The organism is Pseudomonas sp. RA_5y_Pfl1_P24 (genome assembly GCF_963970945.1).
In the GTDB taxonomy this organism is placed as follows: domain Bacteria; phylum Pseudomonadota; class Gammaproteobacteria; order Pseudomonadales; family Pseudomonadaceae; genus Aquipseudomonas; species Aquipseudomonas tritici.
On record NZ_CAXAOJ010000015.1, the window covers coordinates 56,763 to 113,363 of the forward strand.

Consider the following 56,601-nt stretch of genomic DNA (forward strand, 5'->3'; position numbering starts at 1 on the left):
AGAACTGCGCCTGACCTACCACTGCCACGGCGAAGTCCCACAGACCACTCGGGCGTACGCGAAGGTCCAGTTGCCGGGGACCTACAGCGTTACCGTCACCCATCCTGCGGCCTTCCGTAAGTACCTGCTGGAGCAACTGGTGCCGCTGATGCACGACTTCACCGTGACGGTGGAAGTGGGCGTCAGCCAGCAGAACATCCCGTACCCGTATGTGGTGGAGCAGGGCGACGAACTGGCCGGCTCCGGCGTGACCGCCGCGACCCTGGCCCGCGTGTTCCCCAGCACTGACCTGTCGGCTGCCACCGATGGCATCGCCGATGGCCTCTACGACTGGGAGAACACCGACCCACTGCCCCTGGCGCTGTTCGACGCGGCGCGCGTGGACTTTTCCCTGCGTCGGCTGGTGCACTACACCGGCAGCGACTGGCGCCATGTGCAACCGTGGATCCTGCTGACCAACTACCACCGTTATGTCGACCAGTTCATCGTGCATGGCCTGGAGCAACTGCGCAGCGACCCACGGTTTATCCGTATGGTGCTGCCGGGCAACGTGGTGATCGACAAGAGCATGGACCACGGTGAAGCGTCGGCGATTGCCGCAGGCGTTGTGTGGCATCGTTATCAAATGCCGGCCTATCACTTGCAGGCCAGCGACGGCCACGGCGTGACCCTGGTGAACATTGGCGTCGGCCCGTCCAACGCCAAGAACATCACCGACCATTTGGCCGTGCTGCGCCCGCATTGCTGGCTGATGATCGGTCACTGCGGCGGCCTGCGCCAATCCCAGACCATTGGCGACTACGTACTGGCCCACGCCTATATGCGCCGCGACGGGATTCTCGACCGCGTAGTGCCGCCCAATATTCCGATTCCGGCCCTGGCCGAAGTGCAGATGGCCTTGCAGCGGGCGGCGGCCAACGTCACCGGCGAACAAGGCGAAGAGCTGAAAAAACGCCTGCGCACTGGCACCGTGTTGACCTATGACGACCGTAACTGGGAGCTGCGCTGGGCCCAGGAACGCCCATTGATCAACCTGTCTCGCGCGGTGGCCGTGGACATGGAAAGCGGTACCATCGCGGCGCAAGGCTACCGCTTGCGTGTGCCTTACGGCACCTTGCTGTGCGTGTCCGACAAGCCGCTGCACAGCGAGATCAAACTGCCGGGTTCGGCCAACGCGTTCTATGAGCGCGCGGTCAGCCAGCACTTGAAGATCGGCATCGAAGCCGTCGACCTGCTGCGCACCGAACTCAACTCGCTGCACTCGCGCAAACTGCGCAGCTTCGACGAACCGCCGTTCCGCTAAGCGGTTGGGATGGTCATTTAACGGTCAGGCCACTAGGATTGTCGGTCCTGACCGTTAGATGTTCCTTTGCCATGTCCCGTCCCACCCGTCCTGATTCGCGCCGCCCCGGCGTGAAACCTCCGCATTCCGCAGCCCGTCGTGTCGCCAAGGCACCGCCGGCCGAGCCGAAGTTGATCCTCTTCAATAAACCGTTCGACGTGCTGACCCAGTTCAGCGACGAAGGCGGGCGCGCGACCCTCAAGGACTTTATCGACATCCCCGGCATCTACCCGGCCGGTCGCCTGGACCGTGACAGTGAAGGCCTGTTGCTGCTGACCAACGATGGCCAACTCCAGGCGCGGATTGCCGACCCCAAGCACAAACTGGCGAAAACCTACTGGGTACAAGTGGAGGGCGAACCGACCGAAGAGCAACTGCAACGGCTGCGTGACGGCGTCGAGCTCAATGACGGCAAGACCTTGCCCGCCGAAGCGCGGCAGTTGGATGAGCCCGAGTTATGGCCGCGCAACCCGCCGGTGCGCTTTCGTAAAAGCGTGCCGACCCATTGGTTGGAGTTGGTGATTCGAGAAGGGCGCAACCGTCAGGTACGGCGCATGACCGCCGCCGTGGGGTTGCCCACCTTGCGGCTGGTACGTGTGCGAATTGGCGATTGGACAATTGAAGGCCTGGATCAAGGCCAGTGGAAGGAAGTGCCGGCGCGCTTATAAGGCGCCGGACTCGATCAGACCGATGACCACGCTCTTGATGATGAACGCGGCCACGCCCAGGCCCAGCACGAAGAACAGGATGAACGAGCCAAAGCGTCCAGCTTTGGATTTCTTCGCCAGGTCCCAGACGATAAAGCCCATGAAAATGATCAGGATGGTGACCAGGCCGGTCATCATCCATTCTTCAAACAGGACGGGATCGATGTTGTTCATGGAGTTTTTCCGACAAAGGCAGGCGGCGAGTATACGGCAGTGCTACAGGCGCAATATTGACTTGAGTTGGAATGCAATCAATGTGGGAGCTGGCTTGCCTGCGATAGCATCACCTGGGTCTGGCTGACATACCGAGGTGTCTGCATCGCAGGCAAGCCAGCTCCCACATTTGATCTTCATGGGGCTCAGGTACGCAGATGGGTCAGTGGTAACTCAGTGCTGTTGAGCACCTGGTTCAGCACAAAGCTCGACCGCACGCTGGTCACGCCATCAATGCGCGTTAGATGCCCCAGCAGCAACTTCTGGTAGTGATCCATATCCGGCACCACCACTTTCAATTGGTAGTCAGCATCCATTCCCGTCACCAAACTGCATTCCAATACCTGGGGCAAGGTGCGGATGGCCGCTTCGAAATTCTCGAAACGCTCGGGGGTGTGACGGTCCATGCCGATCAGCACATAGGCAGTGAGGCTCAGGCCGAGCATCTTGCGGTCGAGCAGGGCGACCTGGCGTGCGATGTAGCCGTCATCCTCCAGTTGCTTGACCCGGCGCGAGCACGGCGAAGGCGACAAGCCGATACGTTCGGCCAACTCCTGGTTGGAGATCCTCGCATCACGCTGCAATTCCGCCAAAATACTCAGGTCGTATCGGTCAAGCTTGCTCATTGGGTTGGCCTTTGTCGTAACTATTGCGGTTAATTATCTATGAAGGGTTAAAAATTGCGCAAGCACTGTTTATTGACGCAATCTTCGCAATCATCTGTCGGGCGCTCGCCTGTATCTTTATCAACAGAATCACCGCCTGGACAACAGTCCACTTACAGCGCGCCCAATCAGGCCCGCTGCGGCCGCCACCCCAGCAGGGTTGAGCCGGCCTCCAGGCTGCACACTGTCCACAAGACGGCGTGAGGTGAGCCAACGCCAAAAGCGTTGAGCCAGGACGAAGTTCTCAAGGGGTGGCCGACGGGTCACCCCTTTTCTTTTGCCTGCTGATAACCTGTCCAAGAACCGGGCCTCGCTTTTCCAGTCTCATGGACAGGCCCTAATCCGCAATGAGGAATAGCATGAAGCGCATCTGGCGTTGGGCAGGTGTTGGTTTGCTGATGGTCACCGTTGGTGCTCAGGCAGTGGCCGACGAGCGTGATAACGCGCCGCGCGGTGAAGGCGGTGGTCAGCATGAAAGAGGGCCGGAGGGCGGACGGCCTGGGAATAATGAACAGCCGCGCCCACAGAATCAGCATTTCGATCGTGGTGCCCAGAACGGTGGTGGCCAATGGCAGGGGCGTCCCCAGGGCAATGAGCAGGGGCGGCCGGTGCAGCAACCGCAACCGTCGAATAACCTGCCGATCCAGAGTCGCCCCGACACCGTGCGCCAGACCCAGGAACCCCGCCAGGGCTATTACCGCGACATCCCGCGACGCAATGATGGTAACCCACATTGGGAAGCCGGCGGCCCAGGCTCACGGCCCGGCGACAACCGCTGGCCAGGCCGCCCCGACGGGCACGGCAATGGTTGGGGCCCAGGCCCGCAACATCGTCCTGGCTACGTGATCGACCGCTTCCCCGACCGCAACTACCGCGTGCCTTACCGCGGCCGGGATTATTTCTATTCCGTTGGCTACTGGTACCGCCCGCAAGGGCCGCGCTATGTAGTGGTGACGCCGCCCTACGGAATCCGCGTGCAATACCTGCCCGACTATGCACGTGAAGTGTGGATAGGCAGTGCACTGTTCTTTCTTGCGGCGGGCTCTTATTACACCTACGAAAGCAGTTCCCAGCAGTATGTGGTGGTGCAACCACCGACCGCTGTGCCGGCGCCGCAGCCCACGCCGCAAGGCAATGGCTATGACGTGGTGGCGTACCCCGCCAACGGCCAGTCACCGGCCCAGGTGCAGCAGGACGGTTACGACTGTTATCGCTGGGCGGTGCAGCAAAGCGGCTTCGATCCGCAGGCGGTGACGTACGCCCCAGACCCTGCGGTGGTGCAAACCTACCGCCAGGCCCAGGGCAACTGCCTGAGCAGTCGCGGCTATCAGGTGCAACAGTAGCAGCGACAAGCCTCAAGCTTTTGGTGTCAAGCTTGAGGCTTGTGACTTGCAGCTTGAAGCTGATCCGCAGGATCCGCATGCACCAGCACTTCGGCGCGCGGGTAAGCCTTGTGAATGGCATCGGCGGCCTGGTCGCTGATCCCGTGGGCGACTGACAGCGTCAACTCCCCCGGCAACTCCAGGTGCAATTGCACAAACCAGTGGCTGCCGGAAATCCGCGTGCGCAGATCATGTGCGCCCAACACCCCCGGTACGCCACGGGCCAGTTCCAACATGTGCTGGCTGACGTCCGTCGGCAGCTCTTCATCCATCAACACCGCAAAACTCTCCCGAGCGATCTGGACCGCGCTCCACAAGATGTAGGCAGCGATGCCCAGGCCGAACCAGGCGTCCACTTGATGGTAGCCAACACCCGCCAGCACCAGCGCCACCAGGATGCTCCCATTGAGCATCAGGTCCGAGCGGTAGTGCAGTGAATCCGCGCGCACGGCGTTGGAGCCGGTTTCGCGGATCACCCGGTGTTGCAGCATTAATAAGGCGACGGTCAACGCCAGGGAAAACACGATCACGCCAATGCTCAACCACGGCGCGCCCACCGGTTCCGGGTGCTGCAGCCGCTCGTAGGCCTGGAACGCGATCAGCACCGCACTGCCACCGATAAACAGCGCCTGCGCCATGCCCGCCAGCGATTCTGCCTTGCCATGCCCATAACGGTGATCGTCATCGGCCGGGCGCAGGGCGTAATGCACCGCGAGCAAATTCAACAGCGAGGTCACGCCGTCCAGCAGCGAGTCGGTCAACCCGGCGAGCATGCTCACCGAGCCGCTGAACCACCAAGCGATGGCCTTGGTGATAATCAACGCACAGGCCACGCCCACCGAAGCGCGAGTGGCCAGGCGCAAGAGCCGGGCGTGTTCGGGACTGCTGGTCATAGGCGGCTCGACTCCTTAAGCGGCAGGTTGCAGGCCCAGGCTGGCGAGCTGTTGCACGCTGCCTTTGAACTGGATCATGCGCGGGTCGTCCAGCGGCAGGGTGCGGCCGGTTTCTTTCTGAATGATGCTTTGCAGCTTGGCATTGTCGACCTTGCCGTCGGCGCCGATGGCTTCGTGGAGTTTTTCCGGGTCGACCTGGGCGGTCTTGCCCGGTTCGAAGTAGATGGCGCCGGTGGCGAAGTCCACACCAAAAGCGATCAGGCCTGGGATTACGTAGAACAGCAGGCCCACGGCATCGAGCACGGCAATCGTCGGGTCGATCTTGCCGTCGATCTGGCCGCGGCGGTCCGGGTAGAAGATCGATCCGCAGGCCGTCAGTTGGCTCAGCAGGGTGACGGCGAGGACACCACCAATGACACGGGAAGCGATACGCATAAAAATTCTCCTGAACACGATTGATACGGGACTATATGACAATACTGCTGAACAACAGCGCTCTAATGTGCGAGCAGGCAAGCCAGCTCCCGCCGTTGAGCGCGTTGCCAGGCGCAGCCGGTGGTGTTTTTCAGACCAGCGTCGGCAACCGGCAGTTCGCCGTTATACTCGCCGCTCTGCTTTGGAGCCAGTATGAATTCGTTGCCGATTGATGATGTTTTACCCGCCCTGCGTGACGCCTTGGCGAATCGCCATGAAGCCGTGCTGGAAGCGCCGCCCGGCGCCGGTAAAACCACCCGCGTGCCCTTGGCCCTGTTGAATGAGCCATGGCTAGCCGGGCAAACCATCCTAATGCTCGAACCGCGCCGCCTTGCCGCCCGCGCCGCTGCCGAGCGCTTGGCCAGCGAGCTGGGTGAAAAAGTCGGTGAAACCGTCGGTTATCGCATTCGGCTGGACAGCAAAGTCGGCCCCAACACGCGCATCGAAGTGGTCACCGAAGGCATCCTCACCCGCCGCCTGCAGGACGACCCGGCGCTGGACGGCGTGGGCCTGCTGATTTTCGACGAATTCCACGAACGCAGCCTCGACGCCGACCTCGCGCTGGCCCTGAGCCTGAACGGCCGCGACCTGTTTCGTGATGAGCAACCGCTGAAAATCCTGCTGATGTCCGCCACCCTCGAAGGCGAGCGCCTCGCCAGCCTGCTGGAGAACGCGCCGATCCTGCGCAGTGAAGGGCGCATGTTCCCGGTGCAGATGCGTTGGGGGCGGCCGTATCAGACGGGTGAATTTATCGAGCCGCGCCTGGTGCAGACCATCCTTGATGCCCTGCATGACGAAACCGGCAGCGTGCTGGTGTTCTTGCCGGGGCAGGCGGAGATTCGGCGGGTCAATCAACAACTGGCCGACGCCCTGGGTGATCGTACCGATGTGCTGCTGTGCCCACTGCATGGCGAACTCGATTTGAACGCTCAGCGCGCTGCTATCGATCCCGCGCCCGCCGGCAAACGCAAAGTCGTGCTGGCCACCAACATCGCCGAGACCAGCCTGACCATCAATGGCGTGCGCGTGGTGATCGACGCCGGCTTGGCCCGCGTGCCGCGCTTCGACCCGGGCAGCGGCATGACCCGCCTCGACACCCAGCGCATCTCCCGCGCCAGCGCCACGCAACGGGCTGGCCGGGCAGGGCGGTTGGAGCCGGGCGTGTGTTATCGCTTGTGGTCCGAGGACCAGCATGAAGGCCTGGCTGCTTACGCCAGCGCGGAAATCCTCGCCGCCGACCTGGCGGGTTTGGCCTTGCAGTTGGCACGCTGGGGAGTCACGCCTACACAGCTGGTGTGGCTGGATGTACCGCCGACCGCTGCGTATGCCCAGGCGCAGGACTTGCTGATGCGCCTGGGCGCCATGAATGAAGACACACTCACCGCGCACGGCCAGAAGATGGCCGAGTTACCTGCTCATCCGCGTATCGCCCATTTACTCTTGCGCGGGCAGGACTTGGGGCTTGCGGCGACGGCGTGTGATGTCGCCGCCTTGCTGGGTGAGCGCGACATCTTGCGCGGTGGCGGCGCGGATTTGCACAGCCGCCTGGCGCTGTTGTCCGGCGAAGAACGTGCGCGTGGCACGCAAGGCGGCGTGCAGCGCGCCAAGCAACTGGCCCGTCAATATCGCGGCTACCTGAGAGGCAAGGCCACGCAACCGGTGGCTGACCCCGATCACCCACGCTGGCTCGGCGCCTTGCTCGCCCTGGCCTACCCGGACCGCGTCGCCCAGCAACGCCGTCCCGGTGGCGCCGAATACCGTCTGGCCAATGGCCGTGCCGCGTTGTTCGCCGAGGCCGACAGCCTGATGAAACAGCCCTGGCTGGTGATCGCCGACCTGGGCAGCCGCCAGGGCCAGCGTGAAGAACGCATCTACCTGGCAGCGGATTTTGATCCGGCGTTGTTCGACACGGTGTTGTCCGAGCAAGTGCGCAATGTCGACCAACTGGACTGGGACGAACGCGAAGGCGTCCTGCGCGCCGAACGCCAGCGCAAAGTCGGCGAACTGGTGCTCAGCCGCGAACCCCTGACCGGCCTCGACGAATCTGCCCGCAGCCAGGCGCTGGTCAACCTGGTGCGCCGCAAAGGCCTGGAACTGCTGCCCTGGACTCCGGAACTGCGTCAGTGGCAAGCCCGTGTGATGCTGTTGCGCCAACTCGACGCCGGCAACACCAGCGAGTGGCCCGACATCAGCGACAAGGCCCTGCTCGCCAGCCTCGAACACTGGTTGATGCCTTACCTGGGCAAGGTCTCGCGCCTCAGCCACTTCGCCAACCTGGATATTTCCAGCTACCTGCACAACCTGTTGCCCTGGCCATTGCCCCAACGCCTGGAAGAGCTGGCGCCGCAGCATGTGAAAGTGCCGTCGGGGTCATCGGTACGCCTGGACTACAGCGAACAGCCGCCGATTCTGGCAGTGCGCTTGCAGGAATTGTTCGGGCTGGCAGACACCCCGCGTATCGCTGGCGGGCGCCTGGCCGTGAAGTTGCACCTGCTGTCCCCGGCGCGGCGGCCGGTGCAGGTGACGCAAGACCTGGCGAACTTCTGGCGCAGTACCTACGCCGAAGTGAAGAAGGATTTGAAGGGGCGGTATCCGAAACATTACTGGCCGGATGATCCGTTGGTGGCCGAAGCTACGGCCCGGATCAAACCCAGAAAGCCTTGAATGTAAGTAACTCCCCAGTCGTTTTGATGACTGGGGGTTACCTGAAAGCGTTGAATCAGAGCAAGGTGGTTGTCTTGAAGGGCTTAAAGCACTTCAAGCGCACTGTCAAATTGCTTATGCGCGTTTGGCAACGATTTGCTCGTTTGGGTGTGGATGCCACAGGTGTACTCGATGAACGAATGCCCGGCGGTTTCAGACTGGGCAACATTGTAGTTCTGAAAGGGCAGCATGGCCCTGCGTACCGGGGATTGATCCAGGATGTTCTTGAATGTGGTGCTCGCGTCATCAGCGATCCACAGCCTTCTTACTTTTCTCTGCTGGTTGCCATCGATGAATTTATGCCGGGCATGCAGGACACGCAGGTTATCCATCACCAGAATGTCCCCTGGCTCAAGGCTGATGGGGGTAATGTAACGCTCGTTGGTGGAGTAGTGGGTCTGGATGTATTTAAACGCCGCGCTGGCCCATTCGGGAATAAACGCAGTGCTGTCATACCGGTAGCGAATTCTTAACGTTTCGTCATCGATTTTTTCAAAGACTGCGCAATCGATGGACAGCAAATCGTCGCGGCAGTAAGTGACACTGCCGCTGGTCATCAATATTTTTAATGTGTCAGCGTGATGGGCAAGCAGGTCATTGTAGATTTTCTGCCCATCCACCAGGAAGTTGTCGCCGCCAAATTCAGGCTTTGAAACGCACTGGAGAATGACGAATTTGCGTGGCGTGATTTTTTTCGCAGTGCCCTCTACGTAGGCGATGCCATTCAAGAATGACCCATCGGTATGCGGGAAAAAATCGCTCGACAGTTCGCCATGATAATCATCCTTGAAGCGTTGCCAGTCCTTGTTGATCGGCTCGCCACCGCCCACCACACCGTGTTCATCGGACTTGGTATGAAACTGAATCAGCCCGAACTTGCCGGCGGTCTCTCTAAAGGCTTCCAGAGAGTGGTCTTGAGGCTTGATAACGCAATATCCATGCTCTTTCAGAAACGTCGAGATTTCTTTGGTTTCAAAAAAATCAAACTTACGTGTGCTCATTTCACGCTCCTTGTTTTATTGGAAGAACTTTTTACAGGCCGTTGAAAAAATGATCGAAGATCATCTTCAAACCAAAAAACGTCACCCCTGCCTTTAACAGCATTGCGCCGACACGCTGCGATATACGGTCTCTGAGAAAGCCGCCCAAGTACGAACCCAATGTAGAGGCGGTAATCATGATGATGATCAGGTTGGCGTAATCCATGAACGCAAAACCTGCAATAACAAAGGCGGCGACCTTGAGCCCGTGCAGTACGCTCATTTGCATGGCGTGGGTGACAATTACTTCGTTTTTATTAATATTCATCTTCATCAGGATGGGCTGCGATATCAAACCGGTTACGGCCACGAACAGTGAAAGGAAGGTTTGAAAAAAGCCCACCAGGGCAAAGTTTTTAAATATAAAACCCAGGCGTGCGACGATCTTGGTCCAGGTGATGGCCAGGATGAAGAAGCCGAGAATCAGTGATAAATATTGCTCGGGAAATTTGCCGATGAAGAAGTAACCGATGAACGCGCCGACCAGGCAGCCGATAACGTATTTAGGCAGGATTTCCACTTTCGCACTTTTAAAGTCAAACGCGAATCGACTGGCGTTGCTGACCATTTGAATCAAGCCGTGAACCGGTACAACCGCAGAGATGGGGATAAATTGAGGCATAACCGCAAGCAGTCCAATCCCGCCGCCCACGCCAATGGCAGCCGTCATGAATGACGTAATAAAACTGACGCCCACCAATAGATACAAACCATCAGAAAGTTCGAGCATTGTTAATTCCTATCCAATTTTATAAAACGTAAAGCATATATATCGATGCGCAGGCTTCTCACCGGGTGAGTAAACCGGGCGCAATCGCCTGCGAGCGCGCTGAGAGAGTCAGGCGCTTTGAATCTGGCGTAGAAGTGGGTATTGCTACGTGAATAAAGGGCAGCAATGATGGCCGCTACTTATAAACTTCCTGCGATAAGTCATTAGCCTGTCATCACTCTGAAGTGATGCGATACGTGCCAGAAACTACGCCATGACTGAGGGAGGTAGAACATGTATATGTTTTACCCACCGATACGCTCATGGCGAGCCTCTCTTACAGCACTCGATTTACTGCTCAGGCAGGGCCCAGGCGATGATGCTGTCACCTAACTTGGTTGGGATTCGGTCATGACCGCCAACCACCGCCACCACGTACTGTCGACCCTGGCTCATGTAGGTCAAGGGCGAAGCCTGATTGCCTGCCGGGAGGCGTTCTTCCCAGAGCAGCTCACCGCTTTCGCTGTTGTAAGCCCGCATGAACCGGTCAATAGCGGCGCCGATGAACGTCACACCGCCAGCGGTTGTCACGCCCGTTGCATCACTTGGCGTACCGATTTCGAAGCGCATCTTGGAGGCGATCCCCCAAGGTCCACTGTCATAGCCTGTGCCGAACGGGCGGCTCCACACGACATCGCGAGTGCGCAGGTCGATACCGGAGATAAAGCCCCAGGGTGGCGCAATGCATGGCTGGTCAAGGGATGACATCCACGGGTCTTTAATCGCGCCGTAAGGTAGCCCGGCCTGGACGCGGAAGCCCTGGGCGTTGCCCGGCGACTCCTGGAACGACTTGGCATTGATGGCGTCGAGTTGTTCGCGCGGCACCAGCCCCTGCATATAAGGAAGGCGCTGGTTATTGATGATCAGCAGCCCTCGCTTAAGGTCGACCATCACACCGCCCCAGTTCAAGCCGCCATGATGGCCGGGGAAGATCAGGCTTTGCTGGCCCACGACCGGCGGGGTGAAGATCCCTTCGTAGCGTGCCTGGCGAAATTCGAGGCGACATTGCATCTGATCGAAAGGCGTCAGGCCCCAGGCATTGGCTTCGGTCAGTACTTCCGGTGTTTTCGATGGGCGCCCCATGGTGCTCGGCATACCAGGGGACAGTGGCTGGGTGGCTGCGGTGTAGTCTCCCGGGGCGGTGCCCTGTGGGACAGGAGCTTGCACGACATCCACCAGTGGTTCGCCGGTGGCGCGGTCAAGCACGAACAACTGGCCGGATTTGGTCGCCTGGATCACGGCCGGGCGTGGCCCGGCAGCCGTCGGAAAATCAATCAGGCTGGGTTGCGGGCTCAGGTCGTAGTCCCATAGATCATGGTGGACTGTCTGGAAGTGCCAGCGGACCTTACCGGTGGTGGCGTCCAGTGCGACCAGTGACGAACTGAACTTGTCTTCTTGTGCTGTGCGGGTGCCGCCATAGAAGTCGCCCGCTGCGTTGCCGGTGGTGACATACACCAGGCCCAGTTCATCGTCGGCCGACAGCGGTGCCCACGAGTTGGGGGTGCTGAGGGTGTAGGTCTCGTTGTTACCCGCGGGGGCGTTGGTGTCTGGCCGGCCCAAATCCCAGGCCCACTTCTGTTTGCCGGTCACTGCATCGTAGGCGCGCACCACGCCCGAGGGGGCAGGGCGCACATCCGAGTCGAGTACTCGGCCACCGGTGATCACCACCCCGCGAATGACCAGAGGAGCAGACGTGATACCCGTCGAACCTTTTCTGAAAGTGCCCAGCCCGTCTTTCAAATCCGCAAAGCCTGCGTTGCCGAAGTCGGGACACGCCTGGCCGGTCAGGGCGTCTACCGCGCCGAGGCGAATATCATTGGTGCCCCAAATGATGCGCGAGGCGCACAAGCCACTGGCATTGGGGACTTCGAAATAAGAGACACCACGGCAATAGGCGCCGCCATTGGCGAAGTAGTCCGGGTCGACTTTGGAGTCGAATCGCCAGTTCTCCTTTCCAGTGGTGGCATCCAGGGAAATGATGATTTGCTTGGGGGTGCAGGTGTAGAGCGAGTTACCCACCTTGATCGGCGTGGCTTCGTTCAAGTACTTGGTTTTCTCACCGGGTTGCTTCACGTCGCCGTGGTGGTATTCCCAGGCTTTGACCAGGCCCGACACATTTGAAGGCGTGATCTGCGACGCGGCTGAATAGTGGTTGCCCAGGTTGGAGCCTGCATAGGCGGTCCAGTTGGTCTCGGTGTGTGACGCGGCAATATTGCCGTCTGGAGAGGCGACGGTACTGCGGCTGAAGGCGGCGGCGGGGCGTGTGGTGGCGTGCGCCGAGTCGGCAAGGTGAACGCTTTTCGGGTAGAACAGCGGCACCAGGATGGTAGCCCCCATCACCAGCGGCAGCACACCCATAATGGTGAAGTAATGACTTTTTCTGACGTTGGCAAAATCACGCCGTACTACGGGCCAGAACGCCAGGAACGGCACGCTGAGAACCGCCAGCCAGGCCAGGCGTGGAATATAGGCCCAGCCATCGTAACCAGACTCCCACACCGCCCAGGCATAGGTGGCCACAGAGGCTGCGCCATAAAGGTAGAGGCCCAAGGACTTTTTCAGGCCCAAGAGGATGGCCGATAACAACAGCGCGGTGCCCATCATCGCGTAATAGGGTGACCCGCCCGCGGCCATCAGCACGCCGCCTTTATAGGCCAGCATCACGCCAAGCAGGGCAACCACTGTGTTGTACACCCCGAACAGGAGGTTTGAGACTCCCGCTGCACTACCCAACGTCCTTTCGTTCATGGCCACCATCCCTGTGCGATTCGATACGGATCCGAGTCCGAGCGGCGCGCATGATTGCCTATTGTTGTAACGAAATACAATATGTAGTGAAAAAATTAACTGTTTGGTGATTTTTTTGTATTCTGTTTTGATCAGAAACAATTGTGCTAGGCTGCTTGGCCCGTTATTGGGCGCGGTGATGGCGAAGCTCCGGCACTGACGGGGAGCCAGTGACGCGTTCTAGATTTGGCTTTCTTCTGGCACTGCGCGTTGATCAGTCTTGAGTCGGCCGACTTGATCCAGGTGGCGCCAGAGAAACTGTGCGGCTTCTTCACGCCGATCAGACTCGATGAGGTCGAGCAAATGGATGTGTTCCTGGCATTGCGCCTTAAGACGCGTGCGATCAATGTTGGCCTTGTAGCCCATAAAGCGCCTGAGCTGATTCTGGTGGCGTATGGCGTCGATGAAAAAAACATTGCCGGAGCACTGCACGATCATTTCGTGAAACTGGGCCCCCAGCTGGAACAGTTGCGCGCGGGACAAGGTCTGGATCTCGCCGTCGATCAAGGCCTGTTGCTGTTGCCTGGCCTGGGCAAACGCGGCGTGATTGACCTGATAACCGGGCTCAAGGAGCGCCGCCGGTTCGATGGCCATCCGGAAACGGTAGCTATGAATATGCGCCTGCGTGTTATGCACGAAGTCCTTGAGGCCCCACCCTTGGCCTGGCTTACGCTCCACCATGGCTTCGCCGGCCAACCGGTTCAGCACCTTGAGCAACTGCCCCCGGGGCACCTCATAGCGTCGCAACAACTGCGCTTCGAAAAAGTGCGCAGGTATTTCTCCGCTCAGAATGTCGTCGACCACGCGAAGGTAAAAGTCCTCGAACGGATCGCTGGCGCAAGGGACTGCGGCTTCCTGAATCTGCCCGGCACCTTGTTTGAGGAAATAGCCACGATTGGGCTCTTGAATGGCAAGGTCCCACTCGGCGAGCAAGGCAAAAACCCGCCGGATCGGCGAGCGCGACACCCCGAGCGCTTGCGCAAATGTCTGCTCGCGCAAGGGCTCACCGGCTTTCATCGAACGGGCGCGAACCATGTCGATGACGCGTGGGGCCAACTGCAGGGCGAGGTCTTTCTTGATCACAGGTTTTATTCCGAATGGTTAGCTTCAGTCCGTTCCCGTCGGGGCAGATGCCCCCACCGCACTGGAGTGGGAAAATACCATACGAAGAGCATGAGTATTTGCACTGACCACTTTCAATAGCGTGGCGCTGGAGCCGCGAATGAGGCTCCAGGCTGATGATTTGTTTATTCCCAGGATGGATAGTTACCCATGCTCAAATTCAATGCTCACCTCGGTTTCCAGTTCAACGAATTGCCTTTTCTGCAACGCATCGAAGCCGCCGCCGCTGCCGGTTTCAGGGCGGTGGAGTTCCCATCGCCCTATGAATTTGACGCCAGCCTGCTCGCCGATCACCTGGCTCAATACAACCTGCCGTTGATTCAGTTCGCAGCGCCGGCAGGTGTTACCAAAGGCATCGCTGCCTTGCAGGGCAAGGAGCAGGAATTTCGCGATGGGCTGCGCGAGGCGGCCCGCTATGCGAAGGCGCTGAACTGCTCGGATGTGCACATCATGTCTGGCGTGACCACGCCCCAGGATGAGAGCGCGCCTGCCTACGTCAGTAACCTGGAATACGCGGTCAAGTACCTCGAAGATCAGGGTTTGCGCGCGCTTATTGAAGTGATCTGCCCGCAGGCGATGCCCGGCTATTACATGTCTGACTTCAGCAAGGCGCAACAGGTGCTGGAAACCTTTACGAGTGTCGGGCTGATTCTGGATCTTTACCATGCCCAGCTTTTGACCGGCGACGCAGCCGGGGTGCTGGCGCAGTTTTACGACAGGACCGTCCATGTACAAATCGCCGACAACCCGGGTCGTCATGAGCCGGGCACCGGGACCATGGACTTTGCCGCCTTGTTCGCGGCGCTGGAGCAGCGTGGCTACCGAGGATGGATCGGCTGTGAGTACCGCCCATCCGGCACCACGGTTGAAAGCCTTGAGTGGCTTAAGCCGCTGCGGGCCCAGGTGTTGAAACCCTAGGGGTTATTGCGCGGCAGGCAGCAGGAAGCGGGCGATCACCGGCAGGTGGTTGGAAATACGCAAAGTATCGTCTTGGCGCACCTTCGCTTCCACGCGTTTGATCCGCGAGCTGTAGAACAGGTAATCCAGGGTGCGATCCGGGCCATCAAGGCTTGGGTCGTTGGGGAAGTGCGTCAGCCATTTCTCACGGTCGATGCCACTGGATTGGCTGTTGCTGGGGATCATCGGGTATTTGTCCCACAGCATATGCAGCTCGCTGTCCGGCGAATATTGCCCGCGCTTACCGGCGTCCAAACGCAGGAATTGACCCAGGGGCAGCAGGTTGAAATCCCCGCCGATCAGCCAGGGCGTGCCACGGCCTTCGAGTCTGTCCAGCAGTTTGACCGTGGTTTTGACTTGCTCCTGCACCGCGCTGCGTCCGGGGGCAGCGCCGTCCAGGCGCGTGTTGATCACTGCCAGTTGGCCGCCGTCGCTGAGCGGCAGGTAGGTCAGCAGCAAGGCCGGTTTGGGTCGGAACTGACGGCTGAGGATATTGGCCTCGGGCGCCGGCAATTGCAGGCGTTCGGCGTGTTCGATCTGGTAGCGGCTAAGGGTCGCCAATTTGCGGCCGACGCTGCCGAAGATATGCAGGTTTGGCACAAAGTCGGCTTTCCAGTCGAACGTCTGGGCACTGCAAGGGTAGAGGTCGACCAGGCGTTCCTGCAAAAGGGCGAGCTGGTCCTGGTAGTGGGAAGGCTTGGCGTTTTCGTCGAGTTCCTGCAGCAGCAGGATGTCGGGTTTTTCGTCGCGAATCACCCGCGCCACTTCGTCGAGGCTGGCGGCCATGTCTTCAACCGTGGGGCGATCATCGGGGCCGCTGCCATCGGCGGTGTCGTACCAGAACACGTAATTCTTGCCGGCCAGGTATTGTACGTTCCAGGTCATGACCTTGAGCGCCTGCCCTGGCAGCAGCGTTGGTGCACGCGGCGCGACGCAGCTCACCGGCAGGGTTTCCTTGGCCTCGGGGCGCCAGGTCAGGCTGTAGATCAGTGCGGTGAGCAGGCCTGCGATGATCAACAGGCCCAGCAAGGTTATGCGCAATAAACGGGTCATCGGCTCGGCTTATAGCGTTTCAGGAGTGGCAAGGAGCATATCACCGCGCGTCGGCATCGCCACCGATCAACATGAATAAACGGAACAGCACCACGCTGGTAAACAGTTGCAGGAAGCTGTGGGCGCTGTCTATCAATAGGCCCAGCAATGGCGCCGGTTCTGGATAGGCTGCCACGCTGGCGCCCTTGAGCAGCCACAACGGTGTCATCACGCACAGCAGGCACACCAGGATTCGCCAGAAATGCCCACGGGTCAGGCGGAAGCTTTCCTTCATGGCCTCCAGCGCCGGCATGCCGCGCAGCACCAGCAAGTACTCGGCGAACGCCAGCACCACCATCAGCCACAGGCCCGGCAGGAAATACAGCGACAGCCCCAACAGAATCAGCAGCGTGCTCATGGCCGTCAGCAGGGCGAAACGCGGCCACAGGGTCAGGGCCATGGCCCATACATCCTGGGTGCGCGGCGACTCGCCACGGGTGCGGGCATCCAGGAACAGAATCAACGCGCCGGTGTACAGCGGGTACACCAGCAACCCCACCACCACGCTGTAACCGGGGAACGCGTCCGGGCCGACCATGTGGTTGAGCACCTGTTGCAGCAGGGCTTCGAGAATCACCAGCGGCAAGCATAACTGGACGATGGCGCCCAGGTTGTGTCGGGTGAAACGCAAGGAGTCGCGCAATACGTCTAACGGATTCATCAAGTTCATCGCAGGCCTGAAGGCAAGGGCAACACTTTAACCGATCAAGGCTGGCGGTACGCAAACGTAAACCTTGAGTAAAGACCATTGAAACAACTCGTAACACCCCCATAACTAAGACGGCGCCTGATTAAAGGCGAGACCACGATTTCTACCGGCAATCTAACGAGGTCGCCATGAACAGCGAAGAGCAAACCCTGATCGATGGACTGTTTTCACGGTTGCAGCAAGCCGAAACGGACTCAGCCCCCCGCGACGCCCAGGCCGAAGCGCGGATCAAGGAGCACATGACTCGCCAACCGGCGGCCGGGTACTTCATGACCCAGTCGATCCTGGTGCAGGAACACGCGCTCAAGACTCTCGACGCGCAGAACAAACAACAGGCGCAGCAGATCCAGCAATTGCAGGATGAGCTGCAACGGGCCAAATCCGCGCCACCCGCCGCTTCGGGTGGCGGTGGTTTCTTGTCGAGCATCTTTGGCGGAGGCGGTTCACGTGATTCGCAACCGGCACAGAGCGCGCCAGCCTCTTCCAGCGGCGGTTGGCGTGAACCGGCGCGGCCTTCCTTTGGCCAGCCTGCGCCGCAGCAAAACTATGGCGCCCCGCAGCCGAATTATCAACAGCCTCAGCAAGCGCCAGCCGCTCCAATTGGCAGTGGTTTCCTCGGTGGTGCGTTGAAAACTGCTGCCGGTGTGGCCGGTGGTGTGATGTTGGCAGAGGGCATCAGCAGCCTGTTCAACCACAACTCACAACAGCCGCAAGTCGTCGAGGAAATCATCCGCGAAGAGCCCGCGCCTGCCAGTGACAACGGCAACTGGGGCAACGATGACCAGAAGTTTGCCGGCAATGACAGCTGGGGCAACGACAACGCCTCGGACAGCTTTGCCGACAGCGATTACGCCGACGATTCCTCTTCCTTCGGCGACGACGATTCCTTCGTCTGACACACCGTGATCGGGGTGCTTCGTCGCCCCGGTCTGATTTTTCCCGGAAACGTTCTCGCGGCTGGCATACTGGCAGCCTTTCCGGGCGCTGGCGCCTGGCTGTCATGAGGAAGTGCGGTGAAGAAAATTGCAGTGTTCGCCGATGTGCAAAACCTCTACTACACCGTCCGCCAGGCCTATGGTTGCCACTTCAACTATGCCGCCCTGTGGGCTGACATCAGCTCGCGGGGGCAGATTGTCGAGGCCTATGCGTACGCCATCGACCGCGGCGACAGCAAGCAGCAGCAATTCCAGCAGATCCTGCGCAACCTCGGCTTTACGGTAAAACTCAAGCCGTACATCCAGCGCAGTGATGGCTCGGCCAAAGGCGACTGGGACGTGGGCATCACCCTCGACATCATGGACGCCGCCGACCACGTCGACGAAATCGTGCTGGCCTCCGGCGACGGTGATTTCGACATGCTGCTCGACCGCATCATCCACAAGCACGGCGTTGAAGCCGTGGCTTACGGCGTGCCGGGGCTGACGGCCAACTCACTGATACGCGCTGCCAGTCGCTACGTACCCATCGAAGGCGCGTTGTTGCTCAAATAAGCGCTGCGGCTTAATAAATTGTTAGACGGAGTTGGAACAGGTTTGGAACGTATAGCGGTCATCGACTTTGAAACCACTGGCATCACCCCGAGCAGCCACTGCCGCGCTACGGAAATCGCCGTGGTTATCCTCGAACGCGGCCAGATCGTGGACCGCTACCAGAGCCTGATGAACGCAGGCGTGCGCGTCCCCGGTTTCATCGAGCAACTCACCGGCATCAGCAACGCCATGCTGCGCAGCGCACCGCCGGCGGAGCGTGTGATGAACGAGGTCAACGAATTCGTCGGCACCACGCCGTTGATGGCGCACAACGCCGCGTTCGACCAAAAATTCTGGGATTACGAGCTGGGCCTGATCCGCCGCACCCGTCTGCAGAAATTTGCCTGCTCCCTGCTGCTGGCTCGCCGCTTGATGCCCACCGCGCCCAACCACAAACTTGGCACGCTCAACGCCTTTGCCCAACTGCCCCACACCGGCAAGGCTCACCGGGCGATGGCGGATGCCGAGATGGCCGCTAACCTCACCGCGCACCTGGCCCAGCAACTGCGCGGTACCCACGGCCTGCGCGAACTGTCCCACGAACTGCTGTGCACCTTGCAGAAAGTGCCGGCGGCGAAGATCAATGAGCACCTGAAGAAACATCGCGGGTTCTGATCCAGCCACAATCCCAAAAACACTGAAGATCAAAATGTGGGAGCGGGCTGGCTCGCGAATGCGGTGTAACATTCAGTTTATTCGGCGACTGACACGCTGCATTCGCGAGCAAGTCGAATCGTCGCACCGCCGCTCCCACATTAGTTAGGCGGCGCTCATCGAGGCTGTACACACTCCAGGGCCCGATCCACCACCCCCTTCGCCATCCCCACCAAATGCATCACCGCCCGCTGCTGCGCACTCAGCACCTCACCCGAATCCTGCACCGTCTCCACCGCGCAATGCAGCAAATCCGCCGCATGGGCCAGGGCATCTTCGAAGCTCAGGTTGTCATTCAAGATAAAGTTCGGCGCATCCGGGGCGCAGGCTTTGAGGTAGTAGTCGATGGCTCGGCGATTGAGCAGGGCGTCTTCGCTGAGGAAGTTTGCGTTCGATGTGGAAGTTGCTTTGATCATGTTCAGAACTCCAGAGTATTTGACTCGCTCCTTCCGTCAATTTCGGCTTGCACTTCCGGTCATCGAGGGGCCGATGACGTGGGGCAGATTAGTGGTGCAGTCTTTGCGGAGCAAGGGGTTGAAGCTCGCTCGGAAACTTCCCGCAAGTGAAAGGGAGCGGTCTTGCTGGCCATTTAGAACAGCCCTCTGGTACCTGTTCGTATATCGGGGGAGAAAAAAAGAGAGTTAGCCAAATGAGGGCCGAGATCAGCGAAAAGGTCATCCAACTGTTCGTCGATATCATTGGCTTCATCGACCGCAGCCAAGTGACAGAACAAACGGATTTCATCCATGACTTCAAGATCATTGATGAAGATTTGACCTGCTTCGTCATGCAGATCAAATGGCAGTTCAACCTGCACGCCACTCAGGCAGATTGGGATCACATCACCACGATCAGGCAGATTGTCGATTTGATTGTTGAGCGCTCAAAGGTGCATTGATGCAACTTACGTCATCGCAGGCAAGCCAGCTCCCACCGTTGGAATGCATTTCAACGGTGGGAGCCGGGCTTGCCCGCGATGGCGGTGGGTCAGCCACCACTCTTCCCGATCCCCTCCAACTGCCCCAACGGCACCCGCCGCTCTATCGCGCTCGACAAAATGATCGAGGTCTTGCTGAACCCGAACTTCGCTACCCGATTAATCAGGTTTTCCAGCTCGGGCATGCTGCCCACTGCCGCTTGCATGATCACACATGGATCACCCGTCACCCGATGGCACTCGGTCAGCTCAGGGATTTGCGCCAGGGCGTCGTAGGTCTTTTGGCTGCCATGGTTAGTCAGCCGCAACTCCATCACGCATTGAATCGGCAAGCCGACTTTGGACAGGTCCACCTTGGCCTGATAACCGGTGATCACGCCGCTGGCCTCGAGCTTGGCCACTCGCTCAGCGACGGCGGGGGCGGAGAGGTTTACCTTGCGGGCGAGTTGCGCGTAGGAGGCGCGGCCGTCTTCGAGCAGGGCGCTGAGGAGCAGGCGGTCGTATTTGTCCATGATAAGGCTCCGGTAACGCGTGGCTTTCGAAAACATGGCTTATAGCGCTGATAACCATGCTTTGAAAAGTGTATGGGCGGTTTAAACAGGTTTTGTAACTTATGTTTATCGACCTGCTTTTTTAGAATAAGCCTCCCTACACCTGCCATAGAGCTGACCAATGCCTGGCCCACGTCGCTTTCCCTTACCGTTGATCGCCGCCTTTTTTGCGTTGTATGTGATCTGGGGGTCTACCTACCTGGTGATCCGGATTGGCGTGGAGTACTGGCCGCCGTTGATGCTCGGTGGGATTCGCTTTTTGCTGGCGGGCGCGGCGATGTATGGCTATTTACGCTGGCGCGGGGCGCCGGCGCCGACCTGGGAGCAGTGGAAGGCCGCCGCCAAAATCGGCATTTTGCTGCTGACTTTCGGCAACGGCTCGGTGACGTTGGCCGAGCACTCGGGTGTGTCGTCCGGTGTTGCCGCACTGGCCGTGGCGACCGTGCCGTTGTTCACCTTGCTCTGTGGCTATTTCTGGGGCGCGCGTAATACCCGTCTGGAATGGGCCGGGGTGGTCTTGGGGATTATCGGCATCGCCATGCTCAACATGGGCAGCACCTTGCAATCGAGCCCAACGGGCGCTGCCTTGCTGTTATTTGCTGCCGCTTCGTGGGCATTTGGTTCGGTGTGGAGCCGGCGCTTGCCGCTGCCTCAAGGCGCCATGGCAAGTGCCGCAGAAATGTTGGTGGCCGGCGTCACGTTGTTGATCGGCAGCGTGTTGACCGGGGAGCGCCTGCACGCTATGCCACCGCTGGAAGGTTGGCTGGCCCTGGCCTATTTGGCTGTGTTCGGTTCGATCATCGCCTTTAACGCTTATATGTACCTGCTCAAGCATGTACGCCCGGCGGCGGCTACCAGCTATGCCTACGTCAACCCGGCGGTGGCGGTGTTGTTGGGGATCGTATTCGTGGGCGAGACCATCGGCATGGAAGAAGCCCTTGCGATGCTGGTGATTATCAGCGCGGTGCTATTGATCAGCCTGCCCCAGTGGCGCAAGCCCAAGCCGGAAATAAGGTAAACTGCCGCGCATTACGCGCAGTGCGCTGAATTTTTCCTACGGTAAACACATGACTTTCGCCACACTTGGCCTGATCGAACCCTTGCTGCGCGCCCTTGAGACGCTTGGCTACCAGACCCCGACGCCGGTGCAGGCGCAAGCCATTCCGGCGGTGCTGGCCGGTCGCGACCTGATGGCCGCGGCCCAGACCGGCACCGGCAAGACCGCCGGTTTCGCCGTGCCGCTGCTGCAGCTGCTGACCATGGAAGGGCCGAAAGTCGCTGCCAACTCGGCGCGTGCGCTGATCCTGTGCCCAACCCGCGAGCTCGCCGAACAGGTTCACGCCAGCGTTGCCGAGTACGCGCAAAACCTGCCGCTGACCACTTACGCCGTGTACGGCGGCGTGAGCATCAACCCGCAGATGATGAAGCTGCGCAAAGGCGTCGACATCCTGGTCGCCACGCCTGGCCGCTTGATCGACCTGTTCCGCCAGAACGCGCTGAAACTCAACCAGCTGCAAACCCTGGTACTGGACGAAGCCGACCGCATGCTCGACCTGGGCTTCTCCGAAGAGCTTGCCAACATTTATCGCATGCTGCCGAAAAAGCGCCAGACCCTGCTGTTCTCCGCCACCTTTTCCGATGAGATCCGCCAGCTCGCCGGGCAGATGCTCAACGACCCGCTGACCATCGAAGTCAGCCCGCGCAACGTCGCCGCCAACACTGTGAAGCAATGGGTGGTGCCGGTGGACAAGAAGCGTAAGGCAGAGATGTTTGTGCACCTGATGCGCAAAGGCCGTTGGAAGCAGGTGCTGGTGTTCGCCAAGACCCGTAACGGCGTGGATGCGCTGGTGGATAAGTTGCAAGGCCTGGGTATCAATGCCGATGGTATCCATGGCGACAAGCCGCAAGCCACTCGCCAACGTGCGCTGGACCGTTTTAAATCGAGTGATGTGCAGATCCTGGTGGCTACCGATGTGGCGGCCCGTGGCCTGGACATCGAAGACCTGCCGCTGGTGGTCAACTTTGACCTGCCAATCGTGGCTGAGGACTACATCCACCGCATCGGCCGCACCGGTCGCGCGGGCAATACCGGTGAAGCGATTTCCCTGGTGTGCGCCGATGAAGTGAACATGCTGTCGGCCATTGAGATGCTGACGCGTCAGACGCTGAGCCGGCATATGGAGCAGGATTTCGAACCGGAGCACCGCGTGCCGGACACCGATGCCAGCGGGCAAGTGGTGAAGAAGCCGAAAAAACCGAAGAAGCCTAAAACGTCGGGTGGTGGCGGTAAGCGCAACCTGGGCAAGTGGGTGGACAGCGGGGATGCAGCGCCGGTGGAGCCTTCGATCAAGCCGGTGCGCAAGGTGCCTGTGTTTAATACTGGGCCGCGTAAGAAGAAATAGAGCAGCTATGAGCTGCGAGCCAAAAGCTGCAAGTGGGCACGACGCTGCTCTTGCTTGCAGCTCTAGGCTTGCAGCTTGCAACTGCCTTTAAGCCATTCCAACATCCCACGCCCAGCCGCCCATCCGCTGGCAAAGCATCCCGTCAGTAGGTAGCCCCCCGTCGGCGCTTCCCAATCCAGCATCTCCCCCGCACAAAACACCCCCGGCAATTGCTTGAGCATCAAGCGCTCATCCAACGCCTCAAACGGCACGCCGCCCGCAGTGCTGATCGCCTCATCCATCGGTCGCGTCTTCACCAGCGTCAACGGCAACGCCTTGATATCCACCGCCAATTGCGCCGGATCGTTGAAGTGCTCTGCCGGTGCCAACTCACGCAACAGCGCCGCTTTCACCCCATCCAACCCCAACTGACTGTGCAAGTGCTTGCTCATCGAGCGCGAGCCACGTGGCTTGGCCAAGGCAGCCAGGACCTTATCCAGCGGCTTGCTCGGCAACAGGTCGATGTGCACCGTGGCCGAACCGTCGCGGTTGATCGCTTCGCGAATCGGCGCCGACAGTGCGTAGATCAAACTGCCCTCAATACCGGTGGCAGTGACCACACATTCCCCTAACCGAGGCTTGTCATCCCCCAAGCCGATGGCGACGTTTTTCAACGGCGCACCGGCGAATTTACTGACCATAAATTCGCTCCAGGCCGACACCTCGAAGCCACAATTGCTGGGTTGCAATGGGATGTAAGGCACGCCTTTGTCTTCCAGCAGCTTGAGCCAGGCACCGTCAGAACCCAGGCGCGACCAACTGCCGCCGCCGAGGGCCAGCAACACTGCCTCGCTGTGGACAGTTTTTTCGCCATCCGGGCTGTGGATAAGTAAATCACCCTGGGCATTCCAGCCGGTCCAGCGATGGCGAGTGTGGATAACCACGCCTTGATCGCGCAGGCGCTTGAGCCAAGCACGCAGCAGGGGGGCAGCTTTCATGTCGGTAGGAAATACGCGGCCAGAGGTGCCGACAAAGGTTTCGATGCCCAAGCCATGAATCCATTCGCACAACGCTTCGGCACCAAACCCACGCAACAAGGGCGCCATATGCGGCGCGCGCTCGGCGTAACGTGACAGGAACGCCGGGTACGCCTCGGAATGGGTGATGTTCATGCCGCCCACCCCCGCCAGCAGGAACTTGCGCCCCACCGAGGGCATGCCGTCGTACAGGTCCACGCGCACGCCTGCCTGGCTCAAGACTTCAGCAGCCATCAGCCCGGTGGGGCCGCCGCCGATAATGGCAACGTGAAGAGCAGGGGTCTGAGGCATGGGCTGGGCTACGGTCGCTGAATAGGACGAGCATTCTACCCGAGGACGGCGCAACTGCCTGATCAAAAAATGTACAACTTCCTACAGGCCAGACTGCTTCTGGCTTTCAGGTGCTTACGCTCAAGTTATCCACAGGTGGTTCCACAGGCATTGTGGGTAACGCCCACGGTTCAATGACAACCTGATGACGTCCAGACCCGTTGCGCACTGTGGTGCAGGATGCCGTGGCGGCGGGCGAGGGCCGGGCGGTCCTTGCTGTAGCCGCCGCCGATCACGCCCATCACCGGGATGTCGCGCCCCAGGCAGTGGCGCATGACGCTTTCGTCGCGGGCGGCGACGCCTTCGTCTGTCAGCTTGAGGTAACCGAGGGCGTCGTCTTTATGCACATCGACGCCGGCGTCGTACAGCACCAGGTCGGGCTGGTAGAGCGGCAGCAGGTAGTTGAGCGCGTCGTCCACCACCTTGAGGTAATCGGCATCGCCCATGCCCATCGGCAGTGGGATGTCCCAGTCGCTCTGGGCCTTGCGCGCCGGGAAGTTCTTTTCGCAGTGCAGCGACACAGTGATGGCGTCCGGCGTGTCGTGGAGAATGCGCGCGGTGCCATCACCCTGATGCACGTCGCAGTCGAAGATCAGTACGCGTTTGACGCGGCCGCTCGCCAGCAGGTAGTGGCTGATCACCGCCAGGTCATTGAAGATGCAAAAGCCGGCCGGATAATCGTAATGGGCGTGATGGGTGCCGCCGGCCAGGTGGCAGGCCAGGCCATGGTCCAGCGCCTGTTCCGCCGCGAGAATGGAGCCGCCGACTGCACGCACAGTGCGTCGCGCCAGCGCTTCGCTCCAAGGCAGACCGAGGCGCCGTTGGTCTTCGCGGGACAACTCGCCGCTCATATAGCGCTCGATATACCCAGCGTCGTGGGCCAGGGCCAGAATCTGCGGTGGGCACAGTTGTGGGCGCAGCAGTTGGCTGTCCTCGGTCAGTCCCGTTGACACCAAGTGGTCGCGCAACAGGCGGAATTTGTCCATGGGGAAGCGATGCTCCGCCGGGAACTCGGGGCTGTAGTCATCGTGGTAGATCAACGGCAAAGGCATAGGATTTTCTGACGGGAACCTGCGACGGATCTTACCAGCGCTGTACACTCACGCACATGGCAAGGGAGGGGACCCATGGAGCCGATACTCGAATTGGAAAGCGCACGGCTGGTGCTGCGCCAATGGCGCGACAGCGACCTGCTGGCGTTTGCGCGCATGTGCGCCGACCCGCAGGTGATGCGCTATTTCCCGGCCAAGCTGAGCCATCTGGAAAGCGCTGCGTTGATCGGCCGGGTTCGTGGTCATTTCGCCGAATACGGCTTTGGCCTGTGGGCATTGCAGCGCAAGGACACCGGTGACTTCATCGGCCTTACCGGGTTGCTGAATGTCAGCTTCGAAGCGGATTTTACCCCAGCGGTGGAAATCGGCTGGCGCCTGGCTCACGAACACTGGGGCCTGGGTTACGCCAGCGAGGCGGCGTGGACCGCGCTGCGCTGCGGTTTCGACCGCTTGCAACTGGACGAAATCGTCGCCTTCACCACGGAATCCAATCTGCCGTCACAAAAAGTCATGCAGGCCATCGGTATGCATTACGATCCCCAGGCAGATTTTGAACACCCCAAGGTCGCAGCCGATGACCCGCTGCGCCATCATGTTTTGTATCGCATCACCCGCGCCCAATGGTTGGACACGCTGCACGGATAAGCAGCCCGGAATGCCCTCTCGATTGTTGTAGGAGTTGCTCTATGAGCCAAGTATTGGAAGATCTGGTGGACTTGCTGACCCTGGAGCCGATCGAGGAAAACCTCTTTCGCGGCCGCAGCCAGGACCTGGGTTTTCGCCAACTGTTCGGCGGCCAGGTGCTCGGCCAATCGCTGTCGGCCGCCAGCCAGACTGTAGAAGAAGCGCGGCACGTGCATTCCCTGCATGGTTACTTCCTGCGTCCTGGTGATGCGGCGTTGCCGGTGGTGTATTCAGTGGACCGCGTACGCGACGGCGGCAGTTTCAGCACACGTCGTGTGACGGCGATCCAGAAGGGCCACCCGATCTTTACCTGCAGTGCCTCGTTCCAGTACGACGAACAAGGCTTCGACCATCAGACCACCATGCCCGTGGTGGTCGGACCGGAAAACTTGCCGTCCGAGCTTGAGCTGACCAAACAGCGTGCGCACTTGATCCCCGAACATATGCGCGACAAGTTGCTGTGCCCCAAGCCGATCGAAGTGCGCCCGGTCACCGAAAAAGACCCGTTCAACCCGCAGCCATCCGACCCGGTCAAGTACGTGTGGTTTCGTGCCGACGGCGCTTTGGCCGACGCGCCGGCGCTGCATAAGTACCTGCTGGCCTACGCCTCTGACTTCGGCCTGTTGACCACCTCGTTGCTGCCCCATGGCAAGACCGTGTGGCAGAAAGATATGCAGGTCGCCAGCCTCGACCATGCGCTGTGGTTTCACGCTGACCTGCGTGCCGATGACTGGTTGCTGTACGCCATGGACAGCCCGTGGGCCGGCAATTCCCGTGGGTTCTCCCGGGGCAGTGTGTACAACCGCGCCGGGCAACTGGTGGCCTCGGTGACCCAGGAAGGCTTGATTCGCCATCGCAAGGACTGGGCATGAGCCTGACGGACGTTAAGCACTGGGTGTTCGACATGGATGGCACGCTGACGGTGGCCGTGCATGACTTTGCGGCCATTCGCGTGGCCCTGGAAATCCCGCCCGAGGACGATATTCTCACCCATCTGGCGGCGTTGCCCGCGGATGAGGCGGCGGCCAAGCATGCCTGGCTGCTGGAGCATGAGCGCGAGTTGGCGCTGGGTTCGGTCGCCGCAGAAGGCGCGGTTGAGTTGGTGCGCGAGCTGGCCGGGCGTGGTTATCGCCTGGGCATCCTGACCCGCAATGCGCGGGAATTGGCCCACGTTACGCTGGAGGCGATTGGCCTGGCGGACTGTTTTGCCCTCGAGGATGTGCTGGGGCGTGATGATGCGCCACCGAAGCCGGCCCCGGGTGGTTTGCTGAAACTGGCAGCCGCTTGGGATGTCGCGCCGAGCGAGATGGTGATGGTCGGCGATTACCGCTTCGACCTGGATTGTGGCCGAGCGGCAGGTGCGCGGACGGTGTTGGTTAACCTGCCCGAGAACCCGTGGCCGGAGTTGGCGGATTGGCATGCCGAGAATTGCGTGGCGCTGCGTCGGATGATCTAAACCGGACACCGAAAATCAAATGTGGGGGCGAGAAGCCCCCACATGTTGATCCGGTTTTGTCTGTTAATTTGTGAACAGTACCTTCTGCCCCTCCGGCGACGTAAACATCCCATCCCCGTTATGCCCCACTCCAGGCACTTCCACCCACCTGTGGCCCAACTGCGGATGCCGCTGCTGGAGGTAGTCAAAATAGTTTTGCCCGCGAATCAGGCGATACGCGCCCTGGGTTTCGGCCTCACAGCTTTTATCCAGTGCCGGGTGGTTTGGGTCGATGTCCTGCTGGCCCAGTAGGTAGGTAACGTTGCGTGACACATAAACCCGCTCAAGCTGTTCGGCACTCTGGCCCTTGGCGTAGGCCGGCAGGTGTTGCATGCCATATTTCCAGTCGTTGAAGCCTGGGCAGTTGGCCGCGTCGAACTTCAGCGGGCGCTGCGGGCTGAAGTAGGCGTAGGAAGACGGATTGGCCACCACATAGCGCACGCGAATGCCTTCGGTCAGGAGGGTAGGGTGTTCGTGCCCGGTGACGGCGAAACGCTGGACCACTTGACCGCCGCCTGAGTGGCCAGCCACCACAATTTCTTTGAGGGCCGGGAACAGCGTGCGATTGCCCAGGTGCTTGATGATCTGGTCGAGGGCGCCGTAGGAGCTGATCTGACCTGGGCCGCTCGAGGGCTCGCCGGCCATCCAGTCATTGCCCTTCCAGCGCAGTACCTGGTTGTCCAGGTGGTTGCGCTTCACCTCGAACTCATTCAGAAACTGCGGCGCTATCACCAGCGTCTTGGCAGCTTGGCCTGCGTGCTCGGCGGCGTCTTCACCGCTTTGCAGGTAAGTTTGCGCATTACGCAGGCGACCATGCACGATGATCAATGCACGGGTGACTTGGGGCAGGGGCTGGCGCCAGTCCTGGCTTACGCCGAGGCTGAGGTCACCGGCATCCAGGTGAAAACGATCGGGACTCACGACTTTGACGCCATGTTCGGCGGCCAAGGTGGTAGAGCAGGTCAGCATCAAACCCAGCAGCAATCCCAATCGTTTATTCATCTAGAGACTCTTGGCCGTAAACGTATCGCATTGATTGATCTGGCCCTGGGCGAAGCCAGTCTTGAACCAGCGTACCCGCTGTGCCGAGGTGCCGTGGGTAAACGAGTCCGGTACGACACGGCCCTGACCCTGTTGCTGCAAGCGGTCGTCGCCAATCGCGTTGGCCGCATTCAGCGCTTCTTCAATGTCGCCGGGCTCCAGCCAGTTCAAGCGCTTTTGCGCACGGTTGGCCCACACCCCGGCGAAGCAGTCGGCTTGCAGTTCCTGACGGACCAGCAGACCTCCATCGCCCTCCATTTGCCGACCCTGTTGGCGCGCGGCCTGGATTTTCGACGAGATGCCGAGCAACGTCTGCACGTGGTGCCCGACTTCGTGGGCGATCACATACGCCTGGGCAAAGTCGCCGGCGGCCTGGAAGCGTTGCGACATTTCCCGGAAAAACCCCAGGTCCAGGTACACCTGCTGGTCAGCCGGGCAATAAAACGGGCCGCTGGCCGAGGTGGCGCCACCGCAGGCCGAATTCACCCGGCCACGGAACAGGATCAGTTTCGGATTCTTGTAGGCCAACCCGTTTTCCTGGAACACCTGGCCCCAAGTGTCTTCGGTATCGCCCAGTACGGCCCGCACAAAATCGGCTTGCTCATCGTTGGCCGGCGGCGCCTGGCGCGGCTGTGTACTCACCGACGGTGCCTGTTCCATCTGGCCGGTCAACTGGCCGAGGATCTGCATCGGGTCCTGGCCGGTCAGCCAGCCGATGCCGACGATCAGCACAATCGCCGCCAGGCTCAGGCCTTTGCCGCCACCAAAGCGCATGCCGCCGCCACCGCCGCCGTCACTGCGTGCATCCACCACGTTGTCGCTGCGTCGGCCTTTTTTCCATAGCATGTGGGCAATCCTCTGGGTGATGACAGTGTTTGATTATGGTCGTTATTAGCGGCAATAGCCTTCGCCGGTATCGACAATCAGGCAGTCCTTTTTATCCGCCAGCCATTTCAGCCCGGTGGCGGCACCGTCGCCAGCCCGCAATAGCTGTGGACCGTCGGGGCGGGTGAAGGCGATGCCGTCTTCGGTGGCTTCACCCTTGAAGGTGCCTGAGTCGTCGGCGTCGAGGCCGTATTGCATGGTGAGGATGTAATGACCACGGCCAATGCTGTCGTCCTTGGCGATGGTCAGGTTGAGGCCTTCGACGCCGATCCACTTGCCGACCCATTTGTCGGTGGGCGGGGTCTCTGGCACCAGGGTGGCCTGCACCGAAGCCGGGGCAGGTTTGGGGGCTTCCTTGGCTTCTTGATTGCAAGCGGTGAGCAGGGCAAGGGCAGACAGAACAAAGAGGGTTTTTTTCATAGCGGCAGGGCCTTGGTTAAAAAGTGTGCAACACGGCAGTCAACGTGCAGCGTTGGACTCGAATCCCGTGATTTAGTGCGCTGTTCGCACGGTGTTTGGTTATGCTCTTGGGGCAGACTCCGGCCCGGCTGCTAGATTACCGGGTTGAGCGCTATTTCATTCAGTGCACAGTGTTCAGCCCGCCACGCAAGAGAACTCAATGACCGTCAGTACTCCTCTATCCGGCGTCAACCACCCTTTCAAAGGCATCCTGCTGATTGTGCTGGCGACGTTTCTGTTTTCCAGCCATGACGCCTTGTCCAAATACCTGGCGGGGTTCTACCCCGTCGTGATGGTGGTGTGGGCGCGTTACCTGGTGCATACCTTGTTGATGGCCGGCATCTTCCTGCCGCAATCAGGCCTGCGCGTATTGCGCAGCAAACGACCGGGGATGCAGGTGGTGCGGGCGCTGTGCCTGTTGGGCACGAGCCTGTTTTTTACTGCGGCGCTGCATTACATCCCGCTGGCGGAAGCCACGGCGGTTAACTTCCTCGCGCCGATCCTGGTGACGGCGCTCTCGGTGCCGCTGCTCGGCGAGCACGTGACGCGCGGCCAGTGGCTGGCGGTCATCTGCGGGTTTGTCGGCGTGCTGATCATCATCCACCCCGGCGGCGAGCTGTTTACCCCGGCCGTATTGTTGCCGCTGTGTTCGGCGATGTTCTTCTGCTTCTACCAACTGCTGACGCGCATCCTGAGTAAAGTCGACACCCCCACCACCAGCAACTTCTTTGCCGGCCTGTGCAATACCTTGGTGATGAGTGCGATGGTGCCGTTCTTCTGGCAGGTCCCGACGCTGTGGCATGGCGTGTTGATGCTGGCCCTGGGCACATGCGGGATGACCGCGCACTTGATGCTGACCCAGGCGTTCCGCTTCGCGGCGCCGGCCTTGTTGGCGCCGTTCGGCTATTGCCAGATCGTATTCGCGGGGTTGTTGGGCTGGCTGGTGTTCAACCATACCCCCGACTTGACCACGGTGGTCGGCATCGGGGTGATCTGCATGAGCGGGCTGGCCGCTGCCTGGCAGCAGCGGCGCAGATAGCTCAGGGGGAAGCTCAGACGTCTACGGTAGGAATTCTGCGCGGCGCCATGAAGTACATCCAGGTCAGCGCAATGAAGTACATCGCCGGGATCAGCGTGAACAACACGGTGTAGTTATTGTTGGTCACGGTAAGGATGTGGCCGACGATCTGAGTCATGAACATACCGCCGATGGCCGCGCACATGCCGCCGAAACCAAACACCGTGCTCATCATGTGCTTGGGCGTGTAGTCCATCACCAGGCTCCAGATGTTGGCGGTCCAGGCCTGATGCGCACCAATCGCCAGGGAGATGGCAAACACGGCGACCCACAGCTGGCTGGAGCCGGCAGCCATGATCACGCTGACGATGCAGCAGGCAAACAGCAGCATCGACAGCAGCCGCGCCTTGATCGAGTTCATGCCACGGCCGATCAGGAATGACGACAGAATCCCGCCTCCCACGCTGCCGAAGTCGGCGGTCAGGTAAATGATGATCAGCGGGATGCCCATCTGCGTGACGTTGATGCCCAGGTTGTATTGCTGATTCAGGAACGGCGGCAGCCAGTACAGGTAGAACCAGAACACTGGCGCGGTCAGCGCGTAGGCGATGGCGAAGGCCCAGGTGCCGCGCATGCGCAGGATACGGCTGAAGGGTACGCCGGGTTGTTCCGGTTCGATTTCCCGTTGCACGTAGTCCAGTTCGGATTGTTTAACCGTCGGATGGTCTTCCGGGTTGTAGTACTTCAAACCCCAGAACACCAGCCAGATCGCGCCAAGTGACGCCATGCACAGGAACGCCGCCTGCCAGCCCCACACCTGCAGGATCAACGGCAACAGCATCGGCGTCATCATCGCGCCCACGTTGGTGCCGGCGTTGAAGATACCGGTCGCCACCGCACGCTCACCGGCCGGGAACCACAGGCGCGTGGTTTTGACGCACGCCGGGTAGTTGGCGGCTTCGGTGAGCCCGAGGATGAAGCGACACACCATAAAGCCTACCGCCGAAGTGGCCAGGCCGTGGGCGCCCGTCGCCAGGCTCCACAGCAATACCGCGCAGAAGAACACGCGTTTCACGCCCACTCGGTCGATCAGTCGGCCCTGCAGCACAAAGCCGATGGCGTAGCCGACCTGGAACCAGAAGTTAATGTTGGCGTAGTCCATCGCCGTCCAACTCATCTCTTTGGCGAGGATCGGCTGCATGACGCCTAACGCGGCGCGGTCGATGTAGTTCAGGGTGGTGGCGAAAAACACCAGGGCCAGCATGCCCCAGCGCGTTTTACCCACGGCCAGGGCGCCGCGGATCTTGTCGCCGATGCCGGCGTGCGGGGTGCCCGGGCGCGCGGCCAGGGCGGAGTTTTGCAGAGGCATGAGGTCGTACCCGTTTTTTGAAATTTTTATGGTGTGTTCTGGGTCTGTTGCGTCATTGATGGTGCGCAGTGGCTAAAAAATCGTCAATTCGCCAAACCGGCATAGTGTTCGATAATCGCACTAAAAACTAACCGGTTCGTACATTTTAATTGCTGCGTGTAGGCTGGGGGCGAATAATTTACTGCAAACAACAATTTCCGGGAGTCGCCCATGCAACGTTCCATCGCCACTGTTTCCTTGAGCGGCACCCTGCCGGAAAAGCTCGAAGCCATTGCCGCCGCCGGGTTTGATGGGGTCGAAATCTTCGAGAACGACTTGTTGTACTACGACGGCAGCCCCCGTGAAGTCAGGCAGATGTGCGCCGACCTCGGTATTGCCATCACCTTGTTCCAGCCGTTTCGTGACTTTGAAGGCTGCCGCCGCGACAGGCTGGCGCGCAACCTGGAACGCGCCGAGCGTAAGTTCGACTTGATGCAAGAGCTGGGCACCGACCTGGTGCTAGTGTGCAGCAATGCGTCGGCCGACTGTGTAGGTGACGAGCGCATTTTGCTCGATGACCTGAGCCTGTTGGCCGAACACGCCGGTCGCCGTGGCCTGCGCATCGGCTATGAAGCCCTGGCCTGGGGCCGGCATGTGAACACTTGGCAACAGGTGTGGAACCTGGTGCGTCAGGTTGATCACCCAAACTTGGGCGTACTGCTCGACAGCTTTCACACCCTGTCCCTCAAAGGCGACCCGAGTGCCATTGCCGAGATCCCCGGCGACAAGATCTTTTTTGTACAAATGGCCGACGCGCCGATCCTGGCCATGGACGTCCTGGAATGGAGCCGACATTTCCGCTGCTTCCCTGGGCAGGGCGAATTCGACCTGGCGGGGTTCCTCGCGCCGATCATCAAGAGTGGCTACACCGGGCCATTGTCCCTGGAAATCTTCAACGACGGCTTCCGCGCCGCGCCCACCCGCGCGAATGCGGCGGATGGCCTGCGCTCCTTGCTGTACCTGGAGGAGAAAACCCGCGAACGCCTGAAGCAGGAAGCAACGGTGCAACCGGTCGAGATCCTGTTTGATACCCCGGCGGCCAGCGAATATGACGGTATCGAGTTCCTCGAATTCGCTGTCGATGAAAGCCTTGGCGCCAAGCTCACCCATTGGCTCGAGCGCCTGGGCTTTGTCAAGGCCGGGCAGCATCGCTCCAAGAGCGTGAGCCTGCTGCGCCAGGGTGATATCAATCTGATCCTCAACTGCGAACCCTATTCTTTCGCCCACAATTTTTTCGAGGCCCACGGGCCGTCGTTGTGCGCCACCGCGATCCGGGTCAAGGACAGCGCCAAGGCGCTGGAGCGCGCGGTGGCCTACAAGGGCCAGCCGTATCGTGGCCTGGTCGGGCCCAACGAGCTGGAATTGGCGGCCGTGCGCGCACCGGATGGCAGCCTGATTTACTTGGTGGACCCCAGCGAAGGCACGCTGTACGACACCGACTTCAACCTGCAAACCGCTTCGACGGCCAGCGCAGGCCTGTTGCGTATTGATCATATGGCGATGGCCCTGCCGGCCGACAGCCTCGACAGTTGGGTGCTGTTCTACAAGAGCCTGCTGGATTTCGAGGCCGATGATGAAGTGGTGCTGCCCGATCCTTACGGCCTGGTGAAAAGCCGTGCACTGCGCAGCCGTTGCAGCTCGATTCGCCTTCCGCTGAACATCTCCGAGAACCGCAATACCGCCATTTCCCATGCCCTGTCGAGCTATCGCGGCTCGGGCGTGCACCACATTGCCTTCGATTGCGCAGATATTTTCGCCGAAGTGAGCCGCGCCAAGGAGGCGGGGGTGCCGCTGCTGGATATCCCGCTCAACTATTACGATGACCTGGCGGCACGTTTCGATTTTGACGAGGCGTTCCTCAGCGAGCTGGCGTACTACAACGTGCTGTACGACCGCGACGCCCAGGGCGGTGAGTTGTTTCATGTGTACACCGAGCCGTTCGAAGGGCGGTTTTTCTTCGAGATCATCCAGCGCAAGAATGGCTATGCCGGCTACGGTGCGGCCAATGTGGCGGTGCGCTTGGCGGCAATGGCCAAATCGCGCAGCGGTGCGGTTCGCCAGGCGCGTTTATAACGGCGGGTCCGGTGCTTTCTTTCAGGCCGCATCGCGGCCCATAATCACGGCCTGCACAACACTGGCCGTGAGCGCACCATGACCTCCGAGGCACCCCGCAAGAGTCGTAAGAACAACCCGGAAAAGACCCGCGAGAACATACTCCAGGAAGCCATTGTGGAGTTTGTCCAGCAGGGCCTTTCCGGCGCTCGCGTGGATGCGATCGCCGAGCGCATCCACACCTCCAAGCGCATGATCTATTACTACTTCGGCAGCAAGGAGCAGTTGTACGTCGAGGTGCTGGAGAAGCTCTACGGCGACATCCGCACTACCGAAACCCAGATGAACCTCACCGCGCTGGAACCGCGCGAAGCGATCCGTCGGCTGGTGGAATTCACCTTTGATCACCACGACCAGAACGTGGATTTCGTGCGCATTGTCAGCATCGAAAATATCCACAATGCCGAGTACGTGAAGCGCTCGGATGCGATCAAGGCGATGAACAGCAACATTCTCGAAGCGCTGGGCACGACGTTGCGTCGCGGGGCCGAGATGGGGGTGTTTCGCGAGGGGCTGGAGCCGCTGGACGTGCACTTGCTGATCAACTCGTTCAGCTTTTACCGTGTGTCCAACCGCCATACGTTCAGTGAGATCTTTCAAATTGAGTTGTCGGATGAAGCGATTAAACAGCGGCACCGGGACATGATTTGTGACTCGGTGATGCGCTATTTGCAGGTTTGAGTCCATGCGAGGCTCGAGGCTGAAATGCAAGCCCCACATTTGGATTCGGTTCCTACAGTGAAACGTTCATGCTCTGGAAGTGCGCCAACATCCGGTCTGCATCCGGCACTTCCCCACTGAACAACTCAAACGCCTTCACCGCCTGAAACACCGCCATGTTGCCGCCATCCAGCGTGCGGCAGCCCAAGGCGCGGGCGTTGCGCAGCAGCTCGGTCTCGAGTGGGAAATACACGATTTCCGCGACCCATAACTCAGTGCGCAACAGAGTGACCGGCACCGGTGTGCCGGGCAGCTTGGCCATACCCATCGGCGTGGTATTGACCACGCCGTCGGCCTCGGCCATCGCGTTCTCCAAGTGGTTGCCGACCTGGGCCCGGCCAGCACCGAAACGTTGCGTGAGGTTATCCACAAGGTCGCGGGCGCGATTGGCGTCCACGTCGAAAATGCTCAACTGCTCGACACCTTCCGCCAACAGCGCGTGGGCCACCGCTGCGCCCGCACCGCCAGCGCCCATCTGCACCACACGTTGGCGCGCCACGTCATTCAAGTTGCGCCGAAACCCTTCGGCGAACCCCAGGCAATCGGTGTTGTGGCCGATACGTTTGCCGTCCTTGAACACCACTGTATTGACCGCACCGATGCCGCGGGCCTCGTCGGACAGTTCATCGAGCAGCGCCAGGATCGCCTGTTTGCACGGATAGGTAATGTTCAGCCCGGTGAAGTGCATCAGCTCGGCGGCATGCAGCAGGTCGGGCAGGGCGTTGATGTCCAAGTGCAGGGGCTCAAGGTCGATCAAGCGATACAGGTAGCGCAGGCCTTGGGCGTCGCCTTCCCGTTCATGCAGGGCCGGCGTGCGGGAAGCCTGGATGCCGGCACCGATCAGGCCAGCGAGGATGCGCGGTTTCATCGGGCCGATCCATTTAGCAGATGGCTGAAATGTTCCAGGGCCAGGTGGTAGCCATGGCTGCCGAACCCCGCCAGCACTGCCTTGGCGATGGGCGACACAAAGGAGTGATGGCGGAACGCTTCACGGGCATGCACGTTGGACAGGTGCACCTCAATCACCGGCACTTCACTGGCTACCAGCGCGTCGCGAATGGCTACGGAGGTGTGGGTCCAGGCCGCAGGGTTGATCACGATACCGGCGCAACGGGCGCGGGCGCCGTGGATCCACTCGAGCAATTCGCCTTCGTGGTTGGTCTGGCGAAATTCGATTTTCAGCCCGAGCTGTTCGGCGCTGCGGCCACACAGCGCGGCGACATCGGCGAGGGTTTCATGGCCGTAAGTGGCGGGCTCGCGGGTGCCGAGCAAGTTGAGGTTGGGGCCATTGAGCACCAGCACGATGGGCGGCATTGAAGGTTTCTCCACAGTTCTTGTTAGTTGTGTGGATAAAATGTACTGGTTAGTTAATTTGGTCAATTGATGGCGGCGGATGTGTTCGATAATCGAACCGTTAATCAGACCTTTCGCACAGTTGAATCAGATTAGATATCAATTGAAAATCATTCTCGACAACGCTTAAGATGCCGCCTGTTTCCTTAACATTCCAGGGAGTCGGTTTGTCGGACGTGGATCTCAAAGGCCTGTTTCTCAAGCACGCCGATACCTTGCGCGGGTATCTGGCGCGCAAGGTACGGGACCCGCAGTTGGCCGCAGACCTGGTGCAGGAGAGCTTCCTGCGCCTGGCGGAAAAACCGGCCGGCGAGCGCATCGACAACTCCCAGGGCTATCTCTATCGGACGGCGAGCAATCTGCTGATCGACCATATTCGCCAGGAAGCGCGGCGCAAGACAGACTCCGTGCCCCATGAGGCGCTGGCCGAGATTGAAGATGAAGTGGCCGGGTTGGAGGCTCAGGCAATGGCGCAGCAACAGCGACAGGCATTGAAGCAGGCACTGGCGGAGTTGCCGGAGCGCACCCAGCAGATTTTCCGTCTCAACCGTATCGAAGGCATGACCCACGCCCAGGTCGCCCGGCACCTGGACATCTCCGACAGCTCCGTGCAAAAGCACTTGGCCAAGGCCTTGGCCTACGTGATGCAGCGCTTGCAGGACGGCGAGGGGGTGCCATCCGACGAATGAGTTACCGAAATACGCCAGGTCAGACGTCACAGCGTTATATAACGAAAAATTCGAGATTCACACGTGAATAGCCAGGGTCCGCAACAGCACAGCATTACCGAGGCGGCCGCCGAGTGGGCGGTGCGCTTGCACGCCGGTGCCCTGACCGACCAGGAGCAGGCCGAGCTGCGGCATTGGATCGCCTGCGACAGTCGCCACGAAGCGGCACTGCGTTTTGCCGAACAGACGTGGGCGGCATTGGGCGAGGTGCATAAGGAAGAGCCGGTGCATCGCCAGCGGCCCCCAGCCGCCACGCTGCCGGTGCGCCGCTCCACGCGGCGCAGGCCATGGCAACGCGCGGCTGCCGTCGCGCTGGTTGTGGTGGCGGCGGGCGTCGGCTGGGTGCGCGGCCCGGACATGTTGCTGCGCATGCAAGCCGATTACATCACCCAGAAAGGCGAAGTGCGCACCGTGCACCTGGCCGATGGCAGCAAGGTCGAGTTGGATTCCGCCAGTGCCATCCGCCTGGACTACGACGGCGTACAGCGGCGCATCAGCCTGATCCAGGGCTCGGCGATTTTTGACGTGGCGCCGATGGTGGGCGAGGAAAACCGGCCCTTCGTGGTGCAGAGCGCCGGAGGGCAAACCCGGGCCTTGGGCACGCGGTTTGTGGTGGAACGCGAGGGCGATAGCCAGGCCTGGGTCGGCATGCTGCAGCACAGTGTCGAGGTTTCCCTGCAAGCCTCGCCGAAAAAAGGCGCGGCCGACAGGGTGCTCAAAGAAGGCCAGGCCGCACGCTACAACCCTCAGGAAGGCATCGTGCCCCTGGATCAATTCGATGTGGAGCGCGCCACCAGTTGGCGACGCGGCGTGTTGATTATTGATCGCCAGCCCCTGGCCAACGTCATCCAGCAACTCAACCGCTACCGCCCTGGCCGCATCGTGCTGACAGACGCGCAACTGGGCGAACGCGAAGTCAGCGGCGTGTTTCGCCTCGACTTGCTCGACACCGCCCTAGCCACCCTCACCCAGGAACTGCAAGTGCAACGCTTGGACCTGGCAGGCCTCAGCCTGATCTATTGAATACCCGGTGGGAGGCCTTCTCCCACCCGCCGAACGCCTCCCTCCTTAAAAACTTTCGAAAAGTCTTACTGACTTCCTGCGCGCCGCACGTCTTGCTAGGTGAGAAGCATTCTCACAAACAAAAACGCTCAGCGCAGGGAACAACAGAAATGTCAGCACTCAACAAGGGGCGCACCACCGGTAGCCGGTTAGCCCTGGCCATTCACTTGGGCCTGTTCGCGGTAACGGCACCCGTGTATGCCGCGCAGCCGCAGGCAGGTAACGCCGCCCAGCCCGCCGTGTTGATGTTCGATGTTCCTGCGCAACCTCTGGGCGTCGCCGTACTGGCCTTTGCCGACCAAGCCGGCCTGCAAGTGCTGTTTGATAGCCAGCGTCTGCGCGGCTTGAACAGCACCGCACTCAAGGGCCGTTTCAGCGTGCAGGAAGGGCTGGGCCGTTTGCTTGGCGCTGCGCCAGTGGAATACCGCTTCACCAGCGACCGCCAGGTCTCCCTCAGCCGCGTCAGCGACGACCATGACGGCGCCATGACGGTGGGTACCACCACCATTACTGGCAACAACACCCACGGCCAGGCCAGCGACTGGGTGTACCAGAGCCCAAAGTCTGTGGCCGTGATCAGCCGTGACATGATCGATAAACGCCCGCCCCGTCACGCCGCCGACATGCTTGAAGAAACCGCCGGGGTCTACACAGCCGTCAACCAGCGCGATCCTGGGCTGTCGGTGAATATTCGCGGCGTGCAGGACTACGGCCGCGTCAACATGAACATCGACGGCATGCGCCAGAACTTCAACGTCAACGGCCACCAGCAACGCAACGGCACCATGCTGATCGATCCGGAGTTCGTCTCCAGCATCCAGATCGACAAGGGCAGCCAGTCGGGGCAGGGCGGTGCGGCGGTGCTGGGCGGTATTGCGTCGTTCAAGACGTTGGACGCCAGCGAGTTTCTCAAGGACGGCAAAGAATACGGCGGGCGAGTTCGCGCCGGCAGCGGCATCGGTGAACTGGGCAACGGCACCGACTTCAATGGCAGTGGCGTGTTTGCCTTCGGTGATGAGCGCGGCGATGTCATGCTGGGGTACAGCGAGCGCCACTTCGGTAACTACCGTGGCGGCAAGCGCAACGCGGATAACCTGGGCACTAACATGCGGGCCAGAAAGTACGCTCCGGTAGCCTTTGACGACTGGTTGAACAGCGAAGTCGGCGACACCGGCAGCGTGACCCGCTCGCAGATCGTAAAGCTTGGCCTGAACCTGCCCAACGATCAGCGCGTGCAGTTGAGCTACCTGGAAAGCGACGCCGACAGTAACGATGCCTGGGGCTACATCGCCGATGACCTTCAGAGCACCTACTACCTGCGTACCAGCAAAAACAACCTCAACGCGAAAAACGTCGCGCTGGACTACAGCTACAGCCCGGATAACCCGCTGATAGATTTCAAGGCCAAGCTGTATATCGTCACCACCCAACTGGATCGCGCCAACGCACCCAACACGGCGTCCGTGAGTTCTGGCAACTACACCCCGGGCTACACCGACCATTTCCAGACCGACACCTGGGGCCTGCAAGGCGAAAACACATCGCGCTTTGACCTGGGCCGCGTGGGGCACTTGAGTTGGAGCTATGGCTTGGAGATGTATCAAGACAAGTTCAAGCCCAGCACCAACAAGGTCGAATCGAGCAATACGATCGCCAGCGGTTCATTGCCCTACACCCCCAGTGCAGACCCGGAAGGCAAGCGCACCATCGCCAGCCTGTTCAACACCCTCCAATACGACTATGACGATTGGCTGACCGTGGATGCCGGCCTGCGTTACGACCGTTATCGGCTGGAAGGCGTTACGGGGATGACGCTCTGGAAGCGCGACCGCTTTTACTCAAGCTCGGTAGGCGCCAAGCGCGTCGAGGACATTTTCGATATTGATCGTGAGCAGGGGCAGTTCTCTCCGACCTTTGGTATCGGCATCAAGCCCGGGCTCGACTGGCTGCAACTGTATGCCCGCTGGGGCCAAGGCTGGCGCCCGCCGGCCGTGACGGAAACCTTCATGAGCGGCCGCCCGCACGGTGGCGGTTCGGGTGAGCGAGTGTTTCCCAACCCCTACCTCAAGCCCGAAGAGTCCCGTGATTGGGAAGTGGGGATGAACGTGTTCAAGGAGTCGTTGTTTTTCAATGACGACCGACTGGGCATCAAGGTGGCGTACTTCGACACCAAGATTAAGAATTTCACCTTCCTCAATACCAGCGTGAGTTTGCCGGAAACCTCCGTGGGCGGTTTCAACGGGATCATGGCGTACACCAATAACCTCAATGACACCCGGTTCAGAGGCCTTGAGTACCAATTCAACTACGACATGGGCCGGGCTTACACCAACCTCAGCTACACCCACATGATCGGCACGAATGAGTTCTGCTCGAAGAACTATTACATGGGCGGTGCGAAGAAGAACGGGCCTTCAACCACCGTGATCGAGACGTACGTGCGCCCCAACGGCACGATTGGGCGAAGGCCTGTCACTAAATATGAAGTGCTGGATGACGACGTCGCCAACAGCAAGGAAAGCTGTGGCCGAATCATGGGCAACGCCACGTATACACCGGCGGATCGGGGTTCAGTGACGGTGGGTGCACGCTTCCTGGAGAAGCGCCTGGATACGGGCGTTCGTGTTCGCTACAGCTCCGGTAATGGGGAAAACCTGAATAACCAGGGTTACCAGTTCATGGACCAGGCCATGTGGCCCAAGTACACCGTGTATGACCTCTACGCCAGTTACTGGATGACCGATCAATTGAATATCGCGCTGGCGTTGGAAAACGCCACGGACGAGGCGTATTTCGTCGCCATGGGCGATGCCAACAACCTGAGCCTGGCGCGCGGACGCACGCTGAGCGGAATGCTCGAATACACATTCTGATCCGGTGCGCAGGCACTGGATCCACCCACGGTTTTGCCCAGGGTTGGGCAAAAAGTGCGCACCTGCGTACTGATCAATAGCGCTGTTTATAACGAGGTTTAGTGATGACTATTTCTGTTAGTTACGAGTCGTACCTGGGCACTACGTCGCTGTCCGACTACCTGACGGACTGGGCCATAGGTTTCGCCACCGCAGGTCATGGCACCGGTAACACCGGCGGTTTCAGCAACGGCACCTTCAGTGGCGATCAGTATTCGACGCATGGCGCCAACAACTCCGACTACGCGTTTATCGCCGACAGCAACACCAGCAACGGCCTGCACTATGTGTTCAACCCGGCCTTGCCGGCCAGCAGCAACCTGAACCACTACCTGTGGGGCAACCTGGATAACGTCGAACTGGGCACGGGCCTGACCGGCGGCGCAGGCAGCGATTTTGACCTGAGTGCCTACAAGGTAGCGTTCAACGGTCTCGACCTGTTTGCCGCTGAAGGCGCAGGCCGCACCGGCAACGAAGTGCAGAGCGTGATCTACGGCTTGATGCAAGGCAACACGTCGGCACTGGAAACCGTGCTCAACGACCTGCTGGACGATTTCGGCCTGTCCACCGCCAGCACCTTTGACGAAGTCAGCGCTGGGTTGGCTGCACACGCGGCCACCGCTGCCACCACCGACGTGGCGCTGGTGGGCGTGCAAGACGCTGCGCAGGACTGGGCCCTCGCGGCCTGAACCTCTGCTGCATGAAAAAAGCGAATGGAAGATCGCTCTCCCATTCGCCGCATTACACCGCTGTCGCCTAAGCCTTCTAATTCTTCGGGCGACAGCGGTGCCGAATTCTGCGCAGCGTCGTATCGCCTGTCAACGCGGCGACGCTGCGCGCCCAACCCCATGAGAGTCCCCTGATGCGCCACGCCGGCAACGAAACCCTGGCCGCCCTCGCGGCCTATAAAAGTGGCTTCTTCAACATCGGCCTGTTCTCGGCGGTGATCAACCTGCTGATGCTCGCCCCGGCGCTGTACATGCTGCAGGTGTACGACCGGGTGTTGGCCTCGGGCAATCAGATGACCCTGTTGATGCTGACGCTGATGATCCTCGGCCTGTTCGGCCTGATGGGCGCGTTGGAATGGGTGCGCAGCCAGGTGGTGATCCGCCTCGGCACGCAGATGGACATGCGCTTGAACCAGCGGGTTTACGACGCCGCGTTCGAAGCGCAACTCAAGGGTGGCACCCAGGCTGCGGGGCAGGCGCTGCATGACCTGACCACCCTGCGCCAGTTCGCCACTGGCCAGGCGTTGTTCGCGTTTTTTGATGCGCCGTGGTTTCCGGTGTACCTGTTGGTGATCTTCCTGTTTCACCCCTGGCTCGGCCTGCTGGCGCTGGTCGGGGCGGTGGTGTTGATTGTGCTGGCGTGGGTCAACCATCACGTCAGCCAGGCGCCGATGGCCCTGGCCAGCCAACTGTCCATCAGTGCCAGCCAGCAGGCCACGGCCAACCTGCGCAATGCCGACACCATCGAAGCCATGGGCATGCTTGCTACGTTGCGCGGGCGTTGGTTCGGCCAGCATCAGGCGTTCCTGGCGCAGCAGAACCTGGCCAGCGAAAAGACCGCGACCGTCACCGCCTGGTCCAAGGGCGTGCGCCTGGCGTTGCAGTCCTTGGTGCTGGGCCTGGGCGCATTGCTGGCGGTGCAGGGCGATATCACGCCGGGGATGATGATTGCCGGCTCGATTCTGATGGGCCGCGTGCTCAGCCCGATCGACCAGTTGATTGGCGTGTGGAAACAGTGGGGGTCGGCGCGCCTGGCGTTTGATCGGTTATCACAGATGCTGGCGGCCAACCCCGCACGACCGGAACGCATGAGCCTGCCGGTGCCCAAAGGCCAGCTGAGCGTGGAGCAGATTAGCGCCTGCGCGCCCGGCAGCCGTCGGCCGGCGCTGGCCAACCTGGGTTTTAACGTGGCGGCGGGCGACGTACTGGGGGTGATCGGGCCGTCGGGCTGCGGTAAATCCACCTTGGCCCGAGTACTGGTGGGCGCCTGGGCACCCTTGGCCGGCAAGGTGCGGCTGGACGGCGCCGACCTGGCTTTGTGGGACAAACAGCAGTTGGGGCCGCACATCGGTTACCTGCCGCAAGATATCCAATTGTTTGCCGGCAGCCTCGCAGAAAACATCGCGCGGTTTGCCGAGGTTGACGCGGAGAAGGTTCTGGCTGCCGCGCAAATGGCCGGCGTGCATGAGCTGATCCTGCAACTGCCCCAAGGCTACGAGACGCAACTGGGCGAGGGCGGCGCAGGCTTATCCGGTGGCCAGAAGCAACGCGTAGCACTGGCCCGTGCGCTGTACGGCCTGCCCGCACTGATCGTACTGGACGAACCCAACGCCAACCTCGACGAAGTGGGCGAGCAGGCCTTGCTCCAGGCCATCGCCCAGCTCAAGCAACAGCGCCGCACTGTGGTCCTGATCACCCATAAACCCAACGTGCTGAGCCTGACCGACCACTTGCTGATCCTCAAGGAAGGCCAGCTGCAGGCTTTCGGGCCGACGGCACGCGTGTTGGAGGCACGGCAGAAGCCGGCAACGAGCAAGCCGGTGTCGACCATGAGCATGAGTTACCGCCTCGGTGAAGGAAAACAGGCATGAGCCAGAGCAAACCTGTGTTGATCAGCGACGCCCCAAACAACGTGCTGGCGCTGGATGACAAAAAATACTCACGCCTGGGCTGGCTGTTGGTACTCGGTGGCTTTGCCGGGTTCCTCGGTTGGGCGGCATTGGCGCCACTCGATAAAGGCGTGGCGGTGCCGGGCAAGGTCATGGTCTCGGGCCATCGCAAGACCGTGCAGCACCCAGCCGGTGGCATCGTCGAACGTATCGAGGTGCGCGACGGTGATGTGGTCAACGCGGGCCAAGTGCTGCTGCGCTTGAAGGAAACCCCGTTGCGCGGGCAGATGCAGTCCCTGCGCAGCCAGTACGTGGCGTCCCTGGCCAGCGAAGCGCGCTTGAATGCCGAAAGCGAAGGGTTGTCGGCGATCACCTTCGGCCCTGAACTGCTCAACGATCCTGAGGCGGCGAGCACCCTGAACCTGCAACGGCAACTGTTCAATAGCCGCGCCCAGGCCTTGGCAACCGAGCAACAAGGCCTGCGCGAAACCATCGCCGGGGCCGAGGCGCAGTTGCGCGGCACGCGGGATTCGCAAGTGAGCAAGGTCCAGCAACGCGCGGCGTTGAATGAGCAACTGCAAGGCCTGCGCGAGTTGGCACGTGACGGCTACATTCCGCGCAACCGCCTGCTCGACAGTGAACGCCTGTACTCACAAATCGACGGCGCCATTGCCGAGGACTACGGCCGTATCGGTCAGTTGCAACGCCAGGTCCTCGAGCTGCGCTTGCGCATTCGCCAGCTCGGCGAAGACTTCCAGAAAGACCTGCGCGGCCAGTTGGCCGAGACCCGCACCCGCAGCGACGACCTGCGCAATCGCCTGGCCTCGGCCGAGTTCGAACTGGCCAACAGCCTGGTGCGCGCCCCCGCCTCTGGTGTGGTGGTGGGGTTGGACGTGTACACCGAAGGCGGCGTGATCAAGCCCGGCCAGGCACTGATGGACATCGTGCCGCAAGGCGAACCGTTGCTGGTCGAAGCGCGAGTGCCAGTGCAGATGGTCGACAAGGTGCATCCGGGCTTGCCAGTGGAGCTGCTGTTCTCGGCGTTCAACCAGTCGACCACGCCACGGGTGGCCGGCGAGGTGACGCTGGTTTCTGCCGACCGCCAGGTCGATGAACGCACCGACGAACCGTATTACACACTGCGCGCCCAGGTTAGCGCGGCGGGTATGCAGCAGCTCGACGGTGCACGGATACGCCCGGGCATGCCGGTGGAAACCTTCGTCAAAACCGGTGAGCGCTCGATGCTCAACTACCTGTTCAAACCCCTGCTGGACCGTACCCATATGGCCCTGGTGGAAGAATGAAGGCGCTGCTGTTTACCTTGTGTTTCGGTTGTACCTCGGCGGCACATGCCTTGGGTTTACTGGATGCCTACGACTTGGCCCTACGTAATGATCCGACTTTTCAGGCCGCCATCCAGGAACGTGAAGCCGGTGAAGAGCATCGCGTGATCGGCCGTGCGGCGTTGTTGCCCAACTTGTCGTGGAGCTATAACAACTCGCGCAATGAGTCTGAAGTGACGGCGGGTGATGTCACCAGCGACCGTGACTACCGCAGCTATGCATCGACCCTGACCTTGCAGCAGCCCTTGCTGGATTACGAAGCCTACGCGCGTTTTCGCCAGGGCACCGCCCAGGCGTTGATGGCTGACGAGCGCTTTCGCGGCAAGAGCCAGGAACTGGCCGTGCGCGTGCTCAGCGCCTACAGCCAGGCGTTGCTGGCGCAGGAGCGCATTGAGTTGAGCCGGGCGCAGAAACGCGCGTTTGCCGAGCGCCTGCAACTCAATGATCGCCTGCTCAAGGGCGGTGAAGGCACACGTACGGATGTGCTGGAAACCCAGGCGCGCCTGAGCCTGGCGCAGGCCGAAGAAATTGAATCCCAGGACGCTCAAGACAGCGCCCTGCGCGAGCTGGAAGCCATCGTCGACCAACCGTTGCAGATCGAAGCGCTGGCGCCGCTGACCCGCCAATTCGAGATCCCACCCCTGGAACCCAACCGTTTCGAAACCTGGCGCGACATGGCCATGGCCAATAACCCGGAGCTTAAATCCCAGCACCACGCCCTGGACGTGGCCGCCTATGAAGTGGAGCGCAAACGCGCTGGCCACCTGCCCAAGGTCAACCTGTACGCCACCAGCCGCCAGACCAGCTCCGACTCGGAAAGCAGCTACAACCAGAAATACGACACCAACAGCGTCGGCATCCAGGTCAGCCTGCCGCTGTTTGCCGGCGGCGGGGTGTCGGCCTCCACGCGCCAGGCGGCGAACCAGCTGTCCCAGGCCCAGTATGAGCTGGACGCGCAAACCTCGGCGACGCTGGTGGAGTTGCGCAAGCAGTTCAACCTCAACACCAGCGGCGCGGCCAAAGTGCGCGCCTATGAAATGGCCGTCAGCTCCGCCACCGCCTTGGTGACCGCGACTAAAAAGAGCGTCACCGGCGGTGAACGGGTGAACCTTGATGTACTCGACGCCGAGCAACAACTCTTCACCGCCCGTCGCGATTTAGCGAATGCGCGGCATGCGTATCTGCTGGCGAGGATTCAGTTGAAGTATTACGCGGGGTTGCTGAGCGAGCAGGATTTGCGTGCGCTGGCGGAGTATTTCCAACCGTAGGCATGAGTGGTTACAACCCGGCATTCGCCGGGTTTTTTGTGGTTACTAATCTGTGAAACAGCTTCGGGAATATGAAGCCGGTTGTCGGGTGGCACGGGAAAATTGTTACCTGGCGGAAAATAACCTAACGGATGGGTTACGATGAAAGTAGGCGCTTACAAGGGATATGTGATTTCGGTGTTTATCAGGGATGAGCATTGCCCGCTCCATGTGCATGTGAGGGGGAACGGATGGGATGCGCGTTTTCGTTTCAGTTTTCTGGATGGGATGTTGAGTTGTGGGATGTCGAGCCTGAGCGGCGGCAGCCACCCATGGCGGTTTTGAAAGAAATACGCGGGGCGATCATGCAGCGGCATTACCTGGCGCGGGCACGCAGGATCTGGTGGGAATACCTGCAAACGGTCTGCCTGGAGAATCACTCCTGGGATTGGGAGGCCCGCGAGGTGTTGCCTGGGCTGATCATTCAGCCGGGTGTTTATGTGATCGCGCGTGCCCGGCACGATGTCGTTGGGCAGAAAACAATTTTGAATCTGGTCAGGGCACCGGGTTTTGTGGGGATTGAACTATGAAGCAAATCGTAAAAGCCAAAGTTGTACCCTATAAACCGCTCACTGAGGCCGATGTCGAAAAGGCGATAGCCCGAGGGCGTAAGACACGGCACCTTTATGCCCGCGCCAGCTCTGTGCGTTATGAAGACAACTGCATTTCCATCGGCTTCAGCGACGGTAGTCGCGTTGTACTGCCGGTGGCTGGCCTGCCCGAGTTCGCGGGGTTTTCCTTGGAGGACTTTGAGCAACTTGAAGTCGGCTTTGGCGGAAAGGCGCTGTGCTGTGATGCCCAGGACTTGGATGTTTCGGTCACGGGCCTGATCGCCACCAGCAAACCGCTGATGGACCTAGCCACCAGTTTGGTTGCCTCGCGCAACGGTCGCAAAAGCAGCCCCGCCAAATCCGCCGCCGCCCGAGCCAATGGCAAGAAGGGCGGGCGGCCACGCAAGAAGGAACCTGAGGACGGTGAACTACCGCCGAGTCAGTAACACCCCGGATTCCATATGGTGCGTCCACGGAAACTGGTCAAACAGCGCGCATTGGGTGATGCGGTGCGTGTCATGCAGTTGCGCGATGTTCGCCGCCAACGTCTCCGGGTTGCAGGAGATGTAGAGGATGTTGTCGAAGCGTCGGGTCAGTTCGCAGGTGTCCGGGTCCATGCCGGCGCGCGGCGGGTCGACGAACACGCTGCCGAACTCATAGCGCTTTAGGTCGATGCCGTGCAGGCGGCGGAACGGGCGCACTTCGTTGAGCGCTTCGGTGAGTTCTTCGGCGGAGAGTCGCACCAGGGTGACGTTATCCACGGCGTTTTCATCGAGGTTGCTCAGCGCCGCATTCACTGAGGTCTTGCTGATCTCGGTGGCCAGCACTTTGCGCACGCGGGTTGCCAAGGGCAGGGTGAAGTTACCGTTGCCGCAGTACAGCTCGAGCAAATCATCCGGGCGGTCACCCAAGGCTTCGTATGCCCAGTTGAGCATCTTCTGGTTCACCGTGCCGTTGGGCTGGGTGAAGGCGCCTTCGGGTTGGCGGTAGCTGAAGGTGCGCTCGCCAACGTCGAGTTTTTCCACCACGTAATCATGGCCGATCACATCGCGCTTGCCCTTCGAGCGGCCGATGATGCTTACGTTCAAGTCGGCAGCCAGCTGGTTCGCGGCGGTGTGCCAGTGCTCGTCCAGCGGGCGGTGATAGCACAGAGTAATCATCGCGTCGCCGGCCAGGGTGGTGAGGAACTCTACCTGGAACAGCTTGTGGCTCAGGGCGGCGCTGGCTTGCCAGGCGGCCTTGAGTTGCGGCATCAACTGGTTGATGCGGGCGCTTGCGATGGGGAACGCGTCGATCAGGATCGGCGTGCGCTTGTCGTCCTGGGAAAACATTGCGTAGTGGCGCTCACCGCCTTCGCGCCACAGGCGGAACTCCGCGCGCAGGCGGAAGTTCTGTGGGGGCGAGTCGAAGACCTGTGGCTCCGGTGCATCGAACGGTGCCAGCAGGTCACGCAAGCGCGTGACCTTGTCTTGCAGTTGAGCGGTGTAGCGTGCGGCGTCAGAAGTCATGCGTTGAACCAGCCCAGCTTGATCACGAACAGAATCGACAGAATCACCAGCGCCGGGTTCAGCTCACGGTAGCGGCCCGAAAGCAGCTTAATGGCGGTCCAGGCGATGAAACCGAAGGCGATGCCGTTGGCAATGGAGTAAGTGAAGGGCATCGCCAGGGCGGTGATCACCACCGGCGCTGCAACGGTAATGTCGTCCCAGTCGATTTCGGCCAGGCCCGACGTCATCAGTACGGCCACGAACAACAGTGCCGGTGCAGTTGCGAAGGCAGGTACGCTGGCGGCCAGTGGCGAGAAAAACAGCGCCAGCAGGAACAGGATCGCTACCACGACGGCGGTCAAACCGGTGCGGCCACCCGCGCTCACGCCGGCAGCCGATTCGATGTAGCTGGTAGTCGTTGACGTACCCAGCAGCGAACCGGCCATGGCGGCGGTGCTGTCGGCGATCAGCGCACGGCCCATTTTCGGCATGTGGCCGTCCTTGCCCATCAGGCCCGCGCGCTTGGCGACGCCGATCAGGGTGCCGGAGTTATCGAACAGGTCGACGAACAGGAATGCGAAGATCACGCTCACCAGGCCGATATCGAGCGCGCCTTTAATATCCAGCTGCAGGAACGTCGGGGCCAGGGACGGCGGCATTGAGGTCACGCCGCCGAACGGGGTGACGCCCAGCAGGATCGACACGATGGTCACTGCCAGGATGCCAATCAGCACGGCTCCGCGTACCGCCAGGGCTTCCAGCGCAACGATGAGCACGAAACCCAGGGTGGCGAGGATCGGAGCAGGTTGCTTCAAGTCACCCAGGCCAACCAGCGTGGCCGGGTTGGCAACCACAATCCCGGCGTTGTGCAGCGCAATCAGCGCCAGGAACAGGCCGATACCCGCAGCAATCGCCGAGCGCAGGGGCAGGGGAATGCTGTTGATGATCCACTCACGGATACGAAAGATCGACAGCAGGAAGAACAGCACCGCCGAGATAAACACCGCACCCAGCGCAACCTGCCAGGTATGGCCCATGTGCAGGACCACGGTGTAGGTAAAGAAGGCGTTGAGGCCCATGCCCGGCGCGAGTGCGATCGGGTAGTTGGCGATCAGGCCCATCACGGTCGAACCGATGGCGGCCGCCAGGCAGGTCGCGACGAATACCGCGCCCTTGTCCATGCCGGTCTCGCCGAGGATGCTCGGGTTCACGAACAGGATGTAGGCCATGGCCAGGAATGTTGTGATGCCCGCGAGGATCTCGGTGCGCACGTTGGTGTTGTGTGCCTTGAGTTGAAACAGCTTTTCCAGCATGCCTGCTCCCTGTGACGCTCTGTGGCGTCGTGATTTGTTGACCTCTAAGTCAAAGCACAAACTGCGCCAAGCGCCTGTGGTTTCAGAGAGGATCGGAAAAAGCGGCGCATCATACCAGCAGCCGAGGCCTTGAGGCATACTGCGACGACGTTTAAACGAAGGTCACCCGCAGCATGAAAAACGCCAAACCGTGGAGTCTAGTCCTGATCCCCTGTATCAGCCTGTTGCTCGGCGCAGCACCGGCGTGGGGCGCGACTGCACCGCCCTTGAGCGAAGTGCGTGTGTTCAAGGTCGAGTCGGCGAAGTGCAGCGAGACCATTGCGGAACGTGTAAACACTACCCAGATGTGTGAGCACCGCGGGCCCACCCGGGTTTCTGTGATGGAAGTCGGCCTGGGCAACAACCCCATAGGTCGCTTCAATGGTGCTGAGTTGAATGGCCAGCGCACGGCGGTTTGCCAGGTGGGCAACATCAGCGAAGCCTGCACGGGAGCCGGCACATTGATGGGCTACATCTATGTGTTTGACCTGAACGTCGAAGCCCAGGGCTGGTTCCAGTACAGCAACTCCTCGATCAACCCCCCGCGAAATACCTTGACCACACAGCTCAATATCCGCTGATCAATCACCTTGAACGCTCAATACCCTGGGAAGTCGTACCCCTGAGACGGCGACTTTCCTGAACGCCGCGGATGTAGACCAACCCGTGAGGTGTTTATGAGCGCGACCCCCAATGGCGCGGCGACCCAACCGTTCGCCAGCCACTCCATATGCCTGAGGCTCAACGGCCAGGATCGCCAGTTGGATGTGCTGCCCTGGACCACACTACTCGACCTTTTGCGTGAGCAGCTCGACCTGGTGGGCAGCAAAAAAGGCTGCGACCACGGCCAGTGCGGCGCCTGCACCGTATTGCGCGATGGCAAGCGGATCAATGCCTGCCTGACGCTGGCGGTGATGTGCGACGGTGCCGAACTCACCACCATCGAAGGCCTGGCCAGCGGCGACCAACTGCACCCGATGCAGCAGGCGTTTATCAAACACGATGCCTTCCAATGCGGTTACTGCACCCCTGGACAGATCTGCTCGGCCGTCGGCCTGGCCAATGAAGGTCGGGCCCACGACACGGCGCAAATCCAAGAGCTGATGAGCGGTAACCTGTGCCGCTGTGGGGCTTACAGCAATATCCGCGATGCCATTGAAGACGTAGTGGGAGGTGAGCAATGAATCCCTTCCACTACAGCAAGCCTGCGGATGTGCAAGAAGCGGTTCATCTGAGCAGCGCCGCGTCGCGCTTTATTGCCGGTGGCACCAACCTGCTGGACCTGATGAAAGAAAACATCAGCCGCCCCGAGCATCTCATCGATATCACAGGATTGCCGCTCAATGACATTCAGGAGACTGCCGGTGGCGGTCTGTTGATCGGCGCGTTGGTGAGCAACGCCGACCTGGCCTGGCACCCGCTGATCGAACAACGTTACCCGCTGCTGTCCCAGGCCATCCTGGCCGGCGCCTCGCCGCAACTGCGCAACATGGCCAGTACCGGCGGCAACCTGTTGCAGCGCACCCGTTGCTACTACTTCTATGACGCTACCGTGCCGTGCAATAAGCGTGAGCCCGGCAGTGGCTGCCCGGCACGCACCGGTTTGAACCGTATTCACGCGATCCTCGGCGCCAGTGAACAGTGTGTCGCCACCCATCCCTCCGACATGTGCGTCGCTTTGGCAGCGCTGGAGGCGAGGGTGCATGTAGAGGGGCGTGGCGGTTCGCGGGTCATTGAGTTCGCCGACTTTCATCGCCTACCGGGTGATGCGCCGCAACGTGACAACCAATTGGCCGACGATGAGCTGATCACCGCCATCGAACTGCCTGCCGATCACCTGGCAAACCATAGCAATTACCTGAAAATCCGCGACCGTGCCTCTTATGCGTTCGCCCTGGTGTCTGTGGCTGCCGCGCTTGAGCTGGACGGCGACACCATCATCGACGCGCGCCTGGCCCTTGGCGGCGTGGCCCACAAACCCTGGCGTGACCGCGTGGTGGAAGCCTCACTGATCGGCCAGGTTGTTAGCCGCGAAACCTTCAGTAACGCCGCCGATGCCCTGTTGCAAGACGCCGAGCCGCTGCAACACAACGGCTTCAAGATCAAGCTGGCACGCCGGGGGATTATTCGCGCCCTGAGCGACGCCGCTGTTGCAGGAGAACGTCCATGAGCGCTATCGGCAAACCCTTGGACCGCGTTGACGGTCTGCTCAAGGTCACAGGCAAAGCGCGGTATGCCGGTGAGTTTCCCGAAGAAGGCCTGCTGCATGGCAGCGTAGTGTCGAGCACCGTGGCCAAGGGCCGGGTGCTGCGTATCGACGCGACCAAGGCGCTGGCGCTGCCGGGTGTGGTGGAGGTTATCCATCACCTCAATCGGCCAACAATCGCCAGCTACGATGATGCTTTCCAGGACGATGATGCGGCCGACGGCTCGCCGTTTCGCCCGCTGTACAACGATCGCGTACTGTACAGCGGCCAGCCACTGGCGCTGGTGATCGCCGATAACCTCGAGCTGGCGCGACATGCCGGCTCCCTGGTGGAGATCGAGTACGAAACCGAAGCCTTTGAAACCGACTTGCTGGCCTTGCAGGAACACGCCTACGCCTCGCCGCAGACTCCGCCCAAGCCGCGCGGCAACTTCCAGGCCGAATGGACCGGCGCTGCCGTCAGCCTGGATCTGCACTACAGCACCCCCATCGAACACCACAACCCGATGGAGCCCCACGCCAGCACCGTGCTGTTTCAGCCGGACGGCACGCTGCACATCCACGACAAGACCCAAGGCCCGCAGAACTGCCAGGCCTATGTGCAAAAAGTCTTCGGCCTGGATAAAAGCCAGGTGCGTGTCTTCGCGGCATTTGTCGGCGGCGCCTTTGGCTCCGGCCTGCGCCCGCAGTATCAATTGCCGCTGGCGGTGATGGCGTCCTTGGCGCTCAAGCGCTCGGTGCGCGTCACGCTGACGCGTCAGCAGATGTTCACCTTCGGCTACCGCCCACGCACTTTGCAGCGTTTGCAACTGGGCGCCGCCGCCAACGGCCGCCTGCTTGCACTGGGGCACACCGCGATTGGCCAGACGTCGCGCTTCGAGGATTTCAGTGAGCATGTGGTGGAGTGGAGCGGCATGCTCTACCACTGCGATAACGTGCAGCTTACTTATAAGTTGGTGCCACTGGATGTGTTCACGCCGCTAGACATGCGTGCACCTGGGGCGGCCCTCGGGGTGATCGGCCTGGAGTGCGCCATGGACGAACTGGCCTGCGCACTGGGGATGGACCCGGTGCAACTGCGGCTGATCAACTATGCCGAACGCAATCAGAACGAAGACAAGCCCTGGTCGAGCAAAGCCCTGCGCGAGTGTTACCGCGAAGGCGCCGAGCGTTTCGGCTGGCACCAACGCAACCCGGAACCGCGCAGCATGCGCGACGGCCGCCAGTTGATCGGCTGGGGCATGGCCGGCGGCGTGTGGGAGGCGATGCAGATGAAGGCCAGCGCCAAGGCGCGTATTGATGCCGAGGGCAAACTGACCGTCAGCAGCGCCACCACCGATATCGGCACTGGCACCTACACGGTGATGACCCAGATCGCGGCTCAGGCCAGTGGCGTGGCGGTTGAGGACGTGGCCTTTGTGTTGGGGGATTCATCGTTGCCCACTGCGCCGCTGCAGGGCGGATCGTTTACCGTGTCCTCCGTCGGCACGGCTGTGCAGCAGGCCTGCGAAGCGTTGAATGCCAAGCTGTTGGCCGTTGCTCGGCAGACGTACCCGGTATTCAAGGAGGCCGAATCCGTGCGCTTTGAAGACGGCCAGTTGCATACCGGTGACGTCAGTGTGTCATTGGCACAGCTGGTCAAGGACAGTGGCGAAGACGCGTTGGCGGTGCAGGTCGACAGCGAGCCCGACAAGAAGCGCGAGGGGTTTGCTACCGCTACCCATTCGGCGGTATTTGTCGAGGTGCGTGTGGATGAAGACCTGGGCACGATCAAGGTCAGCCGGGTGGTCAGCGCGATTGCCGCCGGGCGCGTGGTCAACCCGAAGATGGCGCGCAGCCAGATCCTCGGCGGGGTGGTATGGGGTATCGGCATGGCCCTGCACGAAGAAACCCAGATCGACCATCAATTGGGGCGTTACATGAACCATAGCCTGGCGGAGTACCACATCCCGGTAAACGCCGATATCGGCGAGATTGACGTGGTGTTTGTCGAAGAGCGCGACGATATCGTCAACGCCCTTGGGTCGAAGGGGGTTGGTGAGATTGGTATTGTGGGCGTGGCGGCGGCGGTGGCGAATGCGATTTATCACGCCACTGGGAAGCGGGTGCGGGCGTTTCCGATTACCTTGGACAAAGTGCTCTGACGCAATCTCCTACCCACTGAAGATCAAGTGTGGGAGCTGGCTTGCCTGCGATGGCGGTGGGTCAGCTCCTGATGAGGTGACTGACACACGGCTATCGCGGGCAAGCCCGGCTCCCACAGTATTTTGCGGTGTGGCTTAAACCTTGGGTTCTTCCACCGGCACATGCATCCGATCCCGACTCGCCAGGGTCGGGAACAGCTTGATCCACACCCCCGTCACCACCAGCGTGCCGATCCCGCCCATGACCACGGCAGGCACGGTGCCGAACCAGTGGGCGGTGATGCCCGATTCAAACTCGCCCAACTGATTCGACGCGCCGATAAACAAACCGTTGACTGCACTGACCCGCCCGCGCATTTCGTCCGGTGTCTCCAACTGCACGAATGAGGCGCGGATCACCATGCTGATCATGTCTGCCGCACCCAGCACCACCAGCACCGCCAGGGAAAACCAGAACGAGGTGGACAGGCCGAAGGCGATGGTCGCCACGCCGAATACGCCGACGGCGGTGAACATCACGCGGCCCACATGCCGGTCCACCGCGAACCGCGCCAACCACAACGACATCAATAGCGCGCCCACTGCCGGTGCCGAACGCAGCAGGCCCAGGCCCCAGGCGCCGGTCAGCAGGATGTCCTTGGCGAACACCGGCAGCAACGCGGTGGCGCCACCCAGCAGCACGGCGAACAAATCGAGGGAGATGGCACCGAGAATATCCGGGCGGCTGCGGATGAAGCGGATACCGGCGAGCAGAGAGTCCATGGTCGCCTTGGCTTTGTTCAGCGGCGTTTGGCGCGCGGGCAAATTCAGGGTCAGCACGCAGGCAATGAGGTACAGCACCACCGTGGGGCCATACACCCACACGCTGCCAAAGGCGTAAAGCAAACCGCCAAGGGCCGGCGCTACAATGGTCGCCAACTGCTGGGCCGACTGCGACGAGGCCACGGCCCGTGGGAACAGTGCGGCGGGCACAAGGCTCGGGAGCATGGCCTGGGTGGTGGGCATTTCAAACGAGCGCGCGGCACCCAGCAGGAAGGCGAGGATAAAGATCATCTCGCGGGTCACGTTGCCGGTCAGGCCTCCAATGGCCAGGGACAAGGCGATAAGGGCCTGCACGGTCTGGCAGATGGCGGCAACTTTGCGCCGCTCATAGCGGTCGGCCACATGCCCGGTGTGCAGCATGAACAGCACGCGCGGCACGAATTCCACTAATCCGACCAAACCCAGGTCCAGCACGTTGCCCGTCAGTTGGTAGAGGTTCCAGCCGATCGCCACGGTGAGCATCTGGAAGCCGCTGGCGGTGAAGATGCGCGCCAGCCAGAAGGCGATGAAAGGGCGATGGTGACGTAACAGCAACGCAGGTTCGCTAGGCATCGGGAATTCGGGTCAAGGCCGGGGGAAGCGCCGAGATTATCATTAAGTTGTAACAGATAGTTGCAAGAACTGAGCTGAGGCAGTCTGTCACGCGGCAAAAGACCACACAGGCCAACCTCAAAAATGGGACTACTCTTTCAGCAATGCTTGATTCAGATCAATGCCGTCGCAGGGGCAGTTCAAGTCGGCAGACCAGGCAAGCATCCCAGCGTGATTGGACAAAAAAAGAAACGAATTGAAATTCGCCGTACTCCATATCGATGGGGCAGTGATTGCAGGCCGCCGGCCGGCATTCGGTATTACCTGAAAGAGGACAACATATGTTCGGTTTGGAGGCGCTAGATCTCGCCCGAGTCCAGTTCGCGTTCACCATCTCATTCCATATCCTGTTCCCGGCGATCACCATCGGCCTGGCCAGTTACCTTGCGGTGCTGGAAGGCTTGTGGCTCAAGACCCACAACGACACTTACCGTGATCTCTACCACTTCTGGTCGAAGATTTTTGCCGTCAACTTCGGCATGGGCGTGGTGTCCGGCTTGGTCATGGCCTACCAGTTCGGCACCAACTGGAGCCGCTTCTCGGACTTCGCTGGCGCCGTCACCGGGCCACTTCTGACCTACGAAGTGCTCACGGCCTTCTTCCTTGAGGCCGGTTTCCTCGGCGTGATGCTGTTCGGTTGGAACAAGGTCGGGCGCAACCTGCACTTTTTCTCCACCGTGATGGTGGCCGTGGGTACGTTGATTTCGACCTTCTGGATCTTGTCGTCCAACAGTTGGATGCAGACGCCCCAGGGCTTTGAAATCATTGACGGCCGCGTGATCCCAACCGATTGGTTCGCCGTGGTCTTCAACCCGTCGTTCCCTTATCGCCTGGCGCACATGGCCACGGCGGCCTTCGTGGCGACAGCGTTCTTCGTCGGCTCCTCAGCGGCCTGGCACTTGTTGCGCGGCAAGGACAACCCGGCGATCCGCAAAATGCTCTCGATGGCGATGTGGATGGCGCTGATTGTTGCGCCTA

The 56,601-nt window shown here is 60.6% G+C and carries 53 protein-coding genes and 1 pseudogene (2 of these 54 running past the window's edge); 31 read left to right on the forward strand and 23 right to left on the reverse strand.

The window, feature by feature from the left end; translation table 11 throughout:
* Positions 1-1,303, forward strand: partial view of an AMP nucleosidase gene (gene amn / locus AACY30_RS22770; RefSeq protein ID WP_339427978.1) — the 3' portion only. It extends 170 nt beyond the left edge of the window; only the last 1,303 of its 1,473 coding nucleotides appear in the window; the start codon falls outside the window, past its left edge; it ends in the stop codon at positions 1,301-1,303.
* 71 nt (positions 1,304-1,374) lie between these two features.
* A complete protein-coding gene (locus AACY30_RS22775) occupies positions 1,375-2,010 on the forward strand; it encodes a pseudouridine synthase (RefSeq protein ID WP_339494946.1) in 636 nt (211 codons plus the stop codon).
* Here AACY30_RS22775 and AACY30_RS22780 read toward each other — a convergent pair.
* Positions 2,005-2,214, reverse strand: coding sequence for a DUF2788 domain-containing protein (locus AACY30_RS22780; RefSeq protein ID WP_049713471.1), 210 nt, complete (start codon positions 2,212-2,214; stop codon positions 2,005-2,007). The two genes, AACY30_RS22775 and AACY30_RS22780, sit on opposite strands and share 6 nt — an antisense overlap.
* A 194-nt stretch (positions 2,215-2,408) precedes the next feature.
* A complete protein-coding gene (locus AACY30_RS22785) occupies positions 2,409-2,888 on the reverse strand; it encodes an Lrp/AsnC family transcriptional regulator (protein WP_017735654.1) in 480 nt (159 codons plus the stop codon).
* Positions 2,889-3,286: 398 nt separating this feature from the next.
* Here AACY30_RS22785 and AACY30_RS22790 point away from each other — a divergent pair, with 398 nt between their 5' ends.
* The gene (locus AACY30_RS22790; RefSeq protein ID WP_339541151.1) at positions 3,287-4,270 is read left to right on the forward strand and encodes a DUF6515 family protein; all 984 of its coding nucleotides are present in this window, start codon (positions 3,287-3,289) and stop codon (positions 4,268-4,270) included.
* 26 nt (positions 4,271-4,296) lie between these two features.
* On the opposite strand, the gene AACY30_RS22795 is transcribed toward AACY30_RS22790, so the two are convergent.
* Together AACY30_RS22795 and AACY30_RS22800 are read right to left on the reverse strand one after the other, a co-directional pair.
* A complete protein-coding gene (locus AACY30_RS22795; RefSeq protein WP_339427980.1) occupies positions 4,297-5,202 on the reverse strand; it encodes a cation diffusion facilitator family transporter in 906 nt (301 codons plus the stop codon).
* Between the two features lie 15 nt (positions 5,203-5,217).
* Positions 5,218-5,637: a polyribonucleotide nucleotidyltransferase gene (locus AACY30_RS22800; protein WP_090401953.1), complete on the reverse strand. Its 420-nt coding sequence runs from the start codon at positions 5,635-5,637 to the stop codon at positions 5,218-5,220.
* Positions 5,638-5,829: 192 nt separating this feature from the next.
* Between AACY30_RS22800 and hrpB the strand changes: the two genes are divergently transcribed.
* Positions 5,830-8,340 carry an ATP-dependent helicase HrpB gene (gene hrpB / locus AACY30_RS22805; protein ID WP_339541152.1) on the forward strand — a complete coding sequence of 837 codons (2,511 nt, stop codon included), beginning with the start codon at positions 5,830-5,832 and terminating at the stop codon, positions 8,338-8,340.
* Positions 8,341-8,423: 83 nt separating this feature from the next.
* On the opposite strand, the gene AACY30_RS22810 is transcribed toward hrpB, so the two are convergent.
* The 4 genes from AACY30_RS22810 to AACY30_RS22825 all read right to left on the reverse strand — a co-directional run bounded on the left by AACY30_RS22810 (position 8,424) and on the right by AACY30_RS22825 (position 14,058).
* Entirely contained in the window at positions 8,424-9,380 is a 957-nt protein-coding gene (locus AACY30_RS22810) for a TauD/TfdA family dioxygenase (RefSeq protein ID WP_339471397.1), read from the reverse strand.
* Between the two features lie 31 nt (positions 9,381-9,411).
* Positions 9,412-10,149, reverse strand: a complete 738-nt coding sequence (locus AACY30_RS22815; protein ID WP_005791677.1) for a TSUP family transporter — start codon at positions 10,147-10,149, stop codon at positions 9,412-9,414.
* Between the two features lie 330 nt (positions 10,150-10,479).
* Positions 10,480-12,936 (reverse strand): membrane-bound PQQ-dependent dehydrogenase, glucose/quinate/shikimate family, encoded by a 2,457-nt coding sequence (locus AACY30_RS22820; RefSeq protein ID WP_339416886.1) that lies wholly within the window; start codon positions 12,934-12,936, stop codon positions 10,480-10,482.
* Between the two features lie 219 nt (positions 12,937-13,155).
* Positions 13,156-14,058: a GntR family transcriptional regulator gene (locus AACY30_RS22825; RefSeq protein WP_005791674.1), complete on the reverse strand. Its 903-nt coding sequence runs from the start codon at positions 14,056-14,058 to the stop codon at positions 13,156-13,158.
* A 189-nt stretch (positions 14,059-14,247) separates the two neighbouring features.
* Between AACY30_RS22825 and AACY30_RS22830 the strand changes: the two genes are divergently transcribed.
* Positions 14,248-15,015: a hydroxypyruvate isomerase family protein gene (locus AACY30_RS22830; RefSeq protein ID WP_339416884.1), complete on the forward strand. Its 768-nt coding sequence runs from the start codon at positions 14,248-14,250 to the stop codon at positions 15,013-15,015.
* Positions 15,016-15,018: 3 nt separating this feature from the next.
* Here AACY30_RS22830 and AACY30_RS22835 read toward each other — a convergent pair whose 3' ends face one another.
* Positions 15,019-16,107, reverse strand: coding sequence for an endonuclease/exonuclease/phosphatase family protein (locus AACY30_RS22835; protein ID WP_339416883.1), 1,089 nt, complete (start codon positions 16,105-16,107; stop codon positions 15,019-15,021).
* 40 nt (positions 16,108-16,147) lie between these two features.
* A complete protein-coding gene (locus AACY30_RS22840) occupies positions 16,148-16,807 on the reverse strand; it encodes a YciC family protein (protein WP_339416881.1) in 660 nt (219 codons plus the stop codon).
* Between the two features lie 176 nt (positions 16,808-16,983).
* On the opposite strand from AACY30_RS22840, the gene AACY30_RS22845 reads away from it, so the two are divergent.
* The 3 genes from AACY30_RS22845 to AACY30_RS22855 all read left to right on the forward strand — a co-directional run bounded on the left by AACY30_RS22845 (position 16,984) and on the right by AACY30_RS22855 (position 18,999).
* A complete protein-coding gene (locus AACY30_RS22845; RefSeq protein WP_339416879.1) occupies positions 16,984-17,751 on the forward strand; it encodes a DUF2076 domain-containing protein in 768 nt (255 codons plus the stop codon).
* A gap of 117 nt (positions 17,752-17,868) precedes the next feature.
* On the forward strand, positions 17,869-18,345 hold the full coding sequence (locus AACY30_RS22850) for a LabA-like NYN domain-containing protein (RefSeq protein ID WP_065873655.1): 477 nt from the start codon (positions 17,869-17,871) through the stop codon (positions 18,343-18,345).
* A gap of 42 nt (positions 18,346-18,387) precedes the next feature.
* Positions 18,388-18,999 (forward strand): 3'-5' exonuclease, encoded by a 612-nt coding sequence (locus AACY30_RS22855; RefSeq protein WP_065873654.1) that lies wholly within the window; start codon positions 18,388-18,390, stop codon positions 18,997-18,999.
* 155 nt (positions 19,000-19,154) lie between these two features.
* Here AACY30_RS22855 and AACY30_RS22860 read toward each other — a convergent pair whose 3' ends face one another.
* Complete coding sequence (locus AACY30_RS22860; protein WP_339427983.1) at positions 19,155-19,454, reverse strand: DUF6124 family protein; 300 nt, start codon at positions 19,452-19,454, stop codon at positions 19,155-19,157.
* Between the two features lie 233 nt (positions 19,455-19,687).
* Here AACY30_RS22860 and AACY30_RS22865 point away from each other — a divergent pair, with 233 nt between their 5' ends.
* On the forward strand, positions 19,688-19,936 hold the full coding sequence (locus tag AACY30_RS22865) for an acyl carrier protein (protein ID WP_339541153.1): 249 nt from the start codon (positions 19,688-19,690) through the stop codon (positions 19,934-19,936).
* Between the two features lie 89 nt (positions 19,937-20,025).
* Here AACY30_RS22865 and AACY30_RS22870 read toward each other — a convergent pair whose 3' ends face one another.
* A complete protein-coding gene (locus tag AACY30_RS22870; RefSeq protein WP_339416871.1) occupies positions 20,026-20,487 on the reverse strand; it encodes an Lrp/AsnC family transcriptional regulator in 462 nt (153 codons plus the stop codon).
* Between the two features lie 160 nt (positions 20,488-20,647).
* Here AACY30_RS22870 and yedA point away from each other — a divergent pair, with 160 nt between their 5' ends.
* Together yedA and AACY30_RS22880 are read left to right on the forward strand one after the other, a co-directional pair.
* On the forward strand, positions 20,648-21,544 hold the full coding sequence (gene yedA, locus AACY30_RS22875; protein ID WP_339541154.1) for a drug/metabolite exporter YedA: 897 nt from the start codon (positions 20,648-20,650) through the stop codon (positions 21,542-21,544).
* A 49-nt stretch (positions 21,545-21,593) separates the two neighbouring features.
* Positions 21,594-22,928 carry a DEAD/DEAH box helicase gene (locus AACY30_RS22880; RefSeq protein WP_339541155.1) on the forward strand — a complete coding sequence of 445 codons (1,335 nt, stop codon included), beginning with the start codon at positions 21,594-21,596 and terminating at the stop codon, positions 22,926-22,928.
* Between the two features lie 62 nt (positions 22,929-22,990).
* Here the strand turns inward: AACY30_RS22880 and AACY30_RS22885 are convergent, their stop codons facing one another.
* Positions 22,991-24,235 carry a TIGR03862 family flavoprotein gene (locus AACY30_RS22885; protein WP_339541156.1) on the reverse strand — a complete coding sequence of 415 codons (1,245 nt, stop codon included), beginning with the start codon at positions 24,233-24,235 and terminating at the stop codon, positions 22,991-22,993.
* A 170-nt stretch (positions 24,236-24,405) separates the two neighbouring features.
* Positions 24,406-25,326, reverse strand: a complete 921-nt coding sequence (locus AACY30_RS22890; RefSeq protein WP_339541157.1) for a histone deacetylase family protein — start codon at positions 25,324-25,326, stop codon at positions 24,406-24,408.
* A 75-nt stretch (positions 25,327-25,401) separates the two neighbouring features.
* Here AACY30_RS22890 and AACY30_RS22895 point away from each other — a divergent pair, with 75 nt between their 5' ends.
* From AACY30_RS22895 to AACY30_RS22905, 3 genes are read left to right on the forward strand one after another with little or no spacing between them, the layout of a single operon-like run.
* Positions 25,402-25,971: a GNAT family N-acetyltransferase gene (locus AACY30_RS22895; RefSeq protein WP_339471404.1), complete on the forward strand. Its 570-nt coding sequence runs from the start codon at positions 25,402-25,404 to the stop codon at positions 25,969-25,971.
* Positions 25,972-26,012: 41 nt separating this feature from the next.
* Entirely contained in the window at positions 26,013-26,882 is an 870-nt protein-coding gene (tesB, locus tag AACY30_RS22900) for an acyl-CoA thioesterase II (RefSeq protein WP_049711414.1), read from the forward strand.
* Positions 26,879-27,466 (forward strand): HAD family hydrolase, encoded by a 588-nt coding sequence (locus tag AACY30_RS22905; protein ID WP_339541158.1) that lies wholly within the window; start codon positions 26,879-26,881, stop codon positions 27,464-27,466. Before tesB ends, AACY30_RS22905 begins: the two co-directional genes overlap by 4 nt.
* Positions 27,467-27,529: 63 nt before the next feature.
* Here the strand turns inward: AACY30_RS22905 and AACY30_RS22910 are convergent, their stop codons facing one another.
* The 3 genes from AACY30_RS22910 to AACY30_RS22920 are packed head-to-tail and all read right to left on the reverse strand — an operon-like array spanning position 27,530 to position 29,851.
* A complete protein-coding gene (locus AACY30_RS22910) occupies positions 27,530-28,507 on the reverse strand; it encodes an alpha/beta hydrolase (protein WP_339541159.1) in 978 nt (325 codons plus the stop codon).
* Entirely contained in the window at positions 28,508-29,392 is an 885-nt protein-coding gene (gene ypfJ, locus AACY30_RS22915) for a KPN_02809 family neutral zinc metallopeptidase (RefSeq protein ID WP_339416855.1), read from the reverse strand.
* A 45-nt stretch (positions 29,393-29,437) separates the two neighbouring features.
* Positions 29,438-29,851, reverse strand: coding sequence for a membrane lipoprotein lipid attachment site-containing protein (locus tag AACY30_RS22920; RefSeq protein ID WP_339436764.1), 414 nt, complete (start codon positions 29,849-29,851; stop codon positions 29,438-29,440).
* Between the two features lie 199 nt (positions 29,852-30,050).
* On the opposite strand from AACY30_RS22920, the gene AACY30_RS22925 reads away from it, so the two are divergent.
* Positions 30,051-30,929 (forward strand): DMT family transporter, encoded by an 879-nt coding sequence (locus tag AACY30_RS22925; RefSeq protein ID WP_339436765.1) that lies wholly within the window; start codon positions 30,051-30,053, stop codon positions 30,927-30,929.
* Positions 30,930-30,942: 13 nt separating this feature from the next.
* Here the strand turns inward: AACY30_RS22925 and AACY30_RS22930 are convergent, their stop codons facing one another.
* Complete coding sequence (locus AACY30_RS22930) at positions 30,943-32,277, reverse strand: MFS transporter (protein ID WP_339530865.1); 1,335 nt, start codon at positions 32,275-32,277, stop codon at positions 30,943-30,945.
* 210 nt (positions 32,278-32,487) lie between these two features.
* On the opposite strand from AACY30_RS22930, the gene quiC reads away from it, so the two are divergent.
* The gene (quiC, locus tag AACY30_RS22935; RefSeq protein WP_339471410.1) at positions 32,488-34,389 is read left to right on the forward strand and encodes a 3-dehydroshikimate dehydratase QuiC; all 1,902 of its coding nucleotides are present in this window, start codon (positions 32,488-32,490) and stop codon (positions 34,387-34,389) included.
* A gap of 78 nt (positions 34,390-34,467) precedes the next feature.
* A complete protein-coding gene (locus AACY30_RS22940) occupies positions 34,468-35,109 on the forward strand; it encodes a TetR/AcrR family transcriptional regulator (protein ID WP_339416847.1) in 642 nt (213 codons plus the stop codon).
* Positions 35,110-35,161: 52 nt separating this feature from the next.
* On the opposite strand, the gene AACY30_RS22945 is transcribed toward AACY30_RS22940, so the two are convergent.
* Together AACY30_RS22945 and aroQ are read right to left on the reverse strand one after the other, a co-directional pair.
* Entirely contained in the window at positions 35,162-36,016 is an 855-nt protein-coding gene (locus AACY30_RS22945) for a shikimate dehydrogenase (RefSeq protein ID WP_339541160.1), read from the reverse strand.
* Complete coding sequence (aroQ, locus tag AACY30_RS22950) at positions 36,013-36,462, reverse strand: type II 3-dehydroquinate dehydratase (protein WP_339541161.1); 450 nt, start codon at positions 36,460-36,462, stop codon at positions 36,013-36,015. Before aroQ ends, AACY30_RS22945 begins: the two co-directional genes overlap by 4 nt.
* Positions 36,463-36,668: 206 nt before the next feature.
* Here aroQ and AACY30_RS22955 point away from each other — a divergent pair, with 206 nt between their 5' ends.
* From AACY30_RS22955 to AACY30_RS22995, 9 genes and pseudogenes are all read left to right on the forward strand, one after another.
* Positions 36,669-37,190 carry an RNA polymerase sigma factor gene (locus AACY30_RS22955; RefSeq protein ID WP_049711425.1) on the forward strand — a complete coding sequence of 174 codons (522 nt, stop codon included), beginning with the start codon at positions 36,669-36,671 and terminating at the stop codon, positions 37,188-37,190.
* 63 nt (positions 37,191-37,253) lie between these two features.
* Positions 37,254-38,252, forward strand: a complete 999-nt coding sequence (locus tag AACY30_RS22960; RefSeq protein ID WP_339541162.1) for a FecR family protein — start codon at positions 37,254-37,256, stop codon at positions 38,250-38,252.
* 149 nt (positions 38,253-38,401) lie between these two features.
* Positions 38,402-41,164: a TonB-dependent receptor gene (locus AACY30_RS22965; RefSeq protein WP_339541163.1), complete on the forward strand. Its 2,763-nt coding sequence runs from the start codon at positions 38,402-38,404 to the stop codon at positions 41,162-41,164.
* Positions 41,165-41,268: 104 nt separating this feature from the next.
* Positions 41,269-41,892 carry a heme acquisition protein HasA gene (locus tag AACY30_RS22970; RefSeq protein WP_065875361.1) on the forward strand — a complete coding sequence of 208 codons (624 nt, stop codon included), beginning with the start codon at positions 41,269-41,271 and terminating at the stop codon, positions 41,890-41,892.
* Positions 41,893-42,065: 173 nt separating this feature from the next.
* Complete coding sequence (locus AACY30_RS22975) at positions 42,066-43,802, forward strand: type I secretion system permease/ATPase (RefSeq protein ID WP_339471414.1); 1,737 nt, start codon at positions 42,066-42,068, stop codon at positions 43,800-43,802.
* Positions 43,799-45,124, forward strand: coding sequence for an HlyD family type I secretion periplasmic adaptor subunit (locus AACY30_RS22980; protein WP_339541164.1), 1,326 nt, complete (start codon positions 43,799-43,801; stop codon positions 45,122-45,124). Before AACY30_RS22975 ends, AACY30_RS22980 begins: the two co-directional genes overlap by 4 nt.
* A complete protein-coding gene (locus AACY30_RS22985) occupies positions 45,121-46,431 on the forward strand; it encodes a TolC family outer membrane protein (RefSeq protein ID WP_339541165.1) in 1,311 nt (436 codons plus the stop codon). The genes AACY30_RS22980 and AACY30_RS22985 overlap by 4 nt, the downstream gene beginning before the upstream one ends.
* Positions 46,432-46,572: 141 nt before the next feature.
* Positions 46,573-47,000: pseudogene (locus tag AACY30_RS22990) on the forward strand (DUF4160 domain-containing protein).
* Positions 46,997-47,467 (forward strand): DUF2442 domain-containing protein, encoded by a 471-nt coding sequence (locus AACY30_RS22995; protein ID WP_339471418.1) that lies wholly within the window; start codon positions 46,997-46,999, stop codon positions 47,465-47,467. Before AACY30_RS22990 ends, AACY30_RS22995 begins: the two are co-directional and overlap by 4 nt.
* On the opposite strand, the gene trmA is transcribed toward AACY30_RS22995, so the two are convergent.
* Together trmA and AACY30_RS23005 are read right to left on the reverse strand one after the other, a co-directional pair.
* The gene (gene trmA, locus AACY30_RS23000; protein WP_339541166.1) at positions 47,450-48,529 is read right to left on the reverse strand and encodes a tRNA (uridine(54)-C5)-methyltransferase TrmA; all 1,080 of its coding nucleotides are present in this window, start codon (positions 48,527-48,529) and stop codon (positions 47,450-47,452) included. The genes AACY30_RS22995 and trmA overlap by 18 nt on opposite strands.
* Positions 48,526-49,821, reverse strand: coding sequence for an NCS2 family permease (locus tag AACY30_RS23005; protein WP_339416840.1), 1,296 nt, complete (start codon positions 49,819-49,821; stop codon positions 48,526-48,528). Before AACY30_RS23005 ends, trmA begins: the two co-directional genes overlap by 4 nt.
* Before the next feature lie 173 nt (positions 49,822-49,994).
* Between AACY30_RS23005 and AACY30_RS23010 the strand changes: the two genes are divergently transcribed.
* From AACY30_RS23010 to AACY30_RS23025, 4 genes are all read left to right on the forward strand, one after another.
* On the forward strand, positions 49,995-50,441 hold the full coding sequence (locus AACY30_RS23010) for a DUF4879 domain-containing protein (RefSeq protein WP_339541167.1): 447 nt from the start codon (positions 49,995-49,997) through the stop codon (positions 50,439-50,441).
* Between the two features lie 96 nt (positions 50,442-50,537).
* On the forward strand, positions 50,538-51,044 hold the full coding sequence (locus AACY30_RS23015) for a (2Fe-2S)-binding protein (RefSeq protein ID WP_339471421.1): 507 nt from the start codon (positions 50,538-50,540) through the stop codon (positions 51,042-51,044).
* Complete coding sequence (locus tag AACY30_RS23020) at positions 51,041-52,030, forward strand: FAD binding domain-containing protein (RefSeq protein ID WP_339541168.1); 990 nt, start codon at positions 51,041-51,043, stop codon at positions 52,028-52,030. The genes AACY30_RS23015 and AACY30_RS23020 overlap by 4 nt, the downstream gene beginning before the upstream one ends.
* A complete protein-coding gene (locus AACY30_RS23025; RefSeq protein WP_339541169.1) occupies positions 52,027-54,210 on the forward strand; it encodes a xanthine dehydrogenase family protein molybdopterin-binding subunit in 2,184 nt (727 codons plus the stop codon). The genes AACY30_RS23020 and AACY30_RS23025 overlap by 4 nt, the downstream gene beginning before the upstream one ends.
* 135 nt (positions 54,211-54,345) lie before the next feature.
* On the opposite strand, the gene AACY30_RS23030 is transcribed toward AACY30_RS23025, so the two are convergent.
* Complete coding sequence (locus AACY30_RS23030; RefSeq protein WP_339471426.1) at positions 54,346-55,584, reverse strand: MFS transporter; 1,239 nt, start codon at positions 55,582-55,584, stop codon at positions 54,346-54,348.
* Positions 55,585-55,904: 320 nt separating this feature from the next.
* Here AACY30_RS23030 and AACY30_RS23035 point away from each other — a divergent pair, with 320 nt between their 5' ends.
* Positions 55,905-56,601, forward strand: partial view of a cytochrome ubiquinol oxidase subunit I gene (locus AACY30_RS23035; RefSeq protein WP_339436771.1) — the 5' portion only. Its footprint extends 743 nt past the window's final position; the window shows 697 of its 1,440 coding nt (coding positions 1-697); the start codon lies at positions 55,905-55,907; its stop codon lies off the right edge, out of view.

Coding starts and splice junctions, on each gene's coding strand:
- AACY30_RS22775 (WP_339494946.1), top strand. CDS start 1,375: ATGTCCCGTCCCACCCGTCCTGATTCGCGCCGCCCCGGCGTGAAACCT.
- AACY30_RS22785 (WP_017735654.1), bottom strand. CDS start 2,888: ATGAGCAAGCTTGACCGATACGACCTGAGTATTTTGGCGGAATTGCAG.
- AACY30_RS22790 (WP_339541151.1), top strand. CDS start 3,287: ATGAAGCGCATCTGGCGTTGGGCAGGTGTTGGTTTGCTGATGGTCACC.
- AACY30_RS22795 (WP_339427980.1), bottom strand. CDS start 5,202: ATGACCAGCAGTCCCGAACACGCCCGGCTCTTGCGCCTGGCCACTCGC.
- AACY30_RS22800 (WP_090401953.1), bottom strand. CDS start 5,637: ATGCGTATCGCTTCCCGTGTCATTGGTGGTGTCCTCGCCGTCACCCTG.
- hrpB (WP_339541152.1), top strand. CDS start 5,830: ATGAATTCGTTGCCGATTGATGATGTTTTACCCGCCCTGCGTGACGCC.
- AACY30_RS22810 (WP_339471397.1), bottom strand. CDS start 9,380: ATGAGCACACGTAAGTTTGATTTTTTTGAAACCAAAGAAATCTCGACG.
- AACY30_RS22815 (WP_005791677.1), bottom strand. CDS start 10,149: ATGCTCGAACTTTCTGATGGTTTGTATCTATTGGTGGGCGTCAGTTTT.
- AACY30_RS22820 (WP_339416886.1), bottom strand. CDS start 12,936: ATGAACGAAAGGACGTTGGGTAGTGCAGCGGGAGTCTCAAACCTCCTG.
- AACY30_RS22830 (WP_339416884.1), top strand. CDS start 14,248: ATGCTCAAATTCAATGCTCACCTCGGTTTCCAGTTCAACGAATTGCCT.
- AACY30_RS22835 (WP_339416883.1), bottom strand. CDS start 16,107: ATGACCCGTTTATTGCGCATAACCTTGCTGGGCCTGTTGATCATCGCA.
- AACY30_RS22840 (WP_339416881.1), bottom strand. CDS start 16,807: ATGAATCCGTTAGACGTATTGCGCGACTCCTTGCGTTTCACCCGACAC.
- AACY30_RS22845 (WP_339416879.1), top strand. CDS start 16,984: ATGAACAGCGAAGAGCAAACCCTGATCGATGGACTGTTTTCACGGTTG.
- AACY30_RS22860 (WP_339427983.1), bottom strand. CDS start 19,454: ATGATCAAAGCAACTTCCACATCGAACGCAAACTTCCTCAGCGAAGAC.
- AACY30_RS22865 (WP_339541153.1), top strand. CDS start 19,688: ATGAGGGCCGAGATCAGCGAAAAGGTCATCCAACTGTTCGTCGATATC.
- AACY30_RS22870 (WP_339416871.1), bottom strand. CDS start 20,487: ATGGACAAATACGACCGCCTGCTCCTCAGCGCCCTGCTCGAAGACGGC.
- yedA (WP_339541154.1), top strand. CDS start 20,648: ATGCCTGGCCCACGTCGCTTTCCCTTACCGTTGATCGCCGCCTTTTTT.
- AACY30_RS22880 (WP_339541155.1), top strand. CDS start 21,594: ATGACTTTCGCCACACTTGGCCTGATCGAACCCTTGCTGCGCGCCCTT.
- AACY30_RS22885 (WP_339541156.1), bottom strand. CDS start 24,235: ATGCCTCAGACCCCTGCTCTTCACGTTGCCATTATCGGCGGCGGCCCC.
- AACY30_RS22890 (WP_339541157.1), bottom strand. CDS start 25,326: ATGCCTTTGCCGTTGATCTACCACGATGACTACAGCCCCGAGTTCCCG.
- AACY30_RS22895 (WP_339471404.1), top strand. CDS start 25,402: ATGGAGCCGATACTCGAATTGGAAAGCGCACGGCTGGTGCTGCGCCAA.
- tesB (WP_049711414.1), top strand. CDS start 26,013: ATGAGCCAAGTATTGGAAGATCTGGTGGACTTGCTGACCCTGGAGCCG.
- AACY30_RS22905 (WP_339541158.1), top strand. CDS start 26,879: ATGAGCCTGACGGACGTTAAGCACTGGGTGTTCGACATGGATGGCACG.
- AACY30_RS22910 (WP_339541159.1), bottom strand. CDS start 28,507: ATGAATAAACGATTGGGATTGCTGCTGGGTTTGATGCTGACCTGCTCT.
- ypfJ (WP_339416855.1), bottom strand. CDS start 29,392: ATGCTATGGAAAAAAGGCCGACGCAGCGACAACGTGGTGGATGCACGC.
- AACY30_RS22920 (WP_339436764.1), bottom strand. CDS start 29,851: ATGAAAAAAACCCTCTTTGTTCTGTCTGCCCTTGCCCTGCTCACCGCT.
- AACY30_RS22925 (WP_339436765.1), top strand. CDS start 30,051: ATGACCGTCAGTACTCCTCTATCCGGCGTCAACCACCCTTTCAAAGGC.
- AACY30_RS22930 (WP_339530865.1), bottom strand. CDS start 32,277: ATGCCTCTGCAAAACTCCGCCCTGGCCGCGCGCCCGGGCACCCCGCAC.
- quiC (WP_339471410.1), top strand. CDS start 32,488: ATGCAACGTTCCATCGCCACTGTTTCCTTGAGCGGCACCCTGCCGGAA.
- AACY30_RS22940 (WP_339416847.1), top strand. CDS start 34,468: ATGACCTCCGAGGCACCCCGCAAGAGTCGTAAGAACAACCCGGAAAAG.
- AACY30_RS22945 (WP_339541160.1), bottom strand. CDS start 36,016: ATGAAACCGCGCATCCTCGCTGGCCTGATCGGTGCCGGCATCCAGGCT.
- aroQ (WP_339541161.1), bottom strand. CDS start 36,462: ATGCCGCCCATCGTGCTGGTGCTCAATGGCCCCAACCTCAACTTGCTC.
- AACY30_RS22965 (WP_339541163.1), top strand. CDS start 38,402: ATGTCAGCACTCAACAAGGGGCGCACCACCGGTAGCCGGTTAGCCCTG.
- AACY30_RS22970 (WP_065875361.1), top strand. CDS start 41,269: ATGACTATTTCTGTTAGTTACGAGTCGTACCTGGGCACTACGTCGCTG.
- AACY30_RS22975 (WP_339471414.1), top strand. CDS start 42,066: ATGCGCCACGCCGGCAACGAAACCCTGGCCGCCCTCGCGGCCTATAAA.
- AACY30_RS22980 (WP_339541164.1), top strand. CDS start 43,799: ATGAGCCAGAGCAAACCTGTGTTGATCAGCGACGCCCCAAACAACGTG.
- AACY30_RS22985 (WP_339541165.1), top strand. CDS start 45,121: ATGAAGGCGCTGCTGTTTACCTTGTGTTTCGGTTGTACCTCGGCGGCA.
- AACY30_RS22995 (WP_339471418.1), top strand. CDS start 46,997: ATGAAGCAAATCGTAAAAGCCAAAGTTGTACCCTATAAACCGCTCACT.
- trmA (WP_339541166.1), bottom strand. CDS start 48,529: ATGACTTCTGACGCCGCACGCTACACCGCTCAACTGCAAGACAAGGTC.
- AACY30_RS23005 (WP_339416840.1), bottom strand. CDS start 49,821: ATGCTGGAAAAGCTGTTTCAACTCAAGGCACACAACACCAACGTGCGC.
- AACY30_RS23010 (WP_339541167.1), top strand. CDS start 49,995: ATGAAAAACGCCAAACCGTGGAGTCTAGTCCTGATCCCCTGTATCAGC.
- AACY30_RS23015 (WP_339471421.1), top strand. CDS start 50,538: ATGAGCGCGACCCCCAATGGCGCGGCGACCCAACCGTTCGCCAGCCAC.
- AACY30_RS23020 (WP_339541168.1), top strand. CDS start 51,041: ATGAATCCCTTCCACTACAGCAAGCCTGCGGATGTGCAAGAAGCGGTT.
- AACY30_RS23025 (WP_339541169.1), top strand. CDS start 52,027: ATGAGCGCTATCGGCAAACCCTTGGACCGCGTTGACGGTCTGCTCAAG.
- AACY30_RS23030 (WP_339471426.1), bottom strand. CDS start 55,584: ATGCCTAGCGAACCTGCGTTGCTGTTACGTCACCATCGCCCTTTCATC.